This window comes from Crocinitomix catalasitica ATCC 23190 (assembly GCF_000621625.1).
GTDB lineage: Bacteria > Bacteroidota > Bacteroidia > Flavobacteriales_D > Crocinitomicaceae > Crocinitomix > Crocinitomix catalasitica.
Genome location: NZ_JHXV01000010.1, coordinates 1 through 57,671 on the forward strand (window position 1 = coordinate 1; position 57,671 = coordinate 57,671).

At 33.8% G+C, this 57,671-nt stretch carries 52 protein-coding genes (1 of these 52 running past the window's edge); 21 read left to right on the top strand and 31 right to left on the bottom strand.

Annotated elements, in window-relative coordinates; all coding sequences use genetic code 11:
• Positions 1-237 precede the first annotated feature (237 nt).
• The 9 genes from T367_RS23795 to T367_RS0107805 all read right to left on the bottom strand — a co-directional run bounded on the left by T367_RS23795 (position 238) and on the right by T367_RS0107805 (position 11,433).
• Positions 238-1,611 carry a TlpA family protein disulfide reductase gene (locus tag T367_RS23795; RefSeq protein ID WP_027419337.1) on the bottom strand — a complete coding sequence of 458 codons (1,374 nt, stop codon included), beginning with the start codon at positions 1,609-1,611 and terminating at the stop codon, positions 238-240.
• Between the two features lie 280 nt (positions 1,612-1,891).
• Complete coding sequence (locus tag T367_RS0107770; protein WP_027419338.1) at positions 1,892-2,137, bottom strand: ribbon-helix-helix domain-containing protein; 246 nt, start codon at positions 2,135-2,137, stop codon at positions 1,892-1,894.
• A 99-nt stretch (positions 2,138-2,236) separates the two neighbouring features.
• Positions 2,237-2,641 (bottom strand): hypothetical protein, encoded by a 405-nt coding sequence (locus T367_RS0107775; protein WP_027419339.1) that lies wholly within the window; start codon positions 2,639-2,641, stop codon positions 2,237-2,239.
• Positions 2,638-4,659, bottom strand: a complete 2,022-nt coding sequence (gene uvrB / locus T367_RS0107780; protein WP_027419340.1) for an excinuclease ABC subunit UvrB — start codon at positions 4,657-4,659, stop codon at positions 2,638-2,640. The genes T367_RS0107775 and uvrB overlap by 4 nt, the downstream gene beginning before the upstream one ends.
• A complete protein-coding gene (locus tag T367_RS21765) occupies positions 4,659-5,891 on the bottom strand; it encodes a 4-hydroxy-3-methylbut-2-enyl diphosphate reductase (RefSeq protein WP_051568440.1) in 1,233 nt (410 codons plus the stop codon). The genes uvrB and T367_RS21765 overlap by 1 nt, the downstream gene beginning before the upstream one ends.
• Before the next feature lie 105 nt (positions 5,892-5,996).
• Positions 5,997-6,710, bottom strand: coding sequence for a TlpA family protein disulfide reductase (locus T367_RS0107790; RefSeq protein WP_027419341.1), 714 nt, complete (start codon positions 6,708-6,710; stop codon positions 5,997-5,999).
• An 84-nt stretch (positions 6,711-6,794) separates the two neighbouring features.
• Positions 6,795-6,980 (bottom strand): hypothetical protein, encoded by a 186-nt coding sequence (locus T367_RS0107795; protein WP_027419342.1) that lies wholly within the window; start codon positions 6,978-6,980, stop codon positions 6,795-6,797.
• An 80-nt stretch (positions 6,981-7,060) separates the two neighbouring features.
• A complete protein-coding gene (locus tag T367_RS0107800; RefSeq protein WP_027419343.1) occupies positions 7,061-8,245 on the bottom strand; it encodes a M20 metallopeptidase family protein in 1,185 nt (394 codons plus the stop codon).
• 38 nt (positions 8,246-8,283) lie between these two features.
• Entirely contained in the window at positions 8,284-11,433 is a 3,150-nt protein-coding gene (locus T367_RS0107805; RefSeq protein ID WP_027419344.1) for a PD40 domain-containing protein, read from the bottom strand.
• Between the two features lie 122 nt (positions 11,434-11,555).
• Between T367_RS0107805 and T367_RS0107810 the strand changes: the two genes are divergently transcribed.
• A complete protein-coding gene (locus T367_RS0107810; RefSeq protein ID WP_027419345.1) occupies positions 11,556-12,221 on the top strand; it encodes an MBL fold metallo-hydrolase in 666 nt (221 codons plus the stop codon).
• Positions 12,222-12,439: 218 nt separating this feature from the next.
• On the opposite strand, the gene T367_RS0107815 is transcribed toward T367_RS0107810, so the two are convergent.
• Positions 12,440-12,685: a hypothetical protein gene (locus tag T367_RS0107815; RefSeq protein ID WP_027419346.1), complete on the bottom strand. Its 246-nt coding sequence runs from the start codon at positions 12,683-12,685 to the stop codon at positions 12,440-12,442.
• Between the two features lie 112 nt (positions 12,686-12,797).
• Positions 12,798-13,769 (bottom strand): M23 family metallopeptidase, encoded by a 972-nt coding sequence (locus tag T367_RS0107820; RefSeq protein WP_027419347.1) that lies wholly within the window; start codon positions 13,767-13,769, stop codon positions 12,798-12,800.
• A 127-nt stretch (positions 13,770-13,896) separates the two neighbouring features.
• Between T367_RS0107820 and alaS the strand changes: the two genes are divergently transcribed.
• Positions 13,897-16,515, top strand: coding sequence for an alanine--tRNA ligase (gene alaS, locus T367_RS0107825; RefSeq protein WP_027419348.1), 2,619 nt, complete (start codon positions 13,897-13,899; stop codon positions 16,513-16,515).
• Positions 16,516-16,524: 9 nt separating this feature from the next.
• Positions 16,525-16,701: a hypothetical protein gene (locus tag T367_RS24875; protein ID WP_157454164.1), complete on the top strand. Its 177-nt coding sequence runs from the start codon at positions 16,525-16,527 to the stop codon at positions 16,699-16,701.
• A gap of 53 nt (positions 16,702-16,754) precedes the next feature.
• On the opposite strand, the gene T367_RS0107835 is transcribed toward T367_RS24875, so the two are convergent.
• The 11 genes from T367_RS0107835 to mnmD form a co-directional block, all read right to left on the bottom strand.
• Entirely contained in the window at positions 16,755-18,257 is a 1,503-nt protein-coding gene (locus T367_RS0107835; RefSeq protein WP_027419349.1) for a porin family protein, read from the bottom strand.
• The gene (locus T367_RS0107840) at positions 18,250-18,810 is read right to left on the bottom strand and encodes an RNA polymerase sigma factor (RefSeq protein ID WP_027419350.1); all 561 of its coding nucleotides are present in this window, start codon (positions 18,808-18,810) and stop codon (positions 18,250-18,252) included. The genes T367_RS0107835 and T367_RS0107840 overlap by 8 nt, the downstream gene beginning before the upstream one ends.
• Before the next feature lie 176 nt (positions 18,811-18,986).
• On the bottom strand, positions 18,987-19,895 hold the full coding sequence (locus T367_RS0107845; protein ID WP_027419351.1) for an FKBP-type peptidyl-prolyl cis-trans isomerase: 909 nt from the start codon (positions 19,893-19,895) through the stop codon (positions 18,987-18,989).
• Positions 19,895-20,419, bottom strand: a complete 525-nt coding sequence (locus T367_RS21770) for an FKBP-type peptidyl-prolyl cis-trans isomerase (RefSeq protein WP_051568442.1) — start codon at positions 20,417-20,419, stop codon at positions 19,895-19,897. The genes T367_RS0107845 and T367_RS21770 overlap by 1 nt, the downstream gene beginning before the upstream one ends.
• Complete coding sequence (locus tag T367_RS0107855; protein ID WP_035842965.1) at positions 20,416-21,447, bottom strand: DHH family phosphoesterase; 1,032 nt, start codon at positions 21,445-21,447, stop codon at positions 20,416-20,418. Before T367_RS0107855 ends, T367_RS21770 begins: the two co-directional genes overlap by 4 nt.
• A gap of 69 nt (positions 21,448-21,516) precedes the next feature.
• Positions 21,517-22,044, bottom strand: coding sequence for a hypothetical protein (locus tag T367_RS0107860; RefSeq protein WP_027419353.1), 528 nt, complete (start codon positions 22,042-22,044; stop codon positions 21,517-21,519).
• A gap of 5 nt (positions 22,045-22,049) precedes the next feature.
• Complete coding sequence (locus T367_RS0107865; protein WP_027419354.1) at positions 22,050-22,949, bottom strand: hypothetical protein; 900 nt, start codon at positions 22,947-22,949, stop codon at positions 22,050-22,052.
• A 105-nt stretch (positions 22,950-23,054) separates the two neighbouring features.
• Positions 23,055-23,945 (bottom strand): 4-hydroxy-tetrahydrodipicolinate synthase, encoded by an 891-nt coding sequence (gene dapA, locus T367_RS0107870; RefSeq protein WP_027419355.1) that lies wholly within the window; start codon positions 23,943-23,945, stop codon positions 23,055-23,057.
• Positions 23,932-24,444: a DUF6913 domain-containing protein gene (locus tag T367_RS0107875; protein ID WP_027419356.1), complete on the bottom strand. Its 513-nt coding sequence runs from the start codon at positions 24,442-24,444 to the stop codon at positions 23,932-23,934. The genes dapA and T367_RS0107875 overlap by 14 nt, the downstream gene beginning before the upstream one ends.
• Positions 24,445-24,452: 8 nt before the next feature.
• Positions 24,453-26,471 carry an NAD-dependent DNA ligase LigA gene (gene ligA, locus T367_RS0107880; RefSeq protein ID WP_027419357.1) on the bottom strand — a complete coding sequence of 673 codons (2,019 nt, stop codon included), beginning with the start codon at positions 26,469-26,471 and terminating at the stop codon, positions 24,453-24,455.
• A gap of 73 nt (positions 26,472-26,544) precedes the next feature.
• The gene (mnmD, locus tag T367_RS0107885; protein WP_027419358.1) at positions 26,545-27,213 is read right to left on the bottom strand and encodes a tRNA (5-methylaminomethyl-2-thiouridine)(34)-methyltransferase MnmD; all 669 of its coding nucleotides are present in this window, start codon (positions 27,211-27,213) and stop codon (positions 26,545-26,547) included.
• 34 nt (positions 27,214-27,247) lie between these two features.
• On the opposite strand from mnmD, the gene T367_RS0107890 reads away from it, so the two are divergent.
• Positions 27,248-27,553, top strand: a complete 306-nt coding sequence (locus T367_RS0107890) for a hypothetical protein (RefSeq protein WP_027419359.1) — start codon at positions 27,248-27,250, stop codon at positions 27,551-27,553.
• A 5-nt stretch (positions 27,554-27,558) separates the two neighbouring features.
• Here the strand turns inward: T367_RS0107890 and T367_RS0107895 are convergent, their stop codons facing one another.
• Positions 27,559-27,960, bottom strand: coding sequence for an acyl-CoA thioesterase (locus tag T367_RS0107895; protein WP_027419360.1), 402 nt, complete (start codon positions 27,958-27,960; stop codon positions 27,559-27,561).
• Between the two features lie 235 nt (positions 27,961-28,195).
• Between T367_RS0107895 and dnaA the strand changes: the two genes are divergently transcribed.
• The 6 genes from dnaA (at position 28,196) to T367_RS0107925 (ending at position 35,328) form a co-directional block, all read left to right on the top strand.
• Entirely contained in the window at positions 28,196-29,632 is a 1,437-nt protein-coding gene (gene dnaA, locus T367_RS0107900; RefSeq protein WP_027419361.1) for a chromosomal replication initiator protein DnaA, read from the top strand.
• A 50-nt stretch (positions 29,633-29,682) separates the two neighbouring features.
• Complete coding sequence (locus T367_RS0107905; RefSeq protein WP_035842968.1) at positions 29,683-30,135, top strand: low molecular weight protein-tyrosine-phosphatase; 453 nt, start codon at positions 29,683-29,685, stop codon at positions 30,133-30,135.
• A complete protein-coding gene (locus T367_RS0107910) occupies positions 30,136-30,846 on the top strand; it encodes an SAM-dependent methyltransferase (protein WP_027419363.1) in 711 nt (236 codons plus the stop codon).
• A 58-nt stretch (positions 30,847-30,904) separates the two neighbouring features.
• The gene (locus T367_RS0107915) at positions 30,905-31,363 is read left to right on the top strand and encodes a DinB family protein (protein WP_027419364.1); all 459 of its coding nucleotides are present in this window, start codon (positions 30,905-30,907) and stop codon (positions 31,361-31,363) included.
• Positions 31,364-31,414: 51 nt separating this feature from the next.
• Positions 31,415-33,208, top strand: a complete 1,794-nt coding sequence (locus tag T367_RS0107920) for a TraB/GumN family protein (RefSeq protein ID WP_027419365.1) — start codon at positions 31,415-31,417, stop codon at positions 33,206-33,208.
• A gap of 119 nt (positions 33,209-33,327) precedes the next feature.
• Positions 33,328-35,328, top strand: a complete 2,001-nt coding sequence (locus T367_RS0107925; RefSeq protein ID WP_035842971.1) for an alpha-ketoacid dehydrogenase subunit alpha/beta — start codon at positions 33,328-33,330, stop codon at positions 35,326-35,328.
• Here T367_RS0107925 and T367_RS0107930 read toward each other — a convergent pair.
• From T367_RS0107930 to T367_RS0107945, 4 genes are read right to left on the bottom strand one after another with little or no spacing between them, the layout of a single operon-like run.
• Positions 35,325-35,966, bottom strand: coding sequence for an MOSC domain-containing protein (locus T367_RS0107930; protein WP_027419367.1), 642 nt, complete (start codon positions 35,964-35,966; stop codon positions 35,325-35,327). The two genes, T367_RS0107925 and T367_RS0107930, sit on opposite strands and share 4 nt — an antisense overlap.
• A 2-nt stretch (positions 35,967-35,968) precedes the next feature.
• Complete coding sequence (locus T367_RS0107935; RefSeq protein ID WP_027419368.1) at positions 35,969-36,298, bottom strand: hypothetical protein; 330 nt, start codon at positions 36,296-36,298, stop codon at positions 35,969-35,971.
• Between the two features lie 50 nt (positions 36,299-36,348).
• Positions 36,349-37,038, bottom strand: a complete 690-nt coding sequence (locus tag T367_RS0107940; RefSeq protein ID WP_027419369.1) for an SDR family NAD(P)-dependent oxidoreductase — start codon at positions 37,036-37,038, stop codon at positions 36,349-36,351.
• 6 nt (positions 37,039-37,044) lie between these two features.
• Entirely contained in the window at positions 37,045-38,109 is a 1,065-nt protein-coding gene (locus T367_RS0107945; protein ID WP_027419370.1) for a 2Fe-2S iron-sulfur cluster-binding protein, read from the bottom strand.
• Between the two features lie 355 nt (positions 38,110-38,464).
• On the opposite strand from T367_RS0107945, the gene gyrB reads away from it, so the two are divergent.
• Positions 38,465-40,420: a DNA topoisomerase (ATP-hydrolyzing) subunit B gene (gene gyrB / locus T367_RS0107950; RefSeq protein ID WP_027419371.1), complete on the top strand. Its 1,956-nt coding sequence runs from the start codon at positions 38,465-38,467 to the stop codon at positions 40,418-40,420.
• Positions 40,421-40,530: 110 nt separating this feature from the next.
• Here the strand turns inward: gyrB and T367_RS0107955 are convergent, their stop codons facing one another.
• Positions 40,531-40,932 (bottom strand): pyrophosphohydrolase domain-containing protein, encoded by a 402-nt coding sequence (locus tag T367_RS0107955; RefSeq protein WP_157454165.1) that lies wholly within the window; start codon positions 40,930-40,932, stop codon positions 40,531-40,533.
• Positions 40,933-40,981: 49 nt separating this feature from the next.
• Between T367_RS0107955 and T367_RS0107960 the strand changes: the two genes are divergently transcribed.
• From T367_RS0107960 to T367_RS0107985, 6 genes are all read left to right on the top strand, one after another.
• The gene (locus T367_RS0107960) at positions 40,982-44,194 is read left to right on the top strand and encodes a SpoIIE family protein phosphatase (protein ID WP_027419373.1); all 3,213 of its coding nucleotides are present in this window, start codon (positions 40,982-40,984) and stop codon (positions 44,192-44,194) included.
• A gap of 120 nt (positions 44,195-44,314) precedes the next feature.
• Positions 44,315-44,686, top strand: a complete 372-nt coding sequence (rplS, locus tag T367_RS0107965) for a 50S ribosomal protein L19 (RefSeq protein ID WP_027419374.1) — start codon at positions 44,315-44,317, stop codon at positions 44,684-44,686.
• Positions 44,687-44,953: 267 nt separating this feature from the next.
• A complete protein-coding gene (locus tag T367_RS23800; protein ID WP_051568443.1) occupies positions 44,954-46,816 on the top strand; it encodes a T9SS type A sorting domain-containing protein in 1,863 nt (620 codons plus the stop codon).
• A 52-nt stretch (positions 46,817-46,868) separates the two neighbouring features.
• The gene (locus T367_RS0107975) at positions 46,869-47,363 is read left to right on the top strand and encodes a flavodoxin family protein (RefSeq protein ID WP_035842974.1); all 495 of its coding nucleotides are present in this window, start codon (positions 46,869-46,871) and stop codon (positions 47,361-47,363) included.
• Positions 47,364-47,424: 61 nt separating this feature from the next.
• Positions 47,425-47,745 carry a hypothetical protein gene (locus tag T367_RS0107980; protein WP_245593031.1) on the top strand — a complete coding sequence of 107 codons (321 nt, stop codon included), beginning with the start codon at positions 47,425-47,427 and terminating at the stop codon, positions 47,743-47,745.
• 76 nt (positions 47,746-47,821) lie between these two features.
• Complete coding sequence (locus T367_RS0107985) at positions 47,822-48,286, top strand: hypothetical protein (protein WP_027419377.1); 465 nt, start codon at positions 47,822-47,824, stop codon at positions 48,284-48,286.
• A 5-nt stretch (positions 48,287-48,291) separates the two neighbouring features.
• Here the strand turns inward: T367_RS0107985 and T367_RS0107990 are convergent, their stop codons facing one another.
• The gene (locus tag T367_RS0107990) at positions 48,292-49,788 is read right to left on the bottom strand and encodes a dihydrolipoyl dehydrogenase family protein (RefSeq protein WP_027419378.1); all 1,497 of its coding nucleotides are present in this window, start codon (positions 49,786-49,788) and stop codon (positions 48,292-48,294) included.
• 72 nt (positions 49,789-49,860) lie between these two features.
• Here T367_RS0107990 and T367_RS0107995 point away from each other — a divergent pair, with 72 nt between their 5' ends.
• Both T367_RS0107995 and T367_RS0108000 read left to right on the top strand, forming a co-directional pair.
• Positions 49,861-50,346, top strand: coding sequence for a YkgJ family cysteine cluster protein (locus T367_RS0107995; protein WP_027419379.1), 486 nt, complete (start codon positions 49,861-49,863; stop codon positions 50,344-50,346).
• Positions 50,347-50,519: 173 nt separating this feature from the next.
• The gene (locus tag T367_RS0108000; protein ID WP_027419380.1) at positions 50,520-51,095 is read left to right on the top strand and encodes a SiaB family protein kinase; all 576 of its coding nucleotides are present in this window, start codon (positions 50,520-50,522) and stop codon (positions 51,093-51,095) included.
• Between the two features lie 5 nt (positions 51,096-51,100).
• Here the strand turns inward: T367_RS0108000 and bshA are convergent, their stop codons facing one another.
• The gene (gene bshA, locus T367_RS0108005) at positions 51,101-52,252 is read right to left on the bottom strand and encodes an N-acetyl-alpha-D-glucosaminyl L-malate synthase BshA (RefSeq protein WP_027419381.1); all 1,152 of its coding nucleotides are present in this window, start codon (positions 52,250-52,252) and stop codon (positions 51,101-51,103) included.
• Positions 52,253-52,358: 106 nt separating this feature from the next.
• The gene (locus tag T367_RS0108010; RefSeq protein WP_051568444.1) at positions 52,359-55,337 is read right to left on the bottom strand and encodes a glycoside hydrolase family 3 N-terminal domain-containing protein; all 2,979 of its coding nucleotides are present in this window, start codon (positions 55,335-55,337) and stop codon (positions 52,359-52,361) included.
• Between the two features lie 290 nt (positions 55,338-55,627).
• Between T367_RS0108010 and T367_RS21780 the strand changes: the two genes are divergently transcribed.
• Positions 55,628-55,963 carry a hypothetical protein gene (locus tag T367_RS21780; protein ID WP_035842977.1) on the top strand — a complete coding sequence of 112 codons (336 nt, stop codon included), beginning with the start codon at positions 55,628-55,630 and terminating at the stop codon, positions 55,961-55,963.
• Between the two features lie 3 nt (positions 55,964-55,966).
• Positions 55,967-57,671 carry the 5' portion of a DNA mismatch repair endonuclease MutL gene (gene mutL / locus T367_RS0108020; protein ID WP_027419383.1) on the top strand. 176 nt of this gene lie beyond the right edge of the window, so 1,705 of the gene's 1,881 nt are visible here — the first part of the coding sequence; the start codon lies at positions 55,967-55,969; the stop codon falls past the right edge of the window.

The window sequence follows — 57,671 nt, forward strand, 5'->3', positions numbered from 1 at the left end:
CTGACATATAGCAAATATGCAAAAAAAAGATGATAGGAGTGGCATTACAAATGCCAAAATAAGAACACACACGTTCGGCAAAAGCTCAGTGCAACGCTCATTACGCTTTGCTAAATGAGCGCGAGATTTATTAAAATAGGTTGATTATCATTTTGACTCCAAACTAGGTTTGTAGCCAAGGCAATGAATAAAAGAAAGATGATTTTCATGTTTTTAATATTGGCTGCGTGAAACAAATTACAAATGTGATTTCAGTTCTTCTAATAATCCGTCGTGGGAAGGACGCATGGCTTGAGGCGCAATGATCATACCTTCTTGATCAATTAATATATATCGCGGAATACCTTGCACATCAAATGCGTCAAAAAATGGATCTTGCCCGCTACCACTGATTAAATTAATACCGTCAATTTTGTATTTTTGAATTGCAGCGCGCCAATTTTCATCCGAATTATCTTGTGATATATTGACGAATACGATATTCTTTCCTTCCATCGATTTTTTGACTTCGGCTAAATGAGGTAATTCCTTAATACAAGGCGTGCACCAACTTGCCCAAATATCAATATAAACCAACTTTCCCTTAAAATCACTTAAGCTAACCAATGCTCCTGACTCATCTTTAAAAGTGAATTGAGGAGCGACCTTGCCTGGTGCCACTTTTTGAATTTGACTATATTTTTTTTCTACTTCTGGAAAACGAGAATGTTTTGAGGCTATTTTTTGGATCGATAAAAATACGCTGTCCAATGCTTTGGTTCTATTCAATTCATTAAGACCAATATTTATCGCAAGTATTTCTTTGATGGCCTTATTTTTAATCAATTTTTCAATTCTTTGGATTTTCTGTTGACTATAATCTTTTAAAGAATCACTAGCTTTTCGTGAAGTTTTAAGCTCGCTTTGAATGTACTTTTCAACGACAGGAATATAATTAGGTACATCCAATAATTTGGGATTATCATAGCTGAAATACTCAAAAATATCAGGGAATTTATCAGAAACTTTAAATTCGGGATCACTGGTCATATAACGATGAAGACCCTCATAATCACAAAGTCTTTCAATCCTTTTAAATACAATAAAAAATTTCTCTGTTCTTGCTAAGTTCGAAGTGAATTCAGGTCTTCTTTGATTCAATAAATTCGTTAAAAGAAAATTTAATTTATCTACCTGACTCAAATAAGCTGCTTCGTCCAATTTCCAATTCTCCCAGCCGCTATATTCAACTACCAGATCAAGCTTATCTTGCAAATATTCATTCTCTGGACTGCCAATGCCTTTAAAAATTACCCCTTCATTTTCAATATCATAGGATACTTCAAGTTTAAAGTCAGGTGTCAAATAAAAGTCATACCAATAATCTCCATTAATTAATCTATAATAGCCTTCTTTGGTGTCTTGATATAGCTTGATTTGACTACCCGATTTTGAATCATATTTCCCAATAATATTTGCTTCAAAATCTTTAATTATTATGCTGTCTTTAGCCGCTTTAACAATGTTAATAGTAAGAATTGGAGCTTTATCTACTTGGCTCCATGAATGATTCGAGGTAAAAGCAATTAGAAAAATAAAAAGGAATCTAATATTTTTTTGGAATTGTTTCATAGCTTGAGAATTGTTTACAGTGTCTCATTTAGATCCTGCTTACCAATAATAGCCATAATTTCGATATTTTCTTGAATTATTCTGAAGTAAATACTATCGACTCCACAAACATATCTTCGATAATTTGGTTTTATATAATCAACATTTTCAAACGAATAGGGACGAATTGTAATGATTTCGAAATGTTCGAAAAATGAATCGTAATATACGTCGGTTTGTTTAATGCCGGATTTAATAACTCTGTACTGATGAATTCTAATTAAATCATTTTTTACTTAATTTATAATTTGCCATTAAGTAATGATTTAGACTTTGCTAAAATTTTTTCTTTACTATCGTTGGTAAATCCATTTTGTTCGGCTCTTTCCAATTTTAGACGTACCCAATCAATTTGTTTTTGCTGATTTCTAGCCTGTCTGATTAAATCATTTATTAATTCACTTTTACTTGAATATTCTAAATACTCAATTGGGGCATTGAGCCATTCATTGTTCGGGGCAGTAAATGAGATACTTTGGCGTTTCATTTCAGATGTTTTGATGTAATTATACACCTATAAAGCACCATTTTCAAGTTGGTTAAATCAAAAAATGTTGAAAAATTCACTTTATAATTTATGAATTGCCTATCTCTTCACCCCAAACAATTCACCTATTGTTGCTTTTTTATTGGCATCAACAGTGAAAGGCAAGTAGAATAAAGGTAGAATTTCTGTAGACTTTTGAATCATATCGATCGCAATCGCATCAATAGGCTCTGCATCCTGTTCGGTTTGAATTTGAACTTCATAAGCCAAGGCATACGCATTCATTTTCTCTTCCTCCATTTCAGATGTGCAATACTTCGTTAGGGCTTCAATAACTTTACCGATAGTAGGTACATTTTTAGTGTCAATTTCCATCTCTAAAGGATGTACATTGTCAATTGTATCTAAGAAAGCTCCGAAAGGGTAGGCCTCGCCAGTTTCATTCAATAAATCAGTTGCATATTCAACTGTATGGGCTAACATTTTTTCTATTTCTTCGGTCATGATTTTGATTTGATTTTTTTCTCAAGGACAAACATTTCGTCTCTTAAACGAGCTGCTTCTATGAAATCTAAAGCTTTAGCAGCTTTTTCCATATCCTTTTTAATTTTTTTAATTGTTTTCTCCAGATTGTCTACAGTCATATATTCGTAAACTGGATCAGCTGCAATAGCTGCTTCAATTTCGAGGTTATAGGCAACTTCTTGTCCATCCTTATCCGCAACTTTGGTTTGCTTCAAGATCGATTCAATTGATTTTCTAATCTGAGTAGGGGTAATGTTGTGATCTAAATTATATTGATGTTGAATTGCACGTCGACGATTGGTCTCATCAATGGTTTTCTGCATCGAATTCGTGATCTTATCGGCATACATAATCACATGCCCATTTATATTTCTAGCGGCTCTACCAACAGTTTGTGTCAATGCTCGCTCAGATCTTAAGAATCCTTCTTTATCTGCATCTATAATCGCGACCAATGAGACTTCCGGTAAATCTAATCCTTCTCTTAAAAGATTCACACCAATCAATACATCAAAATCGCCTAAACGCAATTGTCTTAAAATTTCTACTCTTTCCAATGTATCAACATCCGAATGAATATAACGACATGGTATGCCTAATTTATCTAAGTATTTTTGCAATTCCTCAGCCATTCTTTTGGTCAAAGTTGTTACCAATACTCTTTCGTCTTTGTCTTTTCTAATATGAATCTCTTCTATTAAATCATCAATCTGATTCTGACTAGGACGGATTTCAATTTCAGGATCTAAAAGCCCTGTCGGTCGAATGATTTGTTCGACAAATATACCTTCAGATTTTTCCAATTCATAATCTGAAGGTGTAGCACTTACATACAAAGTTTGCGGCGTAATTTCTTCAAATTCTTCGAATTTTAAAGGCCTATTATCCATTGCAGCAGGTAATCTGAATCCGAATTCTACCAAATTGATTTTTCGTGCTCTATCGCCTCCATACATCGCCTTAATTTGTGGTAAGGTCACGTGACTTTCGTCAATCATCATCACAAAGTCATCCGGAAAATAATCCAATAAACAGAATGGTCTCGAACCAGGTTCTCGTCTATCAAAATACCTAGAATAATTCTCAATACCCGAACAATAACCTAATTCACGAATCATTTCTAAATCGTAAGTCGCTCTGTCTTCAATTCGTTTGGCTTCAACTAATTTCCCTTCAGATTTTAAGAATTCAACATGTTTACCAATATCTAATTCTATATCACCAATTGCTCGATTAATTGTTGCTTGACTGGAAACAAATATATTCGCTGGAAAAATATTGATCTCCTCAAAATTTTCAATTTTCGAATTATTGATGGGATCGAAAGTATAAATCTCTTCAATCTCATCGCCCCAATAAATTAAACGTAGGGCATAATCGGCATAAGCCAAAAATATATCTACTGTATCTCCTTTCACTCTAAAGTTACCACGAGAGGGATCAGTGTCATTTCTTGAATAAAGGTTCTGCACCAACTCCAAAAGGAACTTATTCCTAGAGAACGACATCCCCCTTTTCACTTCAATAATACTATTCTGAAACTCGTCAGGATTACCTATACCATAAATACAAGAAACCGATGCGATAATCACAACATCTTTTCTGCCAGACAATAATGCTGATGTAGCTGCTAATCGCAACTTCTCAATTTCATCATTGATAGACATATCCTTTTCAATAAAGGTATCAGTCGTAGGTAAATAGGCTTCGGGTTGATAATAGTCGTAATAAGACACAAAATACTCTACTGCATTCTTAGGAAAGAAACTTTTGAACTCACCATATAATTGAGCAGCTAAAGTCTTATTATGGGATAGAATTAGGGTAGGTCTATTCACTTCTTTAATGACATTGGCCATTGTAAAAGTTTTTCCACTCCCTGTAACACCAAGAAGTGTCTGATATGCAGTTCCAGCATTCAGGCCTTCAACCAATTGTTTGATTGCCTCTGGTTGGTCTCCGGTAGGTGAGAATTCCGCCTCTAATTCAAAATCCATTATTTAAAATTATTTTTTAAAATGGTTAATGCCGATTCGACGTCTAAATTAAGATCTTGTAATTCTCCCAGTCGCTGTATCACTCTGTCAACAGTCGAATCCGGGCAAGATGCACCACTCGTTATAATTATTTTTAACGCTTTATCAGTCGGTAAATAATTTTCTGTATCAACAGTTTTGTTTTGATGCAAATCATAATGATGAATGTGATCTTTATCAATTAATTCTGTTTCGTCTTTTATATAATAAGTCTTAAATTTTTTTTCTAATAATTCCACCAAATGTGAGGTGTTCGAACTGTTATAACCGCCAATAACAAAGGCAACATCTGCATCCTCCTCTAAAAGTGCTAGCGTAGCCGTTTGATTGTCGTTTGTTGCATAACACAAAGTGTCACGTGTATTCGCAAAATGCTGATCCTTATTTTCTGAACCAAATTTTTGATTCATAATATCTGCTAAATAATCAGATATTTCTTGTGTTTCAGAAGCTAACATTGTGGTTTGATTCACAACCCCAATTCGATCAAAATCAGTTTCAAAATTCAAACCTTCACTCGTTCTTGTACTAAAATGTTTGGCAAAGTCAGCTTTAGATCTTTTCCCTAGAATGATCTCTCCTAATATTTTTGCTTCCTCAATATCTCTTAAGACAATTGATTTCGCATGTTCTTTTGCATGCGAAAAAGTAGCTCTAGTCTCTTCATGCTTGTCTTTACCATGAATGATGACTGTATAATCATCGTTTCCTAGTTTTTCAGACTTGTTCCAAACCCGTTCAACAAAAGGGCAAGTGGTATTGTATTTTTTTGTCTCAATACCTTTTTTCTCAAGAATTGATTCAATCTCAATTGTCGTTCCAAAGGCTGGAATGATAACAACATCTTCTGGATGAATTTCGTCCCATTCTTTTAATTGATTCCCTTGTGTATCTTGAATGAATTCGATGCCGTTTTTTTCTAAATCTGCATTCACACTTGGGTTATGAATCATTTGACTCAAAAGAAATATACGTTTATCAGGATTCTCAGCCAATGCACGATAAGAAATTTCAATTGCATTTTCAACGCCAAAACAAAATCCAAAATGGCGCGCTAAAACAAATTGAATGCCGTCAAAATTTAAAAGCGTCGGACTAAAGTCTTTTTTTCTATTGTCATTATTCGATCGTATTGCTTTAACCCTACTGATAATAGGCGAGCGATAATAAAGAGGAATATCAAACTGTTTCAAGCTTAAGTTTTTTTACTGGTGAATGTTTTGAGTAAACTATTGCTCTAATAGTTCAATCAATACAAAGATAAGCAATAAATTATTGGCTACTTGTATGATTTGATCTTATTCAATGGGCAAGTCGATCAATTCATCAAGATCAAAATAACTCATTTGGTCACCACTCCAATGTTTAATAGTATTTTGCTTATTGTCAATCAAATAAAGGGTAGGGAAGTAGCCGTTAGAGGCGTCGTGAAAGAGTGTTGAACTCGTTACGCTATACGTATTCATTCCTTCTGCATTAGTCTTTAAAATAAATCGATCTATTGATTCTTGATTACTAGGGAAATAAATATCAATTGGAATTTTTTGACCGGCTTTAATATTTGCCCCTAATTTTCTAGCGGTAGCTTTACAATGGGGGCATGATGTGGTAAAGAAGGCAACAAGTCTAAATTTGGTCTTTTCGTCAACGGATTGTCCGACGTGACTATACAATGTCTGAATATCTGAAACCTGCTCGTCATCTGAGTAATCACCATAGTCACTATTATAAATAGGAGCAAGACCAAAACCGGCACCGAATCCGATAACACTTCCTATGATCAAGATGATCCAGAATTTAATTTTTTTAGTTCGATTGAATAGAGAAAAAAGTTCTCTGAATGCTAAAATTGTTAGGATGATTATTATTAAACGAATAAATAAAGTACTAAAAACCCAACCCGTTTTAAAAGAGGTAATAAAAAGGAAAAGTATCTCTTCGAAATACAAACCTGTTAAAACGGCAAATAGGATAAAAAGGGTCGCCAATAAAATTCTAAATAAAATTCTCATATGCTTAGTATAGACTATAAAATTAGTCAAAAAAAAAGCAGATTACCGTAAGGTAATCTGCTTTTAAATAAATGTTAGTATGGATTACTTAGAAGACCAAGTACCACCACCAAGTTGACAAGCTGTTTCAGTTGTACCAGCTAAAGTTTTACCCATTTTTTCATAAGTAGTTACAGTACCATCATCATAAGTACATGTATAATCTTTTTTACAAGATGTCATTGTTGCTAAACCACCTACTACTACAGCGAAAACTAATAATTTTTTCATAATTCTAATTTGTTAAGTTTATATTTCGGTTGTGAAGATAACTATTAAAAGTAAATTGCCAAATAAATAGGGTGGTTTATTTAGTAAAAGCAAATTGTTAATAAGGTCTGAATCCCAACAGTGAGTGCAGAGTTGTCTATGTCGAACTTCGCATTGTGGACTGGGAAATTAATCCCTTTTGCATCATTTGCGACTCCAATACGAATGAATGTAGCTGGAATTTTTTGGCCATAATATGCAAAATCTTCTCCTGTTAAGCGAATTGGTAAATCAATAACATTCGATTCGCCAAAAAAGTCGCTTGTATTGACTTTTGTTCTAGCAGTTAATGCTAAATCATTCTCTAAGTATGGATATCCCTTTCTTATTTCAATGTCTAATGTACCACCAAAACTTTGCACCAATAATTCACTTTGTTTTTTAATAAGTTCGTGTGCTTTAGCTCTCCATTTTTCATCCATTGTGCGGAAAGTGCCTTGAATTGTCACATTGTTTGGGATCACATTCGTTGCTCCTAATCCTTCAATTCTGCCAAATGACAATACTGAAGGAATAGCAGGAGGACAATTCCTGCTAACAATTTGCTGTAAACTCACAATTAATTGTGCTGATATCGCAATGGGATCTATATTTAAATGTGGCATAGCACCATGACCGCCTTTGCCTTTAACTGTTATGTAAATTTCATCACAAGAAGCCATGTACATGCCTGGTCGCAATCCTATTTTGCCAACTTCTAATTCAGGGAATACATGTAATGCGTATATCTCATCAACTTTTGGGTTTTCTAAAACACCTGCATCAATCATTAATTTTGCTCCACCTGGTAACTTCTCTTCCCCTGGTTGAAAGATTAATTTAACAGCATGCTTTAACTCACTTCGCATGTCATTAATAATTTTTGCCGCACCAAGAAGAGTGGCTGTATGCACATCATGACCACATGCATGCATAATTCCGTCATGAACCGACTTATAAGGTACCTCATTCATTTCTTGTATCGGCAATGCATCCATATCTGCACGCAAAGCAATACATTTTTCATAAGAACCATCTGGTTCTATTAATGCAACAATTCCTGTCTCAACCCAACCAGTAGTAAAACTAATTCCCCAATCACTTAATTGTTTTTGAACGAATGTTGACGTTTTAAATTCTTGAAAAGATAATTCAGGGTGCTTGTGTAAATGTTCTCGAATAGTAATTATCTCTTCTAAAATTGCTGAAGATTTTTCTCTGATTATATCATGGTTTGACATCGTCATTATTAGAAATTTTATCTGATGAATGAATGAGCAGTTGCTTAAATATCCTTTGATAAAGATAAATAAGGAATTGGTTTTTGAAATTCTAAATTCTCTATTCCCCAAGCAACATCAAGGCGAACAAAATAACCCCAGATTTTTGATCTGAAACCGAAACCTAAACTACCAATAATTGGTTCTCTTAAGTTTTTAACCTTAATAATAACCGGAGGATCCTGAATTTCTTGAATGTTAAAATAATTGTCTTCATGGAATGGGTGAGGACCGGTCCAAGCAGTTCCAATATCAGAGAAAGCAATAATTTGAAAATGTTTAATCATTTCGCTTTTAATCGGGTAAGGAGAGAAAAATGTAAAGACCGGTAATCTGAATTCTGTGTTAAAAACAGCAAAACTATTTCCGTTACGCGTATTTTGAATGAATCCGCGCATTGGAGTTGCTAAGGTTTGGAATCCGAAATTTTGACTTGGGTCGACTGTGATATCTTGATTGAAATCTATCGCTGGTCGCAATACCCAATTGTCAACACCACCCATATAGTACAATAGTTTTCTAGCGCCTAACGAGGTTGCCGTAGCAAATCGATTCACCCAAATAAAATTCCTTTTGATTCTTAAATAATGTCTATAATCCAAACCTATATTATAAGTTGGGGCAAAATTATTTCCCAATTCTTGCAAGTATTCTGCAAATATTTTAAATCGTGTTCCTCGTCTTATATTCAATTCCATTGGTATGGTATTGTCGTACACCAATTCTAAATTTAATCCAGAATTATAAGAAGGAATATTGTCCAGCTGTAAATTAACATCGTTATAAGGAATAAAAACTTGGTTATCGTTTCTAACATTAATTGTAGCGCGTACACTCAATACTTCTGTAATCGGATAACTCATTCTGTAGCGAACGTCATGTGTTAACCATTTAAAAGGTTGATTTTGATTATCGTTAATGGTTTTCTGACGGTACAATACCAAACGATGATCTAATCTGTTTTTTAAGTTTTCTATAACGAATAAAAATTCACCTCCTGAGTTAAGATTGACTGGTATTCTAACACCTCCTAATAATTTAATATCATCAAATAAGTCACTTGAACCAATCTTTAGTAAGGCATTCATACCAGGGTTAAAGTATACAGATCCAGGTCCTGAATAAGGTTGGTAATTCGGGAATAAGAAATTATTATCCAATTGCGTTAAGACATAGTCTTTCGTGAAATTGGTTTTATACATTAAGAATTTAGGTTTGATAAACTCGTCAGCAGCCAATTTTTTTATTGATAAACTGTCATTAGCATCGACTACTTTGTCACTGTCTTGGCCGATAATTACAATTTCTCTTTGATATAAATGGTTTTCAACTTGAACAGTGTCATTGTACATGGCTTCTTTCTTTGAAGCTTTTTCCTTTTTACCTTTGCGCTTCTCCATATAAGTTGTATTCCACAATACATCCAATATTTCAGTCTTGGTTTGCTCTTCAAAAATTTTGAATTTACCATTCTGATAAACGGTAGAAACGAGCTTACCGCTTTTATTCATATCCTGCTCAAGAATGTTGGTCACATAATTGGTTTGCGGATTAATATTTGTGATATACCTATAATGGGTAATCGTATCAATAGAGCTAATAATACTGTCGTTTTGAGCGATAAAACGATTGTAAAGACCATTTTTATCATTCAAATAAACAAAAGTTCCTCTCGATAACTGTTTGGCTTGTGATTCGTTTTGATCAGGAGTATTTGTGATGCGTTCTAAAAATTTATAAGTATTGTCTTTTTCCTTTAGGTTATAAATGAATAAGTCGTTTTTACGATCGATAAAATCAATTTCTGGAGACTTAAAGATGGTATCATTGTCCCTATTTGAAGAGAAAATAACTCTTTTTCCATTGTCAATGAATGAAGGTGTTAAATCGTCATAAATATCATCTGTGATTTGCTCCTTTGTATTGCCCAAGACATCGTAGAGATACAGGTCCGTTTGGCCGCGAACAACTCCTGAAAAGATGATCTTCTTTCCATCTTGAGAATATTCGAAAGACAAGACTTTATCCACTCCTTTAATTGGTTTAGAAATTGTTATTCCTGCTTCTATATTATGAATGTTTAATAAAACTTCTCCTTTGCGTTCTGTAAAAAAAGCGATGGCCATTCCATTTGGATGCCAACCTATAACAGGGAAGGAATAATCTTGAATTCTTTCCATTTTTATCTCCGCTGCGAATAATTTCTTGGTCTTTTCAGTCTCTTGATTGTAAACTTTTATACGGTAACGACCGATTTGATTCTCTACATAAGCCAGTTTGTTGCCGTCAGGACTGATTTTGACAGAGTAATAAACGGATTCTTTTTTTGTTTTATGTGGAATCAATTCTCCCGCCGGTTCCGTTTGATTTTGATATTCTTTAATATATCGCGATCGGTAAAAGCCAATATAATTCCGTGTTAATTTTGTGAAGTCCATCCCCAATAAGGAGTAAAAGCCCCGTTCGATATTTTTAGAAATACGTGTCACGTACAAAATGTTTGGAATAACAGTAGTACCATGTGTTTCCGCAATATAATTCCAGACAGCATGACCAGCATACATTTTTTCTTCGTCAGTCAAGTCGTTGAACTTGTCAATTTTCTTGGTTAGAATTAAGTCTTTAACACGTCCTTCTGTTTTAGCGTTCCAATCCTCAACAAAATAAGAAATCAATCCTTGCTCTAGCCAAAGAGGAATACCCGTATTAACTGTTGATTTTAATTGATCCTTCCAATCTCCGCCGTAGAATAAATGTTTCAATAATACTTCGTAAACGGCTGACTTAATGTTTTTATTGAATTTTTGATGATCGCCTTCGTAGTAAATAAATATTTTCGATCCAACTATTCGCGTTGTTCCCCCAACGTTAGATTGTTCGTCACCAGTCAAACCTAAATTACTCTGTTTAAATTTAGATTGGCTCTCATAAACAATCACTTCTAGTTTCTCAGGAAATAAATAATCTAATTTTGCCTCAGCATCGCCTAAATAGTGGTGAAGCGTTCTTGCAACATAAATACTGATGTCTTCATTAATGCCGCTATAATAGATTTTAAATCTTTTGTAATTGTGGTATTTCCATCCAAAACTATTGAATTGGACACGGCTTTTGCCGAATTCCTGCAAGGATCCTTGATAAAATTGTGCCGTCATATTGAATGGCAACAAAAGACAAATCAGGGCAAAGAGTATATACGTTTTTTTCAATTTCATATAAGAAGTACGTAAAGATACAAATAACATATTTAAAATATAAAGTCTTTTATACCTTTGCTATGTTAAATAAAATATTGTCCATGATTCAAGTCCATAAATTTACTTTTAATCCTTTTCAAGAGAACACTTATATATTGTCAGACGAATCAAAAGATTGTGTGATTGTAGATCCCGGTTGTTTTGATAAATCAGAGCAAAATACTTTGTCAAAATTTATTGAAGACAATGGTCTAAATCCTGTGAAATTGATCAATACGCATTGTCATATTGATCATGTTTTGGGGAATAATTTTGTGAATAAAAAGTATAATTTGCCTTTAGGAATTCATAAACTTGATTTGCCAACTTTGTCTTTTATGGGGCAATCAGCTTCGCTTTATGGTTTTCAAGGTTATGAATTATCACCTGATCCGGAATACTTTTTTGATGAAGGTGATATCATTAAATTTGGAAACTCAGAATTATCAGTGATTTTTGGACCAGGGCATGCACCTGGACATGTCGCTTTTTATTCCAAAGCAGATAATATTTTAATTAATGGAGATATTCTTTTTAAAGGTAGTTATGGTCGTTACGACTTACCTGGTGGAAGTTTTGAAGTTCTCAAGAAAACAATTACAGAAAAACTTTTCTTATTGCCTGATGAAACTGTTGTGTATTGCGGTCATGGACCAGAAACTACAATCGGAGAAGAGAAAAAGTCGAATATGATTTTGATGGGGTAGGTTGTATAGAGCGCTGTGCTTATAGATGCTAGAACGCTGTGCTTTTAGATCGCTACGCTTCTCAGCCACAGTAGCTTTATGCGGAGGAGGTGTTAGATGTTAGATTGCTGTGCTGCTAGATTTTTGAGCAACTTTTTATCTGATTTATAAGCTATATATAATCTTTTGTATTTAATCTTCTGTCCTTCGTCCGCCATAGTCTTGACGTAGGCGGTTCTTTAATCTTTAGTCTTCACAACAAATGCCCGATGCGGCTTTAGGCTATCACGTAAAACTTTAACGTCACTTTCTTTGACATTTAAGTATGCCATGCAGTGCAAATCAGCGTTCGATCGAATGCCTTTATCACTATACTCTAATTTTTCTCTGGTCATAAATTCAACCAAATGTTTGGTGTGATGGTCTGCCGTTTTTTCGGCTGTTTCCCCATAAAAATCCCAAATAAGTTGAATGTTACGTTCCATAAGTTTGAATAATTTAAATGCTTGTTATAAAAAATAAGGCATAAAAAAACCTTTGTAAATTGTGGTGTTGACCACTTTCTACAAAGGTATTTAAATAATTTTTATCAGCTGATTAATCGAACGACTGATTGGCGTTATTAGCCATTTCTAATAGTTTTTCGTATTGATCAGGAGAAATATCTGAATGGAAGAAATGAACAGGATCAATTTTCTTTCCATTTTTTTCTACCTCATAATGTAAGTGTGGCGCAGTAGACTTACCTGTACTTCCAACTTTACCAATAATTTGTCCTCTAACAACTCTGTCTCCTTCTTTTACATCAAATGCACTCATATGTGCATATCTCGAAGTATAACCGAATCCGTGGTCAATTACGATTGAATTTCCGTAACCCCATTTTTTACTTTCTACTATTTTAACAACACCATTACCTGTTGCATAAATATTTGTGCCAGTTTCAGCAGTGAAATCTAGACCCCAGTGCATTTTTTTAGTCTTGTAAATTGGATCAATTCTCCAACCATAACCTGATGCAATTCTACGTAAATCTTCGTTCGATACTGGTTGAATTGCAGGCATAGCGCCTAACATCGCTTCTTTTTCTTTTGCTAATTTAATTACCTCGTCAAAAGAGATAGATTGTGCATAAATTCTTTTCTGTAATGCTTCAATTAATTTCGAATTCTCAATTACACGTTTAGAGTTGTCGAATCCTTTTAATTTATTGTATTTATCCGATCCTCCAGTTCCTAATTCTCTCAATTGCTCAGGGAATGGCTCGGCATTAAAAACAACTCTATAAATTTCGTTATCTCTATGCTCTAAATCTTCTACTACCGCAGACATTAAAATCACATTTTCATGCATGTTTTCAACTTGTGCCGTTAAAAATGCATTTTCACGCTCTAATTTTAATTCTCTAGGAGATTGCAATAATTGGGTAAATAAAAGGTAGAAACCGAAGCCTACAACAATTGAAGGTGCAATAAATAATATTGAACGTAAAATTCGTTCTTTCCAAGTCAGCTGTACCTTCTCGTATGAAAGTGACTCGGGGTTATATCTAAATTTTTGTTTTCTCATGGTTTGTTTGTTTACAGTAATCTGAAACATTTTTTTGTCAATTCAAGATAAATTTCACAATTGACAGCGCAAATTTACGGATTTACAATAAATTTGCAATCTAATTAACAATAGTTAACACAGCACCATGAACATTAATGAGATACGGAATACCTTTTTTGAATTTTTCAAGTCTAAGAATCACACACTTGTAGATTCTGCCCCAATGGTCGTTAAAAACGATCCTACATTAATGTTTACAAATGCCGGAATGAATCAATTTAAAGATTTTTTCTTAGGCTATAATGAAGCAAAAGATAAAAGGGTTACGAACACTCAAAAATGTTTGAGAGTATCTGGCAAACATAACGATTTAGAAGAGGTTGGGGTAGATACATATCACCATACCATGTTCGAAATGTTGGGGAATTGGAGTTTTGGTGATTATTTTAAAGAAGAGGTGATTGCTTGGGCTTGGGAATTGTTAACTGAAGTCTATAAAATTGATAAAGATCGTTTGTATGTTACGATTTTTGAAGGTGATGAAACAGACGGAACGGATTTAGATCTTGAAGCAAAAAATATTTGGAAAAAATACATCAGTGAAGATCGAATTTTAGCTTGTGATAAGAAAGATAATTTCTGGGAGATGGGTGATACAGGTCCTTGTGGGCCATGTTCAGAAATCCATGTTGACATACGTAATGATGAGGACAGAAAGAACATTGATGGTTTAACTTTAGTGAACAATGATCATCCGCAAGTGATTGAGATTTGGAACTTGGTTTTTATGCAATACAATCGTAAGGCGGATAGCTCGCTTGAAAAATTGCCAACTAGGCATGTTGATACAGGAATGGGCTTAGAGCGTTTAGCGATGGTTATTCAAGGTGTTCAATCGAATTATGATACGGATTTGTTCCAATTCATTATTAAATATCTTGAAGGTTTAGCAGATGTAAAATATGGTGTTGATGAAAAGACTGATATTGCTTTACGTGTAATCGCAGATCATATCCGTGCAATTGCTTTTTCTATTACGGATGGACAATTGCCATCGAATAATGGAGCTGGTTATGTTATCAGAAGAATTCTAAGACGTGCCGTTCGTTACGGATATCAAACCTTAAATCTTAAAGAACCATTTTTACATTTATTGGTCGGTAAATTGGCTGAAATAATGGGAGATGCTTTCCCTGAATTGAAAAAACAAGAAAAATTAATTGCAAAGGTTGTTTTTGAAGAAGAACAAAGCTTTTTTAATACGCTTGAAAAAGGATTAAAACGAATTAATATCTTAATTGATACTGCTAAGGCAGAAGGAAAGAATGAGTTGGATGCAGTTTCAGTTTTTGAATTGCACGATACATTTGGTTTTCCTGCTGATTTAACATCTTTAATTGCTGGAGAGAATGGCTTGCGTATTGATCAAGCTGGTTTTGAGGCTGAATTAGAGAAACAAAAGAATAGATCGCGTCAAGCAACGCAAATTGAATCTGATGATTGGGTAATTTTGCGTGAAGATGATGTTGAAGAATTTATTGGATATGATTTTCTTACAGCTGATGTTTATATTACTAAATACCGAAAGGTTAAACAGAAAAAACAAGAATTTTACCAAGTCGTATTCAATATTACTCCTTTCTATGCCGAAGGTGGTGGGCAAGTAGGTGATACTGGTACCATTTCAAGTGGATCGGAAGATGTGCGTATTTTTGATACCAAAAGAGAGAATAATTTAATTGTTCATTTTGTTAAAGAATTGCCGAAAGAGCTTAAAGCTAAGTTCAAAGCAATAGTCGATGCAAATAGACGTAAAAGTATTGCTGTAAATCATACTGCAACACATATTCTACATCATGCATTAAGAGCTGAATTGGGAGATCATGTTGAGCAAAAAGGTTCCTTAGTTAATGAAGGAGGCTTACGATTTGATTTTTCTCACTTCTCTAAAGTAACAAAAGAAGAGCTTTCTATAATTGAAGGTAAAATGAATGCCTTTATTCGTGACGGTATTGCTTTAAACGAACGCAGAGCTGTTCCAATGGAAGTTGCAACTGAATTGGGAGCAATGGCTTTATTTGGTGAGAAATACGGTGACTTAGTGCGTGTAATTCAGTTTGGAGATTCAGTTGAGCTATGTGGAGGTATCCACGTACAGAATACAATCGATATTCGTTTTGTGAAATTAGTATCAGAAGGATCGGTTGCATCAGGTATCCGCCGAATTGAAGCAATTACAGGTGATGCCGCAATCGCTTATTATCAAGAGAAATTAGGCGAGTATGAAGCGGTAAGTGAATTACTAAAGAATCCAAAAAATATTGTTAAATCTGTAGAGGAATTGATCGCAAAACAACAAGTCATGCAGAAGCAATATGATCATTTATTAAAAGGTCAATTGGTACAAATTAAACAAGAGTTAAAGCAAAGTGTTCAAGCCGAGGATGGTTATAATTATATCAGTGCAGTTCTTGATTTAGATACTGCTTCAATTAAAGATATTTGTTTCCAATTGAAAGGTGAAATTGATCAATTATTTTGTGTAATAGGAGGCAAGGCCAATGATAAAGCAAGTTTGAGCATTGCTATTTCTGATGATTTAGCAAAATCTAAAGATTGGCATGCTGGAAATATGGTAAAATCAACAGCACACTTAATTAAAGGTGGCGGTGGCGGACAGCCATTTTTTGCAACTGCTGGTGGACAAGATGCTGGAGGATTAAAGGATGCAATTGTTGCTGTCAATAAACTAATTGGTAAATAGACTTAGAATATGAACTTAGGGAATAAAAATATTATTTGGGGAATAGGAACCGTAATTGTTGTTCTTTTTATTGTTGGAGTAATGCTTAAATTTTGGTTCCTTTCATTAATCGCTGTAATTGCCTTTGGAGCGGGTTATGCTTTGGCGAAGAATAAAGATGGGAATAACGATAAGTTCGATTTTTAGTTTTACCAATTCTCAGTAAAACTTTTTTGATTTAAATGAATAGCGTAATTTAATTAAAGCGCTAAACTCAATCCTATTCCAACATGTGTATAGTATAACCTCTTCTCAAAAGGAAGATCTATGCGCGTTGGTGTAATACCAGGTCTAAAACGAATTGTTCCGCTGAAGTACAAATTTTTGTATAGTTTGTAATGGGCCGAAACACCTAAGGTCATATCAAAATAGCTGCTCTTGTAAAAGTCATTGTCCTTACCTTCATATGTTAATAATTTACCTTCGGCGTAATATGATCCTTGCGAATTAAGCAATAAATTCCATCTCAGTTCTGCAAATAAATCTAATCTAAATTTGTCGAAGATGAATTGTGTTCCTATCTGAACTGGAATGGATAAATAAGATACTTTATTTACGCCACCTGTTACGTGATTCATTAAAGTACTGTCAACTTCTTTTCCTCTTAATGTATCATAGATATAAGCGGAAGTGTCTCTTAAAAACATAGCCGTATAGATCGTATCATATCTGTAATATTCTTTAGAGAAATCATAGGTTTCAAAACTATTGCGATAACCTAGACCTGTTCCAAATTTTAAACCTGATTTTAATCGATAACTAATGTCTAAATTGGTTTCAAATCCCCATTTATCTTTAATTCCGTCGCGGTATAATAATTCGTCAGTGGCATTTTTAGTAATGAACTTAGAGTTTTGAATATTCATTCCTGAAGTAAGACCTATAAACCACGGGTTTGGATTCTTTGGTAAACGAGGTGAGACATTGTTTGATGGCGCTGGAGTGAAGGTCGTGTCTTGATCCGCTTGTTGGCTAGAATCTTTTTGAGTTACAGTGTCCTTAGTTGTTGTTGTATCTGCTTTATTCAAATCATCGATTTGATCAGTTTTTACTTGATTTGGATTTGAACTGGCCAAAGTATTGTCCTTATCATTAGCAGGTATAACCGAATCATCCGGTTCATCATCAGCAAGTATACCATTTGGAGTATTGCCTTTTGGGCTTGATCCTTTTACTGTTTTAGTAGTTGATTGAGCAATAGATTTAGGATTTGGTACCGTCGTTATTGTCTTTGTTACTGAAGTCGTTATAGCGGCTCCTGATGAATGCTTAGTAGAGGTATTGGTTTTAATAGAACTGTTTAGTTGACTAGTTTGTTTTTGATTCGACGTTGCGTTACCTTTTAAGTCAGTTACAGAATTAGTTCTAAGTTCTAAATCTTCGATGTTTATATCCTTTGAAGACGCTGTTCCTCTAATTATTTTTGTTTTTTGAGTGTTTATTGTATTCGTATTATTCAGATCTGTTTGATCAATTGATGCAAATGCATTTTCTTCGATCGAGTTATTGGTGTTTTGACCATAGAAGAATGCTGCGGCTCCACCCACCAAAAGTAGAGGTAGGAAGAATAGTAAAAACCTGTATTTTTTTGGTTTAAATAATTCTTGATCTATTTTGCTTTTTATAAATGCAGGCACTTGCACATCCTCTTGGATTTGGACCTCTTTAAATAAATCATCAATATGTTGATACTTTTTAGCCATTATAAATAACCGAACTTGTGATGTTCTTTTCTTCTAATTTTTTTTGTAAATATTTTCTCGCTTTAGACAATTGAGATTTTGATGTATTCACTGAAATGTCTAAATATTCTGCAATTTCTTGGTGTTTTAAATTGTCATATACATATAAGTTGAAGACCATTCTGTATCCATCTGGCAATTCGTCAATAATAGCCTTGAGAACATTTTGTAGGTTTCCAGTTTCATCTTCATTTATTTCAATTTCGTAATTGTCGTCATCAAAAAAGGTATTATCCTCAACTAATTCGTACCGTTTATTTGATCGGAAATAATTAATTGCTTCATTAATAACAATTCGTTTAATCCAACTTGCCAATGGAAACTCGGGATTGAATTGTTCCCTTTTATTATAAATTTTAATGAACGCTTCTTGCAAAATGTCAGCGGCTGCATCAGTGTTTTTAGTATACCTTAAACAAATCATATACATTGCCTTTGAATAATCATTGTAGATTACATCAAAAGCTTTTTTATTCCCCTGAATAAACTTTCTTTTAAGTTTTGCTTCGTTCAAATTTCTAAATCAGATTATTTAAAACGATTTTAATTTCCTTGCACATTCTGGAAATTACAAAATCAATGTAACCCTTAAAAATATTATTCAACCACATACACTGTGTAAACGTTCAAATTTACCATTGGTTGATTAACATACAGCACCAGTTTTAAAATGGTTGCCCGAAAACTAAATTATTTTATTGATTTAATTCTAACGTCGTAAACGATGTCTGAATTTTTAGGAACTAAATCTACCATCCCTTTAGAACCGTAGGCTAGATTAGTTGGAATATAGATAAACGCAGCTTCATTCTCTCTCATCAACTGCATACCTTGATGCAAGCCATCTACAACATTATCATTTTTAAAACGCATTTTAAATGATTTATCATTTTTGTACGAATTGTCGTAAAGATGGCCATTCTTTCCACTCACATAAGCAAAGTAATCGAATTCAATGATTTGGTCTTTAACGGGGGGAGCTCCTTTCGTATCGACTTTCCATTTATATACCTTTACGCCTTCCGGAAGTACTTCTGGTTCAATTTTTTCTATTATCTCAAGATCGATAACTAAGTTGGCGTTTGAAGGAACACGTTTAGGCACACCTTCTTCACCATAACCCAATTTACTTGGTACTAAAATTCTTCCTTTATCACCAGGATGCATTAATAATAAAGCTTCCTCCCAACCTGGAATTATCATACCAATATTTGTTTTGAGTGGAATAGGGGACTCGATTTTATCATTCGAATCAAAAACTTTTCCGCCAGTAATCCTCATTTTATAATTGACTAAAACAACATCGTTTAATTCGATTGGGTTTTCATTCGTTTTATGTGTCCATTCTATTCTTAAACCATTTTTTCCTTGATAAACCATATCATTGATATCACCTTCAATACTATCGGATAATAACTCTGTTTTGGATAGAAGGTTCGCGTTTGAAGAATCTACTGATTTTCTTAATGCCAAAATGCTGTCATTTACGATTTTGTCATCTTGGTGTATTGTTACGCCGGTTCTTTCAGAATTATTGTTACAAGCAATGAAGAAAAGGCTTATCAATAAAAAAAAAGGAGTGATTTTTTTCAAAAACATTATTGTTCAATTTTTAATAGTTCAATATCATAAATTACTGGCGACAAAGGTGGAATTTTTTCAGTGTCACCAATTAATCCATGTGCAATATGGCTCGGCAATATAAATTTTGCTTTGTCACCAACGGTCATATATTTTAATCCTTCATGCAGACCGCTTTCAATATCTGATTTTTCAACTTGTAATTTCTCTGGACCTTTCTCTTTTGAGGTATAACAAATGTCACCGTTTAATAATGAAACTTCGAATTTGATTGTGACAAAATCACCACCTTTTACAGTATCACCAACTAAACTATCTCTATAAATCATATAATAAAGACCTGTTCCAGTTTTGGTCATTTTCCAATCGTGATGTCGTTTGAGGTAGTTATCTATCTCTTTAATCTCTTCAGTTGAAAAATTCGAATTCATTGCTATTGATTGCTCTTTAGACCAATTGCGGTTAGGCTCATCTTCAACAATTGGCTCCGTGCACGAGAATTGAAGAAATAGAATAGAAAAGAAAACAATTGCTATTTTCATTCGAAAGTTGATTTGTTATTATTAACGAATTTAGGTAAAATTGTTACGAAAGAATCAATAGCATCAGTCAATTTTCCTACAAATTTTCCACCAGCAGCATTTAAGTGTCCACCGCCACCAAAATTATTTTTGGCCATTTCGTTTACTGGAATTTTCCCAATTGAACGGAATGAAATTTTAATGATACCATCTGATTCCTTGAAGAATACGGCCATTTTTATGCCTTCTATACTCAAAGCTTGATTGACAAGTCCTTCTGTATCTCCTTTTTCAGCAGTAAAACGTTCTAATTCGGCTTTGTTAAGCGAAATATATGCTGTATGTAAATCTCTATTAATGACAAGCTTTTCTAACATTGTATAACTCACCAATCGAATTCTATTTTCACTATTAGAATCAAACAATGATTCGTGAATGGTTGAATGATCAATATTCAAATCGAGTAAACTTGCAGCAATTCTGTGTGTTTTAGGTTGAACAGAAGAAAATCTAAACGAACCAGTATCTGTTATGATTCCAGTATAAATAGCCTGCGCAATATTTCGATCTAATAAATCAAGATCATTTGAGGCTTCAATAAATTCGTAAATAAGTTGTGCTGTAGAACATGATTGGATATCAGAAAATATAAGATCCGCAAAATTAAGGTTGGGTTCTCGATGATGATCAATCATGATGCGTTTAGCAGTTGTCTCTTCTAAAATTGTATCAAGCTTACCAATTCGACCGCTAGTATTAAAATCAAGAAGGAATATTAAATCAGCTTTTGCCATTTTTTCATTTACGTGATCCTCATCTGATTCTAGGGTAAGTATATCATCTGTTCCTGTCATCCAATTTAGGAAATTGGGAGCGTTGTCGGGGTGACACATGGTAACATTGGCTTTTTTAGCTTTTAAATAATAATATAATGCTATAGATGATCCAATACTATCTCCATCGGGAGATTTATGTGAAATGATTACTATTTCTTTTGAATTGTTTATCAATTCAAGCGCTGATTTAATTTTGTCTTCTGTATATACCATATTAAAAAAAGAAACGCCTCCAATCCCAGATTGGGTGGAGACGTTAAAATATTTTATTAAATTATTTTTCTAAAATCCTAATTCTTCAACTCTTCTATGCTCAATTAAAGCACCAACACAAACGCTTTCAGAATCAATTAATTTTTTATTTTCGCTATCTCCTGTAGCTGGAACAGATACGGAAATCGTGAATTTTTTTGTTTTATCCGTAGAGAATAAAACATATGCTTTCATATCGTCATCTTTATTATCATAAATGATTTCTCTTTCCTTTTTCATGATAGAACGACCTTGTGCATCCTTAGTTCGAGATACAACATCTTGTGATAATTGAAATTCAACTTTTGTACCATCAACAATATCAGTACAAGTTGAGACTCTATACTCAAAACCTTCATATGCGATAAAAGTCATTTCATAAACTTTACCTTTCGCTACTGCTGCGCTTTTAGATTGGTTGTTCAAATTCCAGAAATCTGCTTTTTCTTCTTTTGAGAAATTTTCTAAACACAAGTAATGGGTTCTGCTGCATTGAGAATACGCTTGGAATACAATTATTCCAGATAATAATACTCCTAATAATAAAACTTTTTTCATCGTTTTTATTTTGTAAATTTTTCTCTTAATTCATTGGCCTTATTCTTAATTGCAACAAATGCTGCTTCATTCATTTTGAATGATCCACCACCAGTTACAGTAAGTTTGCCTTCATCGTTACTCTTAACATCAGAACTTGATTCAACAAATTCCATATTGTTTTCAAATACGTCAGAAAGTCCTAATAAGTCATTTATAGTTTCTTCAACCAAAACATTATCAGCATATGATGCGATAAAGTCAATTAAGCTTTCTAGTACTACTTTTTGATCACCTACTTTAGTTATAATAGGATTGTCAGCAGAATATGTATCAACAAGATTACAAATGATGTAAAGACTTTCAATATAGCCACCAGCCATAATTAAAGACAATTCAACACCTTTATCGTTTTGCTCTAAATATTCATAACTTTCATAATAACTATCATTAGAAATCAAGAATAATGAATCAGTATTTGATTCGTTACTTTCAATTCTAGACATTAAATCTGCGTCAAAAGCGCCAGAAATGCCTAAATCAGTTCCTAATTCTTCAATTTTTTTGAAGTATTTTAAGAAATCCGTTCCAATTCCAAAACAGCTTAAATAAGCGATGTCGGCAGAATAGATACCGAAATTTAATGATTTTGATTTTTGATCGATGTAATTATCTGAGTTCTCAAGCGGGTTAACTAAATTGATTTGTTGCTCACCACCTTGTAATTTGATTATATCAAACAATTCGTTTGGCGTAGGAACAGAATATGTTATTCCCGATTGGTTTGGATCAATCTCTACCTCCGGAGTAACCAAAGTGTCAATCACATTGATGTCTTGATCGTCAGATTCAGTTCCACCACAAGATCCCAACATAAGACCAAATGATGTAAATATTAAACTTGCTACTATTACTTTTCTTTTCATTAATGAATGGTTAAATGAATGGTGTCAAATATACTGTTTTTTATATAATACGCCGATCAAAGACAAAAAGTTCTATTGAATTTAAAAAAAAAATAAAATTAAATCTTAGTTCGCATTAATTTGATCAGTTAATTGGACCAGTGTTTGTTGTCTCTCTTTAGAGACTGGTATAAGTGGAAGACGAACGTAGTTTTCCATAATATTTAAGTGCTTTAAAACCTCTTTGATTCCACCTGGATTTCCCTCGGCAAATAAGTGATCAATTATAGGTAGAATTATATAATGTAGTTTTCGTGCTTTTACTATTTCGTTATTTAATGAAGCCTTAACCATTTCTTTAAATGGTGTTGGTAAGCCGTTCCCAACAACAGAAATCACACCATCGCCACCAGCTGCAATGATTGGCAACGTCAAGGCATCATCACCAGAGATAACTAAAAAATTTTCTGGCTTATCCTTAATAATTGTCATTATTTGCTCCATACTACCTGAAGCTTCCTTAACTGCAATGATGTTTTCAAAATCATTGGCTAACTTTAAAGTTGTTTCAGGTAATACGTTTGAAGCTGTTCTACCTGGAACGTTATATAGTATTATAGGCAATTTTGTCGCCTCAGCAATCGCTTTATAATGTGCATAAATACCAGCCTGTGTTGGTTTATTATAATAAGGAGATGCTGATAAGATACCATCAACACGACTTAAGTCATAAGAAGTGAAATCTTCTACTACAGCCATTGTATTATTTCCTCCAATTCCAAAAACAATCGGGAGTCTATTATTGTTCGTAGCTACGACAGTATCTAAACATAACTGTTTTTCAGCTTTTGTTAATGTAGGAGATTCACCAGTTGTACCTTGTACTACTAAATAATCAACACCACCATCGATTAAGAATGTGGTTAGTTTTTTTAATGCTTCAACATCAACCGCACCTTTTTGATCAAATGGCGTTACCATTGCAACACCAAGTCCTTTGAATTTATTTGTTTCCATTATTACTTAATAGTATTATATTTTTTTTTACATTTTTTAAAAATTCGTCGTCAGTTGTTCCAGGTTCTATTAATAGATCGTGTAAAATAAAATCGTCATTACTAATTTTACCAACAATTAATTCTGCCTGAGCAAGTACCATTATATATTGTAACAAAAGCGACTCTTGAGACAAATCTAAGGCTAAATCAAATTTATTGCCAACTGCCGTATTCAAATTATCATTTTTTAGTATTCCTGTTAAATTAAAATCACTCAGATGAACGGTATAGTGATCTTTTTTAATCAGTTTTTTAGGATCGATATTTTTATTTTTCCTTTCACTAATAAATGTGAATTTAGCTTTTGGAAAGAGGGCTTTGACATTTTTTTCAAGTCCTTCTGGAAACCGCTCCTTTAATACAAGTACATTTTTGTATTCGTCTAAACCCCTTATTTGGATATAACGCTTATTGACAGCTTTTCTAACTTTTTTCTTTATGCTATTTTGTTTTATCATGTTAAATATTAATAGCTAATCATTGCTAGGAATTCATCCTCTGTTATTATTTGGACACCTAAAGAAGTTGCCTTTGCTAATTTTGCCGGCCCCATTTTGTCACCAGCAATTAAATAATTCGTTTTCGCGGAAATAGATCCTGTATTTTTGCCGCCGTTCTTTTCAATTAAATCCTTCAACTCGTTCCTGCTTACTTTTTCAAAAACGCCAGATACTACAAAGGTCTTACTTTCTAAAGTGTTGTTATTAGGCTCATCTTCTTCTTCCATTTCGAATTGAAGTCCGGCATTTTTCAATTTTTGTAGTATTGCTAAATTCACATCATCTTCAAAAAATGCGACCAAACTCAATGCAATTTTTTCTCCAATTTCATCAACGGCTATCAAATCTTCAGTATTAGCCATTATTATGGCTTCGATATTTTTAAAATGCCGGGCTAATTTTTTTGCTACAGTTTCCCCCACATGTCGAATGCCTAAAGAAAACAATACTTTTTCAAAAGGAGAATCTTTAGCGGCTTTAATACTTTGTAAAATATTATTTGCTGACTTGTCAGCCATTCTGTCCAATTCAACAAGATCTTCAAAAGTCAAATCGAATAAATCCGCATAATTATGAATCAAATCCTTACGGAATAATAAGTCAATTGTTTCAGGGCCTAATCCATCAATGTTTAAAGCTTTACGCCCAATGAAATGCTCTATTTTTCCTTTTATTTGTGGTGGACATCCAACTTCGTTGGGGCAATAATGTTGTACTTCTCCTTCATGTCTTACCAATTCTGTATCACATTCAGGGCAGTTCGTGATGAAGTCTACTTGTTGTGCATCCTTTTTTCGCTTTGCAAGATTGATTCCAACAATTTTAGGGATTATTTCACCGCCTTTTTCAACATAAACACTGTCGTTATTATAAAGCGATAACTTTTCTATTTGATCTTGATTGTGCAAAGAAGCTCTTTTGACTGTTGTTCCAGCCAATAATACAGGTTCAAGATTTGCCACAGGAGTAATAGCACCTGTTCGTCCAACCTGATAAGTAACCTCATTGAGTAGAGTTTCTACTCTTTCTGCTTTGAATTTGTATGCGATTGCCCAACGTGGACTTTTTGCAGTAAACCCTAAATCACTTTGCTGATCGTAATTATTGACTTTAATGACAACCCCATCAATTTCGAACGGTAAATTCACTCTAGCCTTGTCCCAATAATTAATAAAATCCATGATTTCATCAACAGTATCACACTTAAAAATCATTTTTTGAGATTCGTCTGGTATTTTAAAACCCCATTCTCCCGCCAATTTAACTGCCTCATAATGGCCCGTAGCAATTTCTTGATTGCTATAAACACCATATAAATAACAGTCTAATCCTCGAGCAGCCACCGTTTTTGAATTTAATAATTTTAAGGTGCCAGAAGCTGTATTCCTAGGATTGGCATACAAAGGTTCACCTAGTTCTTCCTTTTCTTTATTAAGTGCATTGAAATTTTCTAAAGGAAAAAAGATCTCTCCTCTAATTTCAAAGTCGTTGATATAATTGCCATGTAATTGCAATGGAATCGTTCGAATGGTTCGAACGTTTGTTGTGACATCCTCACCTTGGTTACCATCACCTCTGGTAACAGCTCTTTCTAATTGCCCGTTCACATATCTAATCCCGATTGCAACACCATCATATTTTAGTTCGCAAACATAGGTGATTTTATCCTCAGAAAATTTTCTGATTCGATTTCCCCATTCTATAATTTCTTCTTTCGAATAAGAATTCGATAAAGACAACATGGGGAAGTCGTGTTTAACAGTGTTGAATTTTTTTGTTAAATCTCCGCCAACTCTTTTTGTTGGACTATTTTCATTTGAAAATTCTGGGTTAGCCGCTTCTAAAGTTTCTAATTCTTTTAAAAGTTGATCGAAATCATAATCCGAAATACTACTTTGGTTTAATACATAATAAGCGTGATTATACTTATTTAAAAGATTAACCAATTCTTTGATCCTAGCTTTTACTTGCTCTTTATTCGACACTCTTTTATTTTTACTTGTTTTACGACTATGCAAATATGCCTATATTAAGAGGTAAATATAGGTAATTTCAATATTATTTTATTCCTCTTGTAATTTCACGCTTGCCTATTGGTCCAGGAAGATTTTCAACAGTAAATCCGGCAGATTTTAAATTCCGCTTAAATTGTCCTTGAGCACAATATGTAATTAATATTCCACCCTCATTTAGCATTTTATACATTTGCTGCATGATGGTGTCTGTCCATAGCTCTGGTTGTACTCTTGGTCCGAATGCATCATAAAATATTAGATCGAATTTTTGATGGTCATTCGGAATATATTCTTGAATCTTCCCGAGAATTTTTTCAAATTCAAAGTTCTTATTAATGCGTACGGAATTGTTCCATGGTTCAAGATGAAGTTTTCTATAATCTGATTTTAAATTAGTGCCTGTAAATAAGTTTGTGTACGCCAATTCATCGATAAGTGCGATATCGATAGGCGTATTTTCAATTGTAGTATAATTGATTTTAATCGCATGTGTATTGGCATAATCTAATGACACCAATGCGTTTAAACCTGTGCCAAACCCCATTTCAAATACGGATAAAGGTTTGTTATTTGTAAAATAATTTAATCCAGCGTCTCTAAAAACATGTAAAGCTTCATTTAATGCACCGTTTGAAGAATGATAAGTTTCATTTAATTCAGGAATTAACAAAGTTTTAGATTTGTCACCTGTTGCAATAATTTTCTTATTCATTAGTTTTATATCTTTGTACAAAAATACAAAACATATGTTGCGATTAATTTATTTGTCTTTCGGTTTAATATTGGTAGGAACCAGTTGTGAAAAATGTAAAAAATGTACTTATTCTTATACTGAAACTGTTATCGTTGCAACTTTAGAAGGGGAAGAGGAGCAGGTTAATGAGTATGAAGATTTAGTATTACTAGATGAAGATGGAGAATCTTTTGGAGAAGAATGTTTGAAAAAGAAAGGTGCTGATGACGGTACTAATTTCACAATCGAAACATATTATCAATTAGAAGCAGAAACTACAGAGTTGGATAATTTCGAATATGTTTGTGTTGATTTATAATCAAATTAAAACTGTTTGATTTTATCAATTAAAGCTTCAGGACCACGGCAAGGCTTCATTGTTTTTTTATTAACAAAAACTAAAACAGTATTCGCTACACTTAACAATTCCTTTTTGCTATTGTAAATTTCATAATCGAACTCAATTTTAACACTTGGAATTTTATTTATAGTAGTTTTCACCGTAATTAATTCGTCGTAAAAAATTGGTTTTAGATATTTAACAGTATAATTTGAAACGGGTAACATTATACCTTGATCTTCGAGAGATTTATAGCTAAATCCAATTGAACGCAGGGTTTCAACTCGTCCGACTTCAAAAAAAGTGGCGTAATTTCCATAATAAACATAACCCATTTGATCAGTTTCGGCATATCTTACTCTAATTTCGGTTTCAAGTGAAAACATTTTTTGTATATTCGTGATGTAGCAGTTCGCTTTTGGTGTCAAAGTAATATTTTTTTCGATTGACAACCGTGAATTTTTGAAAAAAAAATAAAAACTTTAGGAAGTAAAAAAAAGGTAAAAAACAATAACCTTTTGATTTTTTTTATAACTTTTTTATGTGAATATTTGTTGGGTTGAATTGGAGAAGAAGAATTGAATAAGTAAAGTACCAATATTTAAATACACCCCTACCTGAATGAAGAATAAAAAAAACCATGAGTTGATATGGGATGACTGCTTAAAGGTAATTAAGGACAATGTAAGTTTACAGAGTTTTAAGACCTGGTTTGAGCCAATAGTTCCTATTCGATTTAAAACAAAGGTTTTGACATTACAGGTGCCGTCTCACTTTTTTTACGAATGGTTAGAAGAGCATTACATTGATTTACTTAAAAAAGTAATCAAGAAAGAGATAGGAGCAGATGCGAAGTTGGAATATTCCATAATAATGGATAGAAGCGTTGATAAAAAGTCGCCCTATACTGTCAAATTACCAACTTCAAGCACAAAAAGTTTATCGAATACACCAGTGTCGATGCCAATTAATGTAGGCGAGAATCCTATACGTAATCCTTTTGTTATACCAGGATTGAAAAAGGTTAATGTAGACTCTAATTTGAATCCTACTTATTCTTTTGATAATTTTATTGAAGGTGATTGTAATCGTTTAGCGAGATCTGCTGCATTTGCAGTATCAAATAAACCTGGAGGAACAGCATTCAATCCATTGTTAATTTATGGTGGTGTTGGGCTAGGTAAAACTCACTTAGCGCATGCAATCGGAATTGGAATCAAAAATCAATTCCCGAATAAGACTGTTTTATATACACAAGCTGAAACTTTTACGAGACAATTTATTGACTCGATTAAAAATAATACAACAAATGATTTTATCAATTTTTATAAATTGATGGATGTATTGATCATTGATGATGTTCAGTTCTTTGCAGGAAAAGAGAAAACGCAAGATGCATTTTTCCATATCTTCAATCATTTGCACCAAACAGGAAAACAATTGGTTTTAACTGCTGATAAAGCTCCTGTTGAAATGAAAGGTATTGAGCAACGCTTATTGTCTCGATTCAAATGGGGATTATCTGCAGATGTTCAACCACCAGGATTGGAAACTAGAATCGCAATATTAGAAAAGAAAATTTACGGAAACGGTGTTGATTTACCGGCTGACGTATTAGAATATTTAGCTTATAGTATCAATACCAATATTCGTGAAATGGAAGGGGCTTTGACTTCTCTTATTGCACAAGGGTCATTGAATAAAAAAGCGATAACTATTGAATTGGCTAAAAAGATGATTGACAAATTTGTCAAGAATACAGCCCGTGAGGTTTCAATGGATTATATACATAAAATTGTTTGTGATTACTTCAATTTACCAATCGAATTGTTGAAATCTAAAACGCGTAAGCGAGAAGTTGTTCAAGCGAGACAGATTGCGATGTATTTTGCTAAGAAGATGACAAAATGGTCATTGGCAAGTATCGGAGCACAATGTGGAGGTAAAGATCACGCTACCGTATTGCACGCCTGTCGAACGGTGAATAATTTGGCTGAAACCGATAAACAATTCAGAGGCTATCTCGAAGATCTAGAGAAGAAATTAAATGTTAATTAAAAATTTAAAATGCCTTTTGTCAACCGACAGAAGGCATTTTTTCTTTACATATGAAAATATTAATGGTTTGCTTGGGGAATATTTGTCGTTCTCCTATCGCTGAAGGAATCTTGAGAGATCAAGCACGAAAATTAAATCTTAAAATTGAAACTGATTCTGCTGGAACATCCGCTCATCATACTGGTGAAGCTCCTGATCATAGAATGCAGAAAACAGCATTGAAAAATGGTGTTGATATAAGCGACTTACGTGCACGTCAGTTTGTGGTAGCAGATTTTGATCTGTTTGATCTGATTTATGCTATGGACGAAGAAAATTATCATAATATTTTATCGCTCGCAAGAAATGACAGCGATGTTAAAAAAGTGAAGATGATTTTAAATGAGGTTGATCCTGGTGCAAATAATGAAGTGCCTGATCCTTATTTTGGTGGAGATGCAGGTTTTCAACATGTCATTGATTTATTGAATGTGGCCGTTACTAAAATAATTAGCAGAATATAAATGAGTCAAGGAAAATTATTTATCATTCCAATTCCAATCAGTGATACAGCATTGGATAATGTTTTACCAAGTTTAAATCATGAACTTGTAGGACCTTTAAGAATTTTTGTTGTAGAGAAAATAAAAACAGCTAGACAATTTTTAAGAAAAATGGACGCTACGTTTCCAATTGATGATTCAGTTTTTTACGAACAGGATAAACACAATGATTATGAGTTTGAGTTAGAAATTCATCAATTAATGAAAGAGGGGAAGGATATTGGTCTATTGTCTGAAGCAGGATATCCTGGAATTGCTGACCCAGGAGCGAAAATCGTTGCTTTGGCACATAAAAACAATATGAAAGTAGTTCCACTTGTTGGTCCGAGTTCAATTTTTTTGGCTTTGGCAGCGAGTGGCATGAATGGGCAAGGTTTTACTTTTAACGGATATCTCGCAAAAAAAGATCCCGAAAGAACTTCAGAAATAAAACAGTTGGTTCAGCGAATAGCAAAGACTGGTTTTGCTGAGATATTTATTGAAACGCCTTATAGAAATGTATCTTTAATGGAGGATTTGATTCGAATGTGTCCCGGTGAAATATTATTAACTATCGCATACGATATCACTGGAGATAAAGAACGAATTCAAACAAAACCGATCGAACTATGGGCTAAAAAACCATTTCCATTCGATAAAACACCGTGTGTTTTCGTTCTGGGTAGAACTTGATGATAGGTTGCGTAAATCCTAATCCTAAAATACTTAACTTTAACAAAACTCTAAAGAAATGAAAACTAGTCTTAATTTACTTACTGCTTCTCGAAATAATGTGATCAATTTGATTAATGGTTTAAGCTTGTCTGAATTGAATCAAATTCCAGCTGGTTACAATAATAATATCATTTGGAATGTAGGACATTTAATTGCAACACAGGTTGGTCTGGTATATTCGCTCGCTGGTGTCGAGAACGATTTGCCTGCAGAGTTTATACAGAAATATAAAAAAGGAGCTAAACCAGAAGGGGATATTGATCAGGAAGAGTTTGAATTGATTACGACTTTATTACTGAATCAAATAGACGATTTAGAAGAGGATATTGAGGCTAATAAATTTAGTACCTACAAACCATATATGACATCATATGGCTTTGAGATTACTAATATTGAAGAAGCTATCCAATTTAATAATATGCATCATGCTTTGCATGTTTCAACAATCATTGCGATTAAAAGAAACCTCAAATAACTAGATTTTTAAGGCAGGATTAATCCTCATTTCAACAGCTTAAGTTCTACAATGAAAAACATTACATTCAAGTTTATATTATTGTGCCAATTAGTTTTTTTAGCGGGCAATGGAATTAGTCAGAACGGTAAAACGGAAATATTACTTGACAGTGATAGCTTAGTCGCATTTGAAAAAATTAACGATACTTTAGACCAATATCAAGTATATTTTACTGGCGAAAATCATAATTATAAAACTTTTAATATTAATCTTCAATTCCAGATTTTAAAGTATCTAAATGAAAATCAAAACACAAATCATTTATTACTCGAACAAAGTCCCGGTTTAAGTTTTATTATCAATGCCATTATTCGTGATAAAAAAGCAGAACATAAACCTTTCTTGGAAGGGGTGTTATTAGATCAGTTTTATCAATTAGTACTAAGACTTGAGACCTATAATGATAGTTTGGCAGCTGATAAAAAAATATGGGCACATGGAATTGATATTGAACGATTTCCTAAGTTTTCAATTTATGCATTAGACTTATTAATTAAGGATCTAGATTATCAAAGCGAAGCAGGATCATTATTCGAACAGATTAGAGCGTTGGCTTCAGTTGATACAGACGCAGCAGGGGCAGAGAGTTATTATGCGCCTGCGCAGAATAATTTAGGCAATTTTCAAATGGGGCAAGTGAATTATTCTTCCTCCATGTCTTCGATTCTTGATGATGCAGAAATTTATAGAAAAGAAGTAAGTGCTATTTTGGGAGCAGACAGTGCGGTTTTTTATCGAATTATGGAAGGGATGCAGCAAGGTCGAAAATGGTATTTAAGTGAAAAGGAAGGAAATATCAAGTCTCCAATCATTAGAGAAAGATATATGCTGGATGAATTTAAACAAGTTTATAATGAATTTGAAGGGGCTAAATTTTATGGTCAATTTGGACGTTGTCATTTAAATACCGTTCAAGATGACGATCGTTGTTATAAATACTATATGAATTCAGTTGCTAATCGTATCAATGATTTTATAGGAGCTTCTGAGAATAAAGTCCTCGTAATGCCAATTTATTACACGAATTCCATTTCCTATGATATGGGGATCATTAAAAAAATAGGTCTAGAGAATTTGGATAAAAAAGAAGCTGCTTATTTAATTGATTTGAAAGCGTTTCCCGATCTAGATACCATTCAAGGCTACGATAAGGAATTGCCTTTTATTATTATATCTTCCTACAAAAGAAGTAGTATTGAAACGTTTAATTGGGAGGAACCAGATATCGATGTGCATTTAGGTGCTAACTTAAGTTACTACTATTTTAATAAAATTAGAAGCTTAAATGTGGCATTAGCCGATCATGGACTAAATGGTTTTACGAATAAATTTGTTGCCGGTAGTATTTCTTTGGATGTTTTTGTTCGAGACGAACAAGGAATGCATATCGAATATATCTACATTCCAGAAGTTTCCAATAATGATAATATGACATTGAGAGGTTGGATTTATACAATGGGAACCAGTTATTCTACTGGAAATAATTTTCTTTTAGCAGCTTTAGGACTTGATTTGGGTTATGGTGTCATGAAAATGACCGAAACACAATTAAATGGTGATCCATTTTTGATTCAAACAGATAATGAGAATCAAGTGATTTATCGGAATGATGTTTTTTCAATTGATCCAAACGTTCGATTGCGGCTTACTTTCCCAGTAATAAGTATTAATTGCAAATTTGGATATTTGCTTGATGGTTCTGGTAAATATTGGAAAGCAGCAAAGAAGGTTGAAGAGTTTTCAAGAATGAGTTTTTCAGGACCTTACATTCAAGCTGGCGTTAGTTTACATTTTCGGGATTAATTTTCTTATGCTATTGAATTAGTTGAACGACGTTTTGTTCATATTTTATCGCAACTCAATTAAAATGTTATCAATTTATCTCCTAAATTTGATACAGATATTAAATTCATTTCATCAATATGCCAACAATTACAAAAACTAAAATCACTTACGATCGAAAATCATTAACCGATGTTGAGTTAAAGAACATTTATCTAGCATTAATTAAACCAAGATTGATCGAAGAGAAGATGTTAATTCTTTTGCGTCAAGGAAAGATTACAAAATGGTTTTCAGGCTGGGGACAAGAAGCGATTTCGGTTGGAGTTGGTCTGGCATTAGAAAAAGAAGAATATATTTTACCAATGCATCGAAATTTAGGTGTGTTTACCAGTCGTGAGATTCCTTTGAACAGACTTTTTGCTCAATTTCAAGGGAAAATGACTGGATTTACGAAAGGTAGAGATCGATCTTTCCATTTCGGGTCTAAAGAGCATCATATCGTTGGAATGATTTCTCATCTAGGGCCACAATTGGCATTAGGAATGGGAATTGCTTTGGCAGATAAGTTAAGAGGTGAAAAGAAAGTATCCTTGGCTATTACTGGTGATGGGGGAGCAAGTGAAGGTGATTTTCACGAAGCATTGAATGTTGCCGCCGTTTGGGACGTTCCAGTTATATTTTTAGTGGAAAATAATCAATGGGGATTGTCTACACCTTCAAACGAACAGTTTAGATGTAAACAATTTGTTGATAAAGGTATAGGATATGGAATTGATGCATTTAAAATCGATGGCAATAATATTCTAGAGGTTTATCACTCAATTCAACAGATATCTGATTCATTGCGTAAAAATCCACGTCCATTTTTACTGGAATGTGTTTCATTTAGAATGCGTGGGCATGAAGAGGCATCTGGAACGAAATATTATCCTGAAGGTTTGCAAGATCAATGGATAGAAAAAGATCCTGTTGATAATTATGAATCTTATTTACTGAACGAAGGTGTCTTAACTCAAGATGAGATTGACAAAGTAAAAGCAGAGATTAAACAAGAAATCAATGACGAATTAGAGGTCGCTTATGCAGAGCCTAGTATTATACCTGATACGGCTGTAGAGGTAGCAGATGTTTATGCACCTATCAATTTTAGTATAACGAATCCAGCGACAGATACGCATTCGGAAAAACGATTTATAGATGCAATTTCAGACGCTTTGCGTTTGTCTATGCGTAAATATCAAGACCTAATCATCATGGGGCAAGATATTGCGGAATATGGAGGCGTTTTTAAGATTACAGAAGGTTTTGTAGAAGAGTTTGGTAAAGATCGCATTCGAAATACGCCAATTTGTGAGTCTGCAATAGTTGGGGCAGCATTAGGTTTATCTATTAATGGAATGAAAGCCGTGATGGAAATGCAATTTGCAGATTTCGTAACTGTTGGATTTAATCAGATTGTAAATAATTTAGCAAAATTACATTATCGATGGGGTGAAAACGCTGATGTTGTGATTCGTATGCCAACTGGTGGCGGTTCTGCAGCGGGTCCTTTTCACTCTCAAAGTAATGAAGCTTGGTTTACGCATACGCCTGGTTTAAAAGTGGTTTATCCATCAAGTCCTACCGAAGCAAAAGGATTATTGGCGGCTTCAATAGAAGATCCGAATCCAGTAATTTTCTTCGAGCATAAAGCATTATACAGAAGTATTAAAGAGGAAGTGCCTGATGATTATTATACTTTAGAAATAGGTAAAGCGAATATTGTGAATGAAGGAGCTAAAGCTACGGTTGTCACTTATGGAATGGGGGTTCATTGGGCAAAAGAAATAGTAGCCGAAGATAATCTGGATGTTGAAATTATCGATTTAAGAACGTTATTACCATTAGATACTGACGCGATATACAATTCAGTAAGAAAAACAGGAAGAGCAATTATACTTCACGAAGATTGTTTGACTGGTGGAATAGGAGGAGAGCTTTCTGCTTTGATTAGTGAAAACTGTTTTGATCATCTTGATGCACCTGTACTAAGATCAGCAAGTATAGATACACCTGTTCCTTTTGATGGAGAATTAGAAATAAACTTCATGCCTAAAAATAGATTCAGAGATCAATTGAATCAATTATTGGCTTACTAAATATTAGACAGTCTTTTTCGAAGCGATGCTTTGCAATCTTCTGCTAAATGTTGATGATCTACCGCGTATTCTAATAAGTCAATATCTGGATCGGGTTTATACAATAAATCCCAAACCTCAATTAAACCAATAGAATTGTGTAATCTTTCTGATAAACGCATGGTATCGTTCTTATAAACAGTACCTGTTTCTATTACGCGGGCATAAAGTCCCGGGAAAGGTTGATTGATAAAATCTTTGACTATTTTTTGACTTTCAAAACGAATGCCTAATTTAAAACAAGGTTGTCGTGGTTGACTGATTTGAATACGACAATCTCCAATTTGAAAGATGTCTCCAATTTGAATCTCTTTTTCGTTTAGACCAGAAAGGGTTATATTCTCACCAAACATGCCGTAATCCCATTCTAAATCTGGATATTTATTTTTCCAAAAAGCATAATGATCAGCACTATAAAGATATACGGCTTTGTCAATACCGCCGTGATAACGTCTGTCAACAACATCGTCATCCACTACATCTTCTTTGCCCAATTCAATACCATGGTCAACCGGGAATTTAAAGATTCCTGTTTCAATCGCTTTATTTCGCCATTGTACTTTTCTACTTTTGCCTATATTGACCGATATTATTTTCACAATTAAATGATTGGGGTATTAAAATGTTCGTGTAAGAAATTTCCAACTTCTGCTCTTACAATATTCTGTTTACCATTGATAAAAGCGATAAGAATTAAACCTCCGAAGAACAATCTAACCCAAAAAGATGGAATACATTTGATAACCATTACTTGATTATGCTTAGGGAAAACTCTAACCCAAGCGCCAACAGTTCCACTTTTAGCAACTTCAACGAATTGAAATTTGAATATTGGATTTTTCTTAATTGATACTTTGTATTCTGGGAACTTTTCGCTCAATACTTTCTCCATTTCGGTGAAGGTCATTGTGTCTTTTAATTCTAACTTCATAAATATTAAATAATTAGCTTTAAAAGTAGAAAAAAAAATCTATAAATCAATTATGGTGTTGAGATCGCAACAGGAATCACTTTTCCGTTAATCCATTGGTTTGCAGAAAGGCTAAAGTTGGCAATATATTCAGCCATTTTTTTAGCTGATAATGGCGCTTCATATCCTGGGAAAGCCTTCGCTAACATATCAGTTTGCGCAGCGCCTAGAGCTAAACAGTTCACTTGAATATTGTATTCTTTTAGTTCTTCCGCTAAGCATTCTGACAATCCAGCAACAGCAGACTTCGATGAACTGTAGATGCTTAGTCCAGGGAATTTAGAACTTCCTTGAAATCCTCCCATCGATCCAATATTTACAATATGACCACCTTTTTTAGACATAAAGGGTACAATTGCTTGACAAGCTTCAACTATTCCAGTAATATTAGTACTGTAAGTCAATTCTATATCCTCACGAGTTAATTCTAAGAAAGGCTTATTAACCAAATATCCAGCAGTATTAATCAAGATATCCACATGATCGAATTGTTGCTTTACAATCGCCGTCAAATTATTTTTAATAGCGCTATCACATAGATCTAGACGTTGAATCTCTATTTTATTCCCGCAAAGCGTTTTTAAAGCAGATAATTTGGCTTCGTTTCTAGCGAGTACAAGTACATTGTTAGCAACAGATAGTATTTGTGCTAATTCGCTACCAATACCGGTACTTCCGCCAACAATAACTATATTTTTCATTGTGTTTTAGTATTCATCAAAAGAGATAACCACTTTTTCTGATGTCGGATGAGCTTGACATGTAAGAATAAATCCATCTGCTACTTCATCTTCTTCTAATGCGAAGTTTAGATCCATTCTCACTGTTCCTTCCATTACTTTGGCACGACAAGTACAACAAACTCCACCTTTACAAGAGAATGGTACGTCTGCATCTTGATCTTGTGCCGCTTGTAGAATATTTTTACCATTCGAATTTAAATCGAATTGATACTCTTCATCATCAATAACCACAGTAACATTACTTGAGATTACTTCGCCAGACTCAACAGCGATATTTTCAGTGGGAACACTTGTTTTAAATAATTCAAAATGGATTTTAGACTTATCCATTCCTTTGTTCGTGTAGAAATCCTTAACACACATAATCATTTGCTCAGGACCACATGCATAAACTGCATCCACATCAGCACCGTGTAAGTATGTATTAAAAATTGATGCACAAGTACTTTGATCAATTCGACCGTTTGTAATTGGGTTACCTGTATCTTCTCTTGATAAGAAATGTACCAATTCAAAATTATCATTTGCTGCATCTAATGCATCCAATTCTTCTAAAAAGATGGTATCTGCAGCACTTTTATTACCGTAGAACATATGAACCTTACTTTTAGGCTCCTCTTTCAAAATAGTTTTCACCATTGAGATGACAGGTGTAATACCCGAACCTGCCGCATAAAAGATATGATTCTTTTGAGCGTTTGCGTCTGGAGTAATTTTAAAATTCCCCATTGGCGGCATTGTATCTAAAGTATCGCCTACTTTTAGTTCGTTTACAGCGAATTGTGAAAACAAACCGTTTTCGATTGCTTTAACAGCAACAGAAAGTTCTTTTTCGTAAGGTGCCGAACAAATAGAATAAGATCTTCTAATTTCTTCACCATTTACCGTTTTCTTAAAAGTTAAATATTGTCCAGCTATATATTGAAATTCACCAGTTAAAATTGGTGGTACTTCAAGCGTTATAGTAACAGTGTCTGCTGTCTCTTTATTAATCTTTTTAACGGTCAATGCGTGGAAACTTGTACTCATTTTGTTTGAATTTTTTGTGTAAAAATACTGCTATAAAAGTAATTTACAGCAAAACTTAAGACGTAATTTATCTAAAAACGACTCTTTACTTTGTTTAATCGTGACGAATTTGAATTATTCAGTCCTTTTAAGTATGCTGTCTATCCCTAGAATTGGCAGGTTTTAGATAATAATTCATGTAAAGTTTACATTTTGTTAATTTCATGTTGAAAACTACTATCAAAATGAAAAGATAAGACATGTTAGTAAGGCTTGTTTTGTTATCTTTGTTACGCCTGAAAAATGGCGTAATACCAGAGCGGTATTTTGAATTAAGAAATCGTTTAAACTAGTTCAGTAAAATTAATTTTTATTTATGTCTGAAGAAGCAAAAAATAATGGAGGATATTCAGCCGATAGTATCCAGGCCTTAGAGGGCATGGAGCATGTAAGGATGCGTCCGTCCATGTATATTGGAGATGTTGGGTATAGAGGATTACATCACTTAGTTTATGAAGTGGTAGATAATTCAATTGATGAAGCAATGGCGGGTCATTGTGATGAAGTTGAAGTTGTTATTTTAGAAGGTAATGGCGTTCGTGTAACAGATAATGGTCGTGGTATTCCAATTGGAATGCACGCAAAAGAGAAAGTGTCTGCATTAGAGGTTGTAATGACTAAGATTGGTGCCGGTGGTAAATTCGATAAAGATTCTTATAAAGTATCTGGTGGATTGCACGGTGTTGGTGTTTCTGTTGTAAACGCATTGTCTAGACATCTTAAAGCAGAAGTACGAAGAGAAGGAAAATTATACGTTCAAGAGTACGAACGTGGAAAGCCATTATATCCAGTTAAAGAAGACGGTGTTTCTACAGAGAATGGAACAACTGTTACCTTTTTTGCGGATGGTCAAATTTTTGACGAATTAGATTATACCTATGATATACTTGCGTCAAGAATGCGTGAGTTGTCGTTTTTAAATAAAGGTCTTCGTCTTATTATTAGAGATGAAAGATCAACAGATGAAGAGGGGAATTTCAAAGAAGATAATTTCTTTTCAGAAATCGGTTTAAGTGAGTTTGTAAGATTCTTAGATGAATCAAGAGAACCACTAATTGAGGAAGTAATCCATGTTTCAGGTGAGAAAAATGGTGTTCCGGTTGAAGTGGCAATGATTTATAATACGTCATATGCTGAAAACTTACATTCATATGTCAACAATATTAATACCCATGAAGGTGGTACTCACCTTTCAGGTTTTAGAAGAGGTTTAACGAGCACCTTGAAAAAATATGCCGATGAATCAGGCATGTTGGATAAATTAAAATTCGAGATTGCAGGGGATGACTTTAGAGAAGGTTTAACTGCAGTAATTTCAGTTAAAGTAGCAGAACCGCAATTCGAAGGGCAAACTAAAACTAAATTGGGTAATAGAGAGGTTAATGCTCCAGTTTCTCAAGCGGTTTCTGAAATGTTGTCTGATTACTTGGAAGAGAATCCTAAAGATGCACGTAGAATTATTGAAAAAGTTATTCTAGCTGCTACAGCAAGACATGCTGCACGTAAAGCACGTGAAATGGTGCAACGTAAAAGTGTTTTAACTGGAACTGGTTTACCTGGGAAATTAGCAGATTGTTCTTCTAAAGATCCAGCAGAATCTGAAGTGTACTTGGTTGAGGGAGATTCGGCAGGTGGAACAGCGAAGCAAGGGAGAGATAGACATTTTCAAGCAATAATGCCTTTAAGAGGTAAGATTTTGAATGTGGAAAAGGCCATGGTTCATAAGATTTTCGAAAACGAAGAGATTAAAAACATTTACACGGCTTTAGGTGTTAGAATTGGAACAGAAGATGATGACCGAGCACTAAACCTTGAAAAGTTAAGATACCATAAGATAATTATTATGTGTGATGCCGACGTCGATGGTTCACATATCGAAACCTTAATTTTAACTTTCTTCTTTAGATATATGCGTGAGTTGATTGAGTTGGGATATATATATATTGCGACTCCTCCTTTATATCAAGTAAAAAAAGGAAAGAAATCTCATTATGCTTGGAATGATGATCAGCGAGATAAGTTGGTTATGGACATGAAAGGTGCAGGATCTGATTCTAGTGTTAACGTACAAAGGTATAAGGGTCTTGGGGAGATGAATGCTGAGCAATTATGGGATACAACAATGAATCCTGAATTTAGAACTTTAAGACAAGTGCAAATTGAAAATGCAATTGAAAGTGATAGAACATTCTCAATGCTAATGGGGGACGAAGTTGCGCCTCGTAGAGCATTTATTGAGAAGAACGCAAAGTATGCAAATATTGATACTTGATAAATTTTATTCTATATAAAAAAAGCCTTTCACGTTTGTGAAAGGCTTTTTTGTTTTAATAATATTTGCCCAAAAAAAATAGGCCAAATTAACTTGATTTATTGCGTATCTTATTTGAGTAAGGCAGCAATGTTCGGTTTAAAATATAGATCTGATTTTAAAACCTTACCATCTTCTCTATAGATCGCTTTTCCGTTTGCATCTAATTTACTCATATTACTTCTTTGTATCTCTTCAAAGACTGCTTGAATTTTATCTTGCATACCATGTTTTAGCATCGTTCCACTTAATATATATAACATGTCCCCTAGTGCATCTGCTATTTCTACTAAATCGCCCGCTTGCACAGCTTCTAAGTACTCTTCGTTTTCTTCTTTCATTAAATCGAAGCGCAATTGCCCTTCTTTTTCAGATATCTCAGCCGTTGGTTTGTATTTATTCTCTATACCAAATGCATCGTGAAATTTTTCAACATGTCCAATTACTTCCTTCAGGGTGATATTATTACTCATTATTTTCTATTTTTGATAAAGATAATCGAATAATATTAAATTTTAAAGCATGAAAAAGCTATTCCTTGCCGTATTATTTTTAATAGGACTGATATTGCACGGACAAGATTTTTACCCACCTGTTTTAAATTATTCGGTTAAAGATTATGGAACCGACAGGAATCCAGAAAATTACGCCGTTATTCAGGATTATAGAGGTGTTATGTATTTTGGGAATGCACATGGTATTCTTGAGTTTGATGGAGAGAATTGGAATTATATAACTGTTCGTATTGGAGAATTTGTTCGATCTTTAGCTGTTGATCAGCAAGGAACAATTTATGCAGGAACATTTGGAGATTTTGGTTTACTAAAAGCGAATAACAAAGGACAGCTTGAATATCAATCGCTTTTAAATTTATTGCCTGAAGAGGATCAATTTTTTGGGAATATTTGGCGGATTTATACGATTGATGAATATGTCTATTTCCAAGCTCAAGAGTGTTTTTACCTCTATAATACCAAAACCAAATCTATTCGAACAATTTATCCTGAATCAAGTTATCATTTAAGCTTTTTAGTGGGGGATCAGTTTTATTTGCGTGAACGTGGTGTTGGATTGGTACGTTTTAATCCGGCTATGGAAATACCTGCACCTGTTATTGGGACGGATCCTTTTAAAGAATATGGTGTTTTTGGGATGCATCAGTTGGCTGACGATTCATTATTAATCATTACACAAGAGATAGGCATTTTTAAATGGAAAAATAATGCGATTAGAGCAATACCAGATAAAAATAATAGGGGATTAAATCAATTGGGAATATTTGGATCATTAGCACTTTATGATGGCACTTATTTATTGACCACAAGAACAGAAGGAGCCGTTTCAATGAACTCAAATGGCGAAATTTTAAAACAAATTGATCGGAGTACTGGTTTATTGTCGAATACGATTCATGCCGCATTTCAAGATAGGGATTTGAATGTTTGGTTGGCAATGGGTAACGGTATCTCAAAAGTGAATTATCATTCCCCCATGTCTTATTTTAATGAGAAGAGCGGGATAGAAGGAGGGGTTTCTGCGATTAAGCGATTTAAAGGGAAACTATTTGTTGGTTCTGCTTATGGTTTATTTGTGCAATCCTCCAATGTCAATAAAAATAAAAGGTTTCATAATCTGGACGTTGTGAATGGGCAAGTTTGGGATATAAAGATTTATAACAATACATTATATATTGCTTCAGGTAAAGGTGTTTTTAGCTCAACCGACGGCGAGAATTTCAAAATGTTATCTCGAATTAATGCCAATACTTTAATCCACAATAAGGAGCGTCAAGAATTTATTTTAGCCGGTGAATTTGGAATCTGGGTGTTTGACAATGAATTTAAAGAAAAGTGGTCTTATATAAACGATTTTTCAACTTTTTTAGGTGGGGAAATAGATCCTATGAATGCGAATGTAGTTTGGCTTGGCACCTTGAAATACGGGATTGTAAAATTAAAAGCAATAGAAAATGATTATCAGGTTGATTTTTATGGAGATGAGGAAGGTTTGCTTGATGATATAGGAACACCTTTATTATTGCACGATAAATTGGTTTTTGGTGCCAAAGATGGTTTGTATTATTTTGAAAGTGAAGAGGAGATTAAAAAGTCTTTAACGACCGAAGAATTGAAAGATCCATTGAATTATAAAGGATTTTTTAGACCATTCGAATTGTACGATTCCTTATTCAATGGTCAGTTATTATTGTTGCAGGCAGGTGCAGAAAGAACATGGTATTGTAATGAGTTTAAAATAGGATATTACGATAATCAGAAAAAAGACTTCTTTAATAAGCCATTTTGGGGATTGGATTATGGGCGTATTAATACACTTTATCTCGAAGATGATGGTGTACTTTGGATTGGGGCAGTTGACGGATTAGTTCGATTTGAAAAGAATGATTTCAAACAATATAAGTCCAATTTCTTAGCATTGGTGAGAGATATCTATATAGGACGAGATTCCATTTTATTTGGAGGAGTTTTTAATCATAGAGATACCAATAATTTAATGGTTCAAATAGATAACGAGATACCTGCGCTTGATTATGCCTTTAATGATTTACGATTTGTGTTCTCGGCACCTTATTTTGAAGATGAACACGAGCCAATGTATCGATTCAAATTAGTAGGTAACGATAATGATTGGTCAGCTTGGTCATATAAAAGTGAGGCTAATTTCACAAATTTATCTCATGGGGAATACGAATTTCAGGTTGAAGCTAAAAATGTATACGGCCAGCTCAGTCAACAATCTTCTTATAAATTCAGTATCTATCCACCATGGTATTTAACAAAATGGGCATTCTTACTGTATTTTTTCATGTTTATTTTGATTTTCTATGTTGCAGTAAAGATTAGCTCGAAAAGATTAAAAGCGAAAAACCTTTGGTTAGAAGAGGTGATTGAAGAGCGAACAAAAGAGATTTCTGACAAGAATGTTGTTCTTGAGCATCAAAAAAAGGAAATAGAGGACAGCATAAATTATGCGTTAAAGATTCAAGAAGCAATCTTACCGCTCGAAGCGGAAATGAAACGTTTTTTACCAGAATCCTTTATCTTGTTTAGACCTAAGGATATCGTTTCAGGTGATTTTTATTGGTTTGTAGAAAGAGATGATAAATTAATTGTGATTTGTGCTGATTGTACTGGACATGGCGTTCCTGGTGCCTTAATGAGTATGATTGGTTCTGATCGATTAAATATAATAGTATCTGAACGTAAAAATTCTTCGCCATCAAAAATATTATCAGACCTGAATAAGTCGATAAAAAAGTCACTCAAACAGGATGGCCAAAAAAATTCAACAAGAGATGGTATGGATGCTGCAGTTTGTACAGTTGATTTAAAAACCAAAACTATGCAATATGCTGGTGCAAATCGACCATTATGGATTGTACATGAAAATGAATTAACTGAGATTAAAGCTACGAAAGTAGCAGTCGCTGGATTTACTTCTGACGATCAAGTTTATGAAGAGCATACAATTGAATTACAGCCTGGAATGAAGTTTTTTATGTCAACGGATGGATACGCAGATCAATTTGGCGGTAAAAATGACAAGAAGTTTAAAGTGAAAACATTGAAAGATTTATTAGTTGAAATTTCGAATAATACATTTATAGAGCAGAAAAAAGCACTCGAATCTGCGCTAATAAATTGGATGGGAGAGACTGAACAAGTGGATGATATTTGCATAATTGGATTCGAACCAAAATTCGATAATTGGTCGTAGATCAGCAGTCAAAAAAAATAAATTAAAAAAAAACTAAAATATTTTTCATTTCTGCATTTATTTCTGATTTATTCTTCGTAATATTGCACCCCCAAATACAAGGGAAATAAAGATTTTGTCATGAGTAATATTATTAAGGAAGTTCAAGAGGAATTGGTACATGTTTCAAACCACCCTGATTTTAAGGCTGGTAGTACTGTTACTGTTTATTATAAAATTAAAGAGGGGAATAAAGAAAGAATTCAGTTATTCCAAGGTGTTGTAATTCAGAGACGTGGTTCTGGTGCGACTGAAACTTTTACTATTCGTAAAATTTCAGGTAACGTCGGCGTTGAACGTGTTATACCGATTAACTCTCCGTTTATTGAAAAAATTGAGGTGAATAAAGTTGGTGCTGTTCGAAGAGCAAGAATTTTCTACTTCCGTGAAAGAAGAGGGAAATCTGCTAGAATTAAAGAAAAGCAAACTTTCTACACTAAAAAAGCGAAATAGTCGCTGTTTAGATATTTTAAAAACGTTTACTCCTAAGGAGTGGACGTTTTTTTTGTGTCCAAGAATTAATAGGTTGTGCAATATTAATTGCTTACCTAAATTGGTTATATAATTCTTGTTTAACCAATTAAAAGTAACGGTATATTAGATAGCTTATATTTTTAATTACTTAAAAATTAAGCCAATAATTTTTGTATTTTTGAGAGCTGAGTTAGTCCAAGGTAATTACTGTAATTATGTTAGACTAGAATTTTGAATCTGATTTTCATGAAATATATCCGAATTGCATTTTTAGTATCAATTTGTACATCCCAATTAAGCGCTCAAACTGGTCCAGCTGGTGTAGATAATACTGTAAATAACGGTATTTGGCTAAAAGCAGACAAAGGCACCTCTACGAATATAGATGGTGAAGCTATTGAAATTTGGGAGGATCAATCAGGTAATGGTATAAATGTCGAACAAGCAACAGTGGATCAACAACCTTTGTTTCAAGATGCTTATATGAATGGTTATCCAACAATTCTTTTTGACGATATTAATTCGTCTGGCCAAAATGATTTTTTTTCTGCAGATGATGCAGCCGTTTTAGATAATTCTGACGGGTTTACAATGTTTTCAGCGGTTAGACCATTATCTAATAATAGCAGTGCTAGAAGTATAATGAGTAAGCGTACAAATGTTGGAGTGAACCAAGCATATATGCTTTTTCTTTATGGGGGAAACGAATTGACACTTGATGTTGTTACCAATAATAATCGATTTGATTCTGCACCAACGTCCTTTCCAGCAGATAATAATTATATAATTTCCGCGACTTTTGATGGGAGTTTAGTGTCGACAGAACGTGCTAAACTATTCAGTGGCCAAACACTCATCGCAACAAGAACTGAAACGAGTGCATCAATGCCTGATTATAATTCTCCTTTTGTGATTGGAGCAACGCATGTTGGCGATCCCCGTCCATTTGATGGGCATATAGCCGAGCTAATTTATTTTAGAAGAACTTTAAATACAACTGAGAAAATTGTAGTCGATAATTACTTGAGTTCGAAATATGCCATAAGTCTTGGTACAAACGATTTTTATAATGGCGATTTACCAGCGAATGGAGATTTTGATCACGAAGTTGCCGGTGTAGGACAGTATGAATTGCATGATTTTCACGGTGTTTTTGAACCTTCAGCGAGTGGAGGTCTGGGAATCGTAACGGATTCTATTTTTGATGATGGTGACTATATATTTATTGGGCACGATCTGGATACAAATTCAGGGAATGATACAGATATTGATATTGTTGATGGTAGTCCCGTTACACAACGATGGAATAGAATTTGGTATTTTGATATAACAAATACAATTGATGATATTAATACCACAATTATATTTGATATGAGTGATGGTGGCATGGGAGACGGCGGTGCAGCCGGAATACCTTCGAATTATAAGTTGCTTTATAGAGCTACGAATTCAGGAGACTGGACTATTCTTGCTGATGCAGACGAAGTGGTTGATGATCGAATTTCTTTTGATTATGCCTTCTCTTCGGATGGTGATGATGGTTATTATACTATCGGAACAATTGATTTTTATAGTAGTCCTTTACCTGTTGAATTACTTGATTTTTCGGCAAATCTTCGTGATGACCAAACTATTCTAAATTGGAGAACAGCGTCTGAAAATGATAACGATTATTTTTCAATTGAACGTTCACCAAATGGAAAAGAATGGGAAGAATTTGACCGTATTAAAGGCAATGGAAATTCAAGTCATACAATCAATTATTCAACTGTAGATAAGCAACCTTTTAGTGAGATATCATATTACCGCCTTAAACAAGTTGACTTTGATGGAGCATTCGAAATAAGTGAGGTGCGAACTGTTTTTAAACTTAATTCGAATCTTTATAATATTTACCCAAATCCAACATCTGACTATTTATTGGTTGAATTAGGGAATAACAATGTGAATTTGACTATTTTTAATTCTAATGGGCAACTATACGAAGAGTATTTTAATGCTTCTGGTGATAAATGGCAACTAAATGTTGAAAATTATCCAACTGGAATTTATTATTTGCAAATTGAAAATGGATTAGAAAAAACACATCAGAAATTTATTGTCGATTAAGAAGGATTTAAGCTATTGCAATACTTAAAATTCGTAGTCGATTAAGTCAATTATGAAAATAGCTTTAATACAAGGTAGTTCAAGAAATGACGGCGATGCTGCTGCCTTGTCTAAAAAAATACTTTTTCATACGGAATGGGATTTGATTAATTTGAATGATTATAAGATTTCATTTTATGATTATCATCACGAGAATAAGAACGATGATTTTCTTCCATTAATGGTTAAATTGATTGATAATTATGATGTCTTTATATTTGTAACACCAGTCTATTGGTATGCTATGAGCGGTGTATTGAAAGTGTTTTTTGATCGGTTCAGTGATTTATTAACCATCGAAAAAGAAATAGGTAGGAAGTTGCGTGGAAAAAAAATGGGGGTGATTACTTGTTCTAACGGTAGTAATTTAGGAGAGCAATTTTGGTTGCCTTTTAAAGCTACAGCTGATTATTTAGGCATGAATAATATAGCTAACCTGCATACTGTATCTTTAGACAATGAACAAGACGTGATATTGAATTTTATTCGAATAATTGAAGCAAAATAAAGTTCTATTTTTTAATTCCTTATAAGGACATAGATAAATATTTTATAAATTGAATCGAATTATGAATGATGTACTTAAATATTACCTCGAACTTGTTGATGAATGTGAGCGATTTGATAAAAAAGGAAAAACCGTTCCTTACACTTCTGCAAATGGACATATGTTTTCAGTAATTAATAAAGAAGGTCAATTAGGAATGAGGTTTTCAAACGCTGTTCAAGAAAAGTATTTTGAGAAATACAAGACTAGTAATTTTATTTCCCATGGTTCCATTATGAAAGGTTATATCTTAATTACAGATGAGATGTTCGCTGATAAAGATAATTTGGTGGGATTATTGAATGAAAGTTATGATTACGTAATGTCGCTTGAACCTAAGTAAAAAAAGTTGTAGGAATTGTTTTATGAGGTTTTATTCTAGGTTCATTATTGTCATACTTTTGTTTTGTCTCGTAATTGTGGCATGTTCGAAAGTTGGTCAAAATGTCGAAAGGACAGATAATAATGAAGTCGTTCCAAAATTTCCCCAACTTTTTCCAACGAAACAATTGCGAGATTTTGAACATGATAAAAAAGCCAATCAATATGAATGGCAATTGTTGGGTAGTATTGATGATACCGATTTGACTTTTGAACGTCTTAAGGAAGAGGAGGAAGTACCCAAGAATAAATATATCTTTAATTTTAAAGACAGTAATGATATTCGAATTGGGTATAATTCAGATGCAACTTGTGCTGTTGGATTGGTTTATTTTGATTCTATTGATTGGAAGGAACAAAATAACCAAGTCGACTTATTTATTCGATATAAATACTTTAGTAATGAAGTCCAGTTTATTATATATGGCCGATACAAAAGAATAGAAATTGATACGGATCGGTTTAAGCTAATACGAATCAGTAACTTGAAAGATGGCTTATAAAGAGTCTACAAACGTTGTAAAGGTGTTTTAACACCGTCTACCAAGCTATAACATTCTAATTTATCTTTAAAAACAGAAGCTTTAAAAATCGATTTATTCATCAGCATTCTTACACATTCTTGAACACCTTCAACAATAGAAGGGTGAGGGTGTACCAATTCAGCTAATTCACCAATTCCTTTTTCCATTTTGATCAGTAAAGCAACAGCTTCAATCGCACTTGATGCATGTTCTCCAACTGCACGCATCCCAAGTATCTTCATTTCGGCATCGTTTTGAACAATAATTTTGAAGAATCCTTGTGTCTTTCTCATAGCAATAGCTCTCGCCATAATCGAATAATCTAACTTCACTACTTTGCATGGAATGTTGTTTTCAATGCAATATTGCTCGTTAACACCAACTGCTGCAACCTCAGGTTCTAAGAACATGATGGTACAAACATTGTCATACGAAATGCGTGTTTGCTTATTCTCGAATATTTTTTCAACAGCGTGACGACCTTCAATTTCGCCCATGTTCACTAATGCTATATGACCAGAAACATCGCCAACAGCATAAATATTTGGAATATTAGTTCGGGTGTCATCATCTCCAATATGTCGATTGTTTTCACCTTTTTTAATTCCAACTGCTTCTAAACCTATATTTGTGTAATTCGATTCACGCCCAACTGATAAAAGCGCTCGCTCTACGCGAATAATCTCTTTTTTACCATCACAAGTAATCTCATATTCAACTTCGCCGTTTACAATCTGCATACGGTCTAGTTGTGCATCATGATGAATAGTAACGCCTCGTTTTTCTAGATTTTTAGAAACAATTTCTGATATATCTTCATCTTCAAAAGGTAAGATTCTGTTGGCACGGTCAATTAAGTATACCTTTGTTTTGCCAAAATTTGAGAATATGGTCGCATATTCACAACCGATTACACCGGCACCAACTATAACTAAACTCTTTGGATAGTCCTCTAACGATTCAATTCCATCACTGGTCATGATAATCGATTCATCTACTTCAATATTGTGAATTTTGCGAGGGGAACTACCAGTAGCGATTATAATATTATCCGTTTCTAAAAGAATTTCTTCTGAATCTCTTGTTCTATTGATTGCAACTTTGGTTGGACTTAAAATTTTTCCATAACCTCTAATGTATGAAAACAGGTCTTTTCGTTGGTTCTTTAATAGTTTGATATGACAGGAGTATTGGAATTTACGCTCGAATGTAGCTTCATCCAATGTTTTCTTAACTTCTTTCCATGATATTTCGAAAGGCTTTCGTCCTAAAGAAACAATAGTTTCATTGACATTTTTTACCCTTTGTGATAATTCCCATAAAGTTTTCGAACTTAATGCACCATTATATACACCAGCACCTCCAACTTTAGCTTTTTCAACAAGGCATACGCGTTTTCCAAAATCAATTGCGCGCATCGCAGCCGCGTAGCCCGCTGGGCCACCTCCGATAACTACGAGATCGTATTTAGAGTCATCCATTTAAACGTTTTAATCAGAAGGTGAAGATAAGAATATTATTAGAATTGTTGAGATAATGTGCATCTTTGCAAAGTGGAAGAAAATCTAAGTAATTTATTAAATCAAACTGCGGCTCAGAAAAAGCTTAATGCTGACTTCTTGAAAAGAGCCAAGAAAAAACCGAAAAAAATAGTTGATTCTTTATTTCATGAAGAACATGAGAAAGTATTTGCTAAAATTGATTGCCTTGATTGTGCTAATTGTTGTAAAACGACGAGTCCAATTTTTACAGATCAAGATATAAAACGTTTGTCAGGTCTTTTCAAAATGAAAAAACATAGTTTCATTTCTGAATATTTACGTCTAGATAGTGATGATGATTATGTATTAAAATCGTCACCTTGTCCTTTCTTGAATGCCGATAATACATGTTTTGTTTATGATGTTCGTCCACAAGCATGTAGAGAGTATCCGCACACAAATAGAAAAAATATGTTTCAAATTCTAGATTTAACACGTGAAAACTCATTGGTTTGTCCGGCTGTAGCTTCAATTGTTAACAATATTCGAGGGTTATAGTTTTGTTTTATATACTTGTTAATAAGCTTGGTATGGACTATTTTTACAGCGGATGTATAGTTTTTTAAAAATTTAACGTTAATAAGTACTTCCAAAATAATATAGATGAACCTTTAAGGTTAGATATTTATTTTTTATATTTCGGAATAATATTTGTGTACATAAAAACCAAGATGTTACAGAAAAACACTTTACTGGAAAAATGTAGTGCTAGATTTCAAAAGATCTTTGGTGATTATAACGTGCATGCGGACGGTAAAATTATAGTGTCTCATTTTGGAGAATTCTCTCAAGACCTCGTAAATTCATTATCTACTAACATCGAGGAAATCATGTTAGATTCAGGTGATAAAAAAGGTGTCCTCAAAAAAGTATTCAGTATCTTAGTTGAAGGTCTTCAGAATATTCGAATTCATGGCGAACGTGACGAAAACAAACAGCAAATATCTTTTTTAATTGTTTTACAAAAGGATGAAGACTATAAAGTGACCTTTGGGAACTTAGTTAAAAAATCGAATATTGATAAAATTGAAGCACGAATCGATAAATTGAACAAAATGGATCGCGCTGAAATTAAATCATTGTATATGGATACTTTGTCAAATGGCGTAATGTCGAATAAAGGTGGTGCTGGATTAGGTTTTATAACAATGGCTTTGAAGTCTCAAAATCAAATCAAATATCTTGAAGAAGAAGTTTCTGAAGATTTATTAATATTCTCACAAACAATTACTGTTAATAGAGAGTAATACTTTTACTCTTTTATTAGTTTATTTTTTGTCACTAACCTTTCATACAATTCTTCATACATTGGTAATACCGATGCTAAACTAAAGTTTTTTGAGTGTTCATAAGCTTGTTTCTTAAAGCGTGCTAAAGTTTCTGTGTCTTTTAGAATAGAAAGTGCGTTCTTAGCCATTTCATCAACATCACCAACATTACTTAAATAACCTGAATAACCATTCTTGTTGACTTCTGGTAATCCACCAGAATTTGAGGATATAACTGGTACGCCAGATGCTAAAGCTTCCAAAGCGGCTAGACCAAAACTTTCTGTTTGTGAAGGCAAAATGAATAAGTCACTAATCGAATAAATTTCATTTGCAGATTGAACACTTCCCATCATATCAACATCTCCACAAACACCTAATTCCTGGCATAATTGCTCAATTTTATAACGTTCTGGTCCATCACCGGCTAAAATTAACTTAGCTGGAACTTTTTTACGGATTCTGTGAAATATTTGAACAACATCTTCAATTCGTTTTACTTTTCTAAAATTGGAAACATGACTAATAACAAATTCTCCATTGGGAGCGATCGACTTTCTTCTGGCTTTGTCATCTTCTGTCGCTACATTGCTATAATGTGTATGTTGAATGAAATTTGGAATTACTTCAATGTCTCTTTCAATCTTGAAATGTCTATATGTATCCTGTTTTAAACTTTCTGAAACTACGCTAACAGCATCCGACTTATTGATGCTAAAGGTAATTACAGGTTCGAATGATGGTTGTTTACCTACCAATGTAATATCTGTACCGTGCAAAGTTGTAATATAAGGAATGTCTATTTGATGTGTTTTTAATATTTGCTGTGCAAAATAAGCAGCAGAAGCATGCGGTATGGCATAATGGCAATGCAGAATGTCAAGGTTTTCATATCTTGTTACATCGACCAGTTTACTCGTTAACGCCAATTCGTATGGTTGGTAATCAAAAAGAGGGTAGTTAAACGGTCTTACTTCGTGGTAGCGAATGTTAGGAAGAAAATGATCTAATTTAACTGGATGATTATACGAAATAAAGTGGACTTCATGACCTTTTTCAGCTAATGCCTTGCCTAATTCTGTTGCTACAATTCCACTTCCACCAAATGTTGGGTATAATACTATTCCTATTTTCATTTAATTCTTTTTCATTTGCGACCTTTGGTCGTTTGTATGTTTATTATCCTTACAATCTAAAAAGTCAAAGTTAAGCATTGAAGGACTAGCTTCAATACTTCTTTCGTTAATTTATTGGTAAATCATTCATGAACGACTGGTAGATAATATCTTGTATTTTGGTTCGGTACCCTTCTTTTACGATTTGCCAATTCTCTGCATTTGGATAAACTCTATTGCTTAAAAACACATAAACAATGCCATTCTCAGGATCGGCCCAAGTTAATGTGCCTGTAAACCCTGAATGTCCAAAACTTGTTAAAGAAACCTTATCGCATGTAGGTCCTCCATTTAAAGATTGTACAGGTTTGTCGAATCCTGCACCTCTTCTGTTTTTAGGACAAAATTGACAGCGTGTGAAATCTGAAATTATTGATGGTGACAGGATTTGTTCTCCCATATACCTTCCATCATTAATTAACATATACATCAATGCTCCCAAATCTTCGGCATTGGAAAAAAGTCCAGCATGACCACCAACACCACCTTGCATGGCTGCTCCAGGATCATGAACATTACCCCAAACCAATTGTTTTCTATAAATCGAATCTAGTTCTGTCGGGGCAATTTGATCTAAATCGAATGAATAAGTAGGGTGGTAGCCCATTGTCGCCAAATGCATTAGTTTGTAAAAAGTCGAATCAACAAAATCCTCTAACTTTTGTCCCGTTTGACGTTCTATAATCTCTTTGAAAAAATAATAACCTAAATCTGAATATTTGTACTTCTTTTTGATCAACTTTTGTGCAATTAAAGTATCAAACATCATATCGTTATAATCAGAACGTATAAATAGGTTTTCAGCGACTTTATTTCCGAATACTGCAGACGAGTCTGTACTATAGATGGTGTCATTCAGTTGGCCCTTACTCATTGTTTTGGCATAAAAAGGAATCCAAGGAAAAAGTCCCGCTTGATGCGCTAACATTTCTCTTAAAACCATATTCTGGTAAGGAGTAGAATCAACAATTTCGGGAAGGTAATCCGTTAATCTTTTGTCTAAATCAATTTGTCCGGATTCAACCAGTTTTATCAGTGAAATGGTTGTACTGGCTATCTTGGTGATCGATGCTAAATCATAAATTGTATTGTTTTGAACTGGGCTTTTTTTGTCGTAAGTAAAATTACCGAATGACTTATTGTAAAATATCTGTCCATCTTTAATGGCTAAGACTTGACAACCCGGAAAAGCTTTTGTTCGAATACCCGTTTTCACCAATTCGTCTATTCCTTTTAATTTTTCGCTATCAGCACCTACTTCTCCAGGACTGGCATATGATAAACGAATTTTTTCGGGGTAGGATAGGCCAAATCCAGCTTTAAACTCTTCAGATGCTGTCACTGGTAATTTTCCTTTTGGTTGAATTGCACCGAATAAAGCTTGTGCAGCAGCATTATTTGTCTCGTCGTTGTCTTGATAGGCAACTAAAAATGCTTTGGTATCTTTTAATGGACCAAATTTGTCTATTACATAAGGATTACCAAATAGAATAGTGATGACTTCCTTTTCGTGACTTAGTTTTTGATGAATCGCTATTGCTTGACGGGTAATACCAAAATTACGTGCCGGATTATTATTGGTACGGTGGAATGCAATAATGATTCTTTCAAATTTGCCGCATTCAGCTAATAATGCCAATTCGTCTTTGGCTGATAATGATCGTGGAATTTGAATTTGTTCGATTGCACTGAATTGATGTATTCCATCGATAAAGGCATTTTTCTCCGTTCCGCCAATGTTTAAATAAACAGTTTTTTTATCTGACAAATCTTTGAAGGGGAGAATATCTCTTTCATTTTTGATTAGTGTTAAGGCAGACTTATTTAGGTTTTTATTCAATCCATTATACGAATCGAGGTTTAGTCTTGGAATTAAATTTTTAGTATCAATAGGTTGGTATTGATTTAATCCGACCCATTCTTTTGCTTTTAGTACTTTTAAACATCTTTCGTCTATAACAGCTTGACTTAGTTCTCCACTTAATATTGCTGCTTCTATTTTATCAATTCCAGCGCTTACATTTGCGGGGAATAATAGAATGTCATCTCCTGCTAGAATAGCTTTTACATTAATTTCATCTGAATTATAATGCGCTGAAACGCCGTTCATATTTAAAGCATCAGTGAATATTAATCCTTCAAATCCTAAACTGTCTTTTAATAATCCGTTTACAATTTTATTCGATAAAGTAGAGGCTTGATCTGGAGTATCATCCAATGATGGAATGGATAAATGTGCCACCATCATACTTGCAAGGCCTCCTTTAATTAATTGTCTAAAGGGGTAAAGTTCTATGTCGTTGAGGCGTTCATAACTATGCATGATGGTCGGCAAGGCTTTATGAGAGTCAGTATCCGTATCGCCGTGACCAGGAAAGTGTTTACCACAAGCTATAATTCCTGCGTCTTGCATACCATTCATATATGCCATTCCCAATTTAGTCACATTCAATTTCTCTTCACCAAAAGCCCTATTATTAATCACTGGATTTGCAGGATTGTTATTGACGTCGATAACTGGAGCAAAATTGACATGTATCCCCATGGTTTTGCATTGCGCGGCAATATCGGTTCCCATCTTATAAAGTAAGCTTTCATCTTGAATGGCACCTAACGTCATCTGTCGAGGATAAGAAACCGTCGAATCTAAACGCATTGCCAGTCCCCATTCGCCATCTATGGCAATCATTAATGGGGTTTTAGAAATGCTTTGATATCTATTGGTCAAATTAGCTTGAGCAGTAGGCGTTCCCTTAAAAAATATCAGTCCACCAATCTTTTCTTTCTCTAATAATGTCGCTATTGATTTTTCATGAGCGACCTCTTTATTTGAATATGCAGCAACCATAAATAATTGTGCAATTCTTTCTCTTGGTGTTAGACTATTAAAAACAGAATCGGCCCATGTACTTTTAACACTTAAAAAAGCAGGAGCTTTACCAACTGTTAAATTGTCAGGTTGAATTTGTGCGCTAAGATTAATACTAAATAAAAGCATCAATAAACTAGTAAAAGCAGTAATAGTAAGCGTTTTGATGTAGGGCATAAAATAAATTATATAAGAATTACACGAAAGTATACATTTGATCTTGCATAAACCTTGCCATGGCACAAGATTTGTCCACATATTGAAGTGTATTATTAAATATTAATTGAAATTACTTTGTTACTGGTCATTTTTTACACCTTAAAATATGAACCTTTTTATCCTGTTTTCATAGTATTTAATGAAGTTAATCTCATTATATTTGTAAAACAAGTACTATTTATTATCCGTTAATCTGGCGCATTTTTTGTGTATAATTAAATGGATATTAATTCTTAAAATGGAAGTGTATGGATTGGAATAGGTTATCGATGTTTAAATTGGGAAACCGACATAAAAGGTTTGAATATGTACCAAGATATTATGATCCACGTAAAGAGGCTTTAGAAAAGAAAATTAAACAAGCTCAGGCCGAGGCGAAAGGGACGAAAGACAATGATAATATTGCGCGTGAGATTAAATTTAAATCGACTATAGAAGATAGATGGGGTGATTTGAATGTTAAGAAACAACGTTCAAATTCAAATTTGAGACTCATCTTAATTTTAGGTGTAATTATTGGAATCTTTTATTATTTGTTTGTTGGCATTGATGCAGCAGGTATGCTGATTGAAAAATTAAAATAGAGAATGTCGGATATTATAAAATTATTACCCGATCATATTGCGAATCAAATTGCAGCTGGGGAAGTTGTGCAAAGACCAGCTTCGGTTGTGAAAGAATTAATTGAAAATTCTATCGATGCAGGGGCTTCAACGGTTAATTTGGTCGTAAAGGATGGTGGTAGAACTTTAATACAAATCATAGATAATGGTTGCGGAATGTCTGCAATCGATGCACGGATGTCATTTGAAAGACATGCTACGAGTAAAATAGCAAAGGCAGATGATTTATTCGCCTTACAAACTAAAGGGTTTAGGGGAGAAGCAATGGCGTCTATTGCTGCAGTTGCTCATGTTAGTTTGAAGACTCGCTTGCATGATGAGGAATTAGGAACTGAAATTATTAATGAAGGGTCTAAAATTATTAGTCAAGAAGCAGTGATGGCTGCTCCTGGTACTTCTATATCTGTTAAAAACCTATTCTTTAATATTCCAGCCCGAAGAAATTTTTTAGGGACGAATACAACTGAGTATCGTAAAATTTTGGATGAATTTTTACGTGTAGCCTTAGTTCATCCTGATATCTCATTTACTTTTCACCACAACGATGATGAAATTTATAACTTATCAGGTCAGGGGTTACGTCAACGAATCGTTCAAATTTATGGCGCAAAATTTAATCAAAGACTCGTGCCTGTTAATGAGGAAACTGATCTGATTCAAATAACTGGTTTTATTGTAAAACCCGAGTTTTCTAAAGCTGCTAAAGATCAAAGTTTTTTCTTTGTGAATAATAGATTCTTTAAGGATCGTTATTTTAATCATGCCGTATTAAATGCTTATGAAGGACTCGTTCCTTCTGGTAAATTCCCGCCTTATTTTCTTTATTTTACAGTGCCTACACAATCAATTGATGTGAATGTACACCCAACTAAAACGGAGATAAAATTTGAAGAAAATCAAGCGATTTATGCGATTATTCGAAGCGCGGTTAAACAAGCGCTTGGCCAATTTAATATCGCGCCAAGTCTAGATTTTGAACAGGAAAGAAGCTTTAACGTTCCACCATTAAAGAAAGGACAGACGGTTCAAATGCCACATATTCAGGTCAATCCTGATTTTAATCCTTTTAAAACAACATCGAATAGCGGTTCGAATAATTCAACGGGCTTATCAAGTACAAAACGATCTAATGGTTTTAGTAATATTCAACCGCAAAAAGGGGATTGGGAAAACTTTTATGGAGAAATTGATGCGTTGAAGCAAGAGGATAATCCAGTTGAGGAAAATGAAGAGTTTGAACCACAAGCTACAACAATTGAGTCTGTAATGAATGATGATTTTATTGTGGAGCGTAAAAAGCCAACGCAAATAAACGATAAATACATTCTAACTTCAATTAAGCAGGGGTTTTTATTAATAGATCAATATCGTGCGCATTGCCGAATTCTATTTGATGAAATTATAGCTGCTAATAAAGGAATAACACAATCTCAAAAGTTATTATTTGTTGAGGAAATAGAGATTGATAAAACGGATATTGTTGCTTGGGATGAGATTTTGGATGAATTGAACAATTTAGGATTTGAATTGACAAGAAAGGATACCATTTTGGAAATTGCAGGTGTTCCAGTGAATATTAAAGATAAAAACCCGCAAAGGATCTTATTAGAAATTTTTGAGAACTATAAAAATACAATGCAATCTGATGCGATTTCAATTCATGAAATTG

Bases quoted from the DNA above. Each gene is read 5' to 3' on its own strand.
- alaS (WP_027419348.1), top strand. From the start codon at position 13,897: ATGAACATTAATGAGATACGGAATACCTTTTTTGAATTTTTCAAGTCT.
- T367_RS0107955 (WP_157454165.1), bottom strand. From the start codon at position 40,932: ATGAGTAATAATATCACCCTGAAGGAAGTAATTGGACATGTTGAAAAA.
- T367_RS0107795 (WP_027419342.1), bottom strand. From the start codon at position 6,980: ATGAAAAAATTATTAGTTTTCGCTGTAGTAGTAGGTGGTTTAGCAACA.
- T367_RS0107945 (WP_027419370.1), bottom strand. From the start codon at position 38,109: ATGAGTACAAGTTTCCACGCATTGACCGTTAAAAAGATTAATAAAGAG.
- T367_RS0107800 (WP_027419343.1), bottom strand. From the start codon at position 8,245: ATGACGATGTCAAACCATGATATAATCAGAGAAAAATCTTCAGCAATT.
- T367_RS0107925 (WP_035842971.1), top strand. From the start codon at position 33,328: ATGCCAACAATTACAAAAACTAAAATCACTTACGATCGAAAATCATTA.
- T367_RS0107845 (WP_027419351.1), bottom strand. From the start codon at position 19,895: ATGTTTTTGAAAAAAATCACTCCTTTTTTTTTATTGATAAGCCTTTTC.
- T367_RS23800 (WP_051568443.1), top strand. From the start codon at position 44,954: ATGAAATATATCCGAATTGCATTTTTAGTATCAATTTGTACATCCCAA.
- mnmD (WP_027419358.1), bottom strand. From the start codon at position 27,213: ATGAATAAGAAAATTATTGCAACAGGTGACAAATCTAAAACTTTGTTA.
- T367_RS0107860 (WP_027419353.1), bottom strand. From the start codon at position 22,044: ATGAAAAAAGTTTTATTATTAGGAGTATTATTATCTGGAATAATTGTA.
- T367_RS0107980 (WP_245593031.1), top strand. From the start codon at position 47,425: ATGAATGATGTACTTAAATATTACCTCGAACTTGTTGATGAATGTGAG.
- T367_RS0107875 (WP_027419356.1), bottom strand. From the start codon at position 24,444: ATGATAAAACAAAATAGCATAAAGAAAAAAGTTAGAAAAGCTGTCAAT.
- T367_RS0107855 (WP_035842965.1), bottom strand. From the start codon at position 21,447: ATGGTATATACAGAAGACAAAATTAAATCAGCGCTTGAATTGATAAAC.
- T367_RS0107960 (WP_027419373.1), top strand. From the start codon at position 40,982: ATGAAAAAGCTATTCCTTGCCGTATTATTTTTAATAGGACTGATATTG.
- T367_RS21780 (WP_035842977.1), top strand. From the start codon at position 55,628: ATGGATTGGAATAGGTTATCGATGTTTAAATTGGGAAACCGACATAAA.
- T367_RS0107820 (WP_027419347.1), bottom strand. From the start codon at position 13,769: ATGAGAAAACAAAAATTTAGATATAACCCCGAGTCACTTTCATACGAG.
- T367_RS0107810 (WP_027419345.1), top strand. From the start codon at position 11,556: ATGTTAAATAAAATATTGTCCATGATTCAAGTCCATAAATTTACTTTT.
- T367_RS0107920 (WP_027419365.1), top strand. From the start codon at position 31,415: ATGAAAAACATTACATTCAAGTTTATATTATTGTGCCAATTAGTTTTT.
- rplS (WP_027419374.1), top strand. From the start codon at position 44,315: ATGAGTAATATTATTAAGGAAGTTCAAGAGGAATTGGTACATGTTTCA.
- dapA (WP_027419355.1), bottom strand. From the start codon at position 23,945: ATGGAAACAAATAAATTCAAAGGACTTGGTGTTGCAATGGTAACGCCA.
- T367_RS0107975 (WP_035842974.1), top strand. From the start codon at position 46,869: ATGAAAATAGCTTTAATACAAGGTAGTTCAAGAAATGACGGCGATGCT.
- T367_RS0107815 (WP_027419346.1), bottom strand. From the start codon at position 12,685: ATGGAACGTAACATTCAACTTATTTGGGATTTTTATGGGGAAACAGCC.
- T367_RS0107990 (WP_027419378.1), bottom strand. From the start codon at position 49,788: ATGGATGACTCTAAATACGATCTCGTAGTTATCGGAGGTGGCCCAGCG.
- dnaA (WP_027419361.1), top strand. From the start codon at position 28,196: ATGAAGAATAAAAAAAACCATGAGTTGATATGGGATGACTGCTTAAAG.
- T367_RS0107905 (WP_035842968.1), top strand. From the start codon at position 29,683: ATGAAAATATTAATGGTTTGCTTGGGGAATATTTGTCGTTCTCCTATC.
- T367_RS23795 (WP_027419337.1), bottom strand. From the start codon at position 1,611: ATGAAACAATTCCAAAAAAATATTAGATTCCTTTTTATTTTTCTAATT.
- T367_RS0107770 (WP_027419338.1), bottom strand. From the start codon at position 2,137: ATGAAACGCCAAAGTATCTCATTTACTGCCCCGAACAATGAATGGCTC.
- T367_RS0107865 (WP_027419354.1), bottom strand. From the start codon at position 22,949: ATGAAAAGAAAAGTAATAGTAGCAAGTTTAATATTTACATCATTTGGT.
- uvrB (WP_027419340.1), bottom strand. From the start codon at position 4,659: ATGGATTTTGAATTAGAGGCGGAATTCTCACCTACCGGAGACCAACCA.
- T367_RS0107910 (WP_027419363.1), top strand. From the start codon at position 30,136: ATGAGTCAAGGAAAATTATTTATCATTCCAATTCCAATCAGTGATACA.
- gyrB (WP_027419371.1), top strand. From the start codon at position 38,465: ATGTCTGAAGAAGCAAAAAATAATGGAGGATATTCAGCCGATAGTATC.
- T367_RS24875 (WP_157454164.1), top strand. From the start codon at position 16,525: ATGAACTTAGGGAATAAAAATATTATTTGGGGAATAGGAACCGTAATT.
- T367_RS0107940 (WP_027419369.1), bottom strand. From the start codon at position 37,038: ATGAAAAATATAGTTATTGTTGGCGGAAGTACCGGTATTGGTAGCGAA.
- T367_RS0107835 (WP_027419349.1), bottom strand. From the start codon at position 18,257: ATGGCTAAAAAGTATCAACATATTGATGATTTATTTAAAGAGGTCCAA.
- T367_RS0107935 (WP_027419368.1), bottom strand. From the start codon at position 36,298: ATGAAGTTAGAATTAAAAGACACAATGACCTTCACCGAAATGGAGAAA.
- T367_RS0107805 (WP_027419344.1), bottom strand. From the start codon at position 11,433: ATGACGGCACAATTTTATCAAGGATCCTTGCAGGAATTCGGCAAAAGC.
- T367_RS0108010 (WP_051568444.1), bottom strand. From the start codon at position 55,337: ATGCCCTACATCAAAACGCTTACTATTACTGCTTTTACTAGTTTATTG.
- bshA (WP_027419381.1), bottom strand. From the start codon at position 52,252: ATGAAAATAGGAATAGTATTATACCCAACATTTGGTGGAAGTGGAATT.
- T367_RS0107790 (WP_027419341.1), bottom strand. From the start codon at position 6,710: ATGAGAATTTTATTTAGAATTTTATTGGCGACCCTTTTTATCCTATTT.
- T367_RS0107890 (WP_027419359.1), top strand. From the start codon at position 27,248: ATGTTGCGATTAATTTATTTGTCTTTCGGTTTAATATTGGTAGGAACC.
- T367_RS0107915 (WP_027419364.1), top strand. From the start codon at position 30,905: ATGAAAACTAGTCTTAATTTACTTACTGCTTCTCGAAATAATGTGATC.
- T367_RS0107775 (WP_027419339.1), bottom strand. From the start codon at position 2,641: ATGACCGAAGAAATAGAAAAAATGTTAGCCCATACAGTTGAATATGCA.
- T367_RS21770 (WP_051568442.1), bottom strand. From the start codon at position 20,419: ATGAAAATAGCAATTGTTTTCTTTTCTATTCTATTTCTTCAATTCTCG.
- T367_RS0108000 (WP_027419380.1), top strand. From the start codon at position 50,520: ATGTTACAGAAAAACACTTTACTGGAAAAATGTAGTGCTAGATTTCAA.
- T367_RS0107895 (WP_027419360.1), bottom strand. From the start codon at position 27,960: ATGTTTTCACTTGAAACCGAAATTAGAGTAAGATATGCCGAAACTGAT.